The organism is Shewanella sp. POL2 (genome assembly GCF_000282755.1).
GTDB lineage: Bacteria > Pseudomonadota > Gammaproteobacteria > Enterobacterales > Shewanellaceae > Shewanella > Shewanella xiamenensis.
This window is the reverse complement of record NZ_AKZL01000026.1, coordinates 1-57,671: the sequence shown is the minus strand read 5'-3', so window position 1 is coordinate 57,671 and position 57,671 is coordinate 1. Positions and strand designations below refer to the sequence as shown.

At 45.6% G+C, this 57,671-nt stretch carries 52 protein-coding genes and 2 pseudogenes; 23 read left to right on the top strand and 31 right to left on the bottom strand.

Features of this window, described 5'->3' with window-relative positions:
* Positions 1–538 precede the first annotated feature (538 nt).
* The 6 genes from SHEWPOL2_RS22885 to SHEWPOL2_RS09120 all read left to right on the top strand — a co-directional run bounded on the left by SHEWPOL2_RS22885 (position 539) and on the right by SHEWPOL2_RS09120 (position 6,236).
* Complete coding sequence (locus SHEWPOL2_RS22885) at positions 539–706, top strand: hypothetical protein (RefSeq protein WP_156143207.1); 168 nt, start codon at positions 539–541, stop codon at positions 704–706.
* 3 nt (positions 707–709) lie between these two features.
* Positions 710–1,621, top strand: a complete 912-nt coding sequence (locus tag SHEWPOL2_RS09140) for an ATP-binding protein (protein WP_050991333.1) — start codon at positions 710–712, stop codon at positions 1,619–1,621.
* Between the two features lie 26 nt (positions 1,622–1,647).
* The gene (locus tag SHEWPOL2_RS09135; RefSeq protein ID WP_037427793.1) at positions 1,648–2,967 is read left to right on the top strand and encodes a hypothetical protein; all 1,320 of its coding nucleotides are present in this window, start codon (positions 1,648–1,650) and stop codon (positions 2,965–2,967) included.
* Positions 2,964–4,835, top strand: coding sequence for a hypothetical protein (locus SHEWPOL2_RS22255; RefSeq protein WP_050991332.1), 1,872 nt, complete (start codon positions 2,964–2,966; stop codon positions 4,833–4,835). The genes SHEWPOL2_RS09135 and SHEWPOL2_RS22255 overlap by 4 nt, the downstream gene beginning before the upstream one ends.
* 19 nt (positions 4,836–4,854) lie before the next feature.
* On the top strand, positions 4,855–5,490 hold the full coding sequence (locus SHEWPOL2_RS09125) for an OmpA family protein (RefSeq protein WP_023268028.1): 636 nt from the start codon (positions 4,855–4,857) through the stop codon (positions 5,488–5,490).
* A gap of 101 nt (positions 5,491–5,591) precedes the next feature.
* Positions 5,592–6,236 carry a HEPN domain-containing protein gene (locus SHEWPOL2_RS09120; protein ID WP_037427791.1) on the top strand — a complete coding sequence of 215 codons (645 nt, stop codon included), beginning with the start codon at positions 5,592–5,594 and terminating at the stop codon, positions 6,234–6,236.
* Positions 6,237–6,347: 111 nt separating this feature from the next.
* On the opposite strand, the gene SHEWPOL2_RS09115 is transcribed toward SHEWPOL2_RS09120, so the two are convergent.
* The gene (locus SHEWPOL2_RS09115; RefSeq protein ID WP_037427790.1) at positions 6,348–6,629 is read right to left on the bottom strand and encodes a hypothetical protein; all 282 of its coding nucleotides are present in this window, start codon (positions 6,627–6,629) and stop codon (positions 6,348–6,350) included.
* Between the two features lie 42 nt (positions 6,630–6,671).
* Positions 6,672–7,955 carry a metallophosphoesterase gene (locus tag SHEWPOL2_RS09110; RefSeq protein ID WP_037427788.1) on the bottom strand — a complete coding sequence of 428 codons (1,284 nt, stop codon included), beginning with the start codon at positions 7,953–7,955 and terminating at the stop codon, positions 6,672–6,674.
* Between the two features lie 140 nt (positions 7,956–8,095).
* On the opposite strand from SHEWPOL2_RS09110, the gene SHEWPOL2_RS22880 reads away from it, so the two are divergent.
* The 3 genes from SHEWPOL2_RS22880 to SHEWPOL2_RS09100 all read left to right on the top strand — a co-directional run bounded on the left by SHEWPOL2_RS22880 (position 8,096) and on the right by SHEWPOL2_RS09100 (position 9,488).
* On the top strand, positions 8,096–8,251 hold the full coding sequence (locus SHEWPOL2_RS22880) for a hypothetical protein (RefSeq protein WP_157173869.1): 156 nt from the start codon (positions 8,096–8,098) through the stop codon (positions 8,249–8,251).
* 251 nt (positions 8,252–8,502) lie between these two features.
* A complete protein-coding gene (locus SHEWPOL2_RS09105) occupies positions 8,503–8,691 on the top strand; it encodes a hypothetical protein (RefSeq protein ID WP_037427785.1) in 189 nt (62 codons plus the stop codon).
* 563 nt (positions 8,692–9,254) lie between these two features.
* Entirely contained in the window at positions 9,255–9,488 is a 234-nt protein-coding gene (locus SHEWPOL2_RS09100) for a DUF6538 domain-containing protein (protein ID WP_226871878.1), read from the top strand.
* Between the two features lie 121 nt (positions 9,489–9,609).
* Here SHEWPOL2_RS09100 and SHEWPOL2_RS09095 read toward each other — a convergent pair whose 3' ends face one another.
* From SHEWPOL2_RS09095 to SHEWPOL2_RS09080, 4 genes are all read right to left on the bottom strand, one after another.
* Positions 9,610–9,960, bottom strand: a complete 351-nt coding sequence (locus SHEWPOL2_RS09095) for a YdbL family protein (RefSeq protein ID WP_037417891.1) — start codon at positions 9,958–9,960, stop codon at positions 9,610–9,612.
* Between the two features lie 24 nt (positions 9,961–9,984).
* On the bottom strand, positions 9,985–10,185 hold the full coding sequence (locus tag SHEWPOL2_RS09090) for a YnbE family lipoprotein (protein ID WP_011072131.1): 201 nt from the start codon (positions 10,183–10,185) through the stop codon (positions 9,985–9,987).
* A gap of 12 nt (positions 10,186–10,197) precedes the next feature.
* Positions 10,198–13,446, bottom strand: a complete 3,249-nt coding sequence (locus tag SHEWPOL2_RS09085) for a YdbH domain-containing protein (RefSeq protein ID WP_037427781.1) — start codon at positions 13,444–13,446, stop codon at positions 10,198–10,200.
* Between the two features lie 220 nt (positions 13,447–13,666).
* On the bottom strand, positions 13,667–14,854 hold the full coding sequence (locus SHEWPOL2_RS09080; protein WP_037427779.1) for an aromatic amino acid transport family protein: 1,188 nt from the start codon (positions 14,852–14,854) through the stop codon (positions 13,667–13,669).
* A 102-nt stretch (positions 14,855–14,956) separates the two neighbouring features.
* Here SHEWPOL2_RS09080 and SHEWPOL2_RS23340 point away from each other — a divergent pair, with 102 nt between their 5' ends.
* Positions 14,957–15,091, top strand: a complete 135-nt coding sequence (locus SHEWPOL2_RS23340; RefSeq protein WP_275403226.1) for a hypothetical protein — start codon at positions 14,957–14,959, stop codon at positions 15,089–15,091.
* Positions 15,092–15,532: 441 nt separating this feature from the next.
* Here SHEWPOL2_RS23340 and hisIE read toward each other — a convergent pair whose 3' ends face one another.
* The 12 genes from hisIE to SHEWPOL2_RS09020 all read right to left on the bottom strand — a co-directional run bounded on the left by hisIE (position 15,533) and on the right by SHEWPOL2_RS09020 (position 26,340).
* On the bottom strand, positions 15,533–16,168 hold the full coding sequence (gene hisIE / locus SHEWPOL2_RS09075) for a bifunctional phosphoribosyl-AMP cyclohydrolase/phosphoribosyl-ATP diphosphatase HisIE (RefSeq protein WP_037427777.1): 636 nt from the start codon (positions 16,166–16,168) through the stop codon (positions 15,533–15,535).
* Positions 16,169–16,320: 152 nt separating this feature from the next.
* A complete protein-coding gene (gene hisF, locus SHEWPOL2_RS09070) occupies positions 16,321–17,094 on the bottom strand; it encodes an imidazole glycerol phosphate synthase subunit HisF (RefSeq protein WP_037427775.1) in 774 nt (257 codons plus the stop codon).
* On the bottom strand, positions 17,076–17,813 hold the full coding sequence (hisA, locus tag SHEWPOL2_RS09065; RefSeq protein WP_037427773.1) for a 1-(5-phosphoribosyl)-5-[(5-phosphoribosylamino)methylideneamino]imidazole-4-carboxamide isomerase: 738 nt from the start codon (positions 17,811–17,813) through the stop codon (positions 17,076–17,078). The genes hisF and hisA overlap by 19 nt, the downstream gene beginning before the upstream one ends.
* Positions 17,814–17,948: 135 nt before the next feature.
* On the bottom strand, positions 17,949–18,599 hold the full coding sequence (hisH, locus tag SHEWPOL2_RS09060) for an imidazole glycerol phosphate synthase subunit HisH (RefSeq protein ID WP_037427771.1): 651 nt from the start codon (positions 18,597–18,599) through the stop codon (positions 17,949–17,951).
* A 147-nt stretch (positions 18,600–18,746) separates the two neighbouring features.
* On the bottom strand, positions 18,747–19,838 hold the full coding sequence (gene hisB / locus SHEWPOL2_RS09055) for a bifunctional histidinol-phosphatase/imidazoleglycerol-phosphate dehydratase HisB (RefSeq protein WP_037427769.1): 1,092 nt from the start codon (positions 19,836–19,838) through the stop codon (positions 18,747–18,749).
* Positions 19,839–19,920: 82 nt separating this feature from the next.
* Entirely contained in the window at positions 19,921–21,126 is a 1,206-nt protein-coding gene (gene hisC, locus SHEWPOL2_RS09050) for a histidinol-phosphate transaminase (RefSeq protein ID WP_037427766.1), read from the bottom strand.
* A 71-nt stretch (positions 21,127–21,197) separates the two neighbouring features.
* Complete coding sequence (hisD, locus tag SHEWPOL2_RS09045) at positions 21,198–22,499, bottom strand: histidinol dehydrogenase (protein WP_037427764.1); 1,302 nt, start codon at positions 22,497–22,499, stop codon at positions 21,198–21,200.
* Between the two features lie 3 nt (positions 22,500–22,502).
* On the bottom strand, positions 22,503–23,402 hold the full coding sequence (gene hisG, locus SHEWPOL2_RS09040; RefSeq protein WP_037418029.1) for an ATP phosphoribosyltransferase: 900 nt from the start codon (positions 23,400–23,402) through the stop codon (positions 22,503–22,505).
* Positions 23,403–24,051: 649 nt separating this feature from the next.
* Entirely contained in the window at positions 24,052–24,879 is an 828-nt protein-coding gene (locus SHEWPOL2_RS09035) for a hypothetical protein (protein WP_037427762.1), read from the bottom strand.
* Between the two features lie 65 nt (positions 24,880–24,944).
* Complete coding sequence (locus SHEWPOL2_RS09030) at positions 24,945–25,271, bottom strand: hypothetical protein (protein WP_037427759.1); 327 nt, start codon at positions 25,269–25,271, stop codon at positions 24,945–24,947.
* A 54-nt stretch (positions 25,272–25,325) separates the two neighbouring features.
* Positions 25,326–25,778, bottom strand: coding sequence for an acyltransferase (locus SHEWPOL2_RS09025; RefSeq protein ID WP_037417914.1), 453 nt, complete (start codon positions 25,776–25,778; stop codon positions 25,326–25,328).
* A gap of 91 nt (positions 25,779–25,869) precedes the next feature.
* Positions 25,870–26,340 carry a DUF2059 domain-containing protein gene (locus SHEWPOL2_RS09020; RefSeq protein WP_037427757.1) on the bottom strand — a complete coding sequence of 157 codons (471 nt, stop codon included), beginning with the start codon at positions 26,338–26,340 and terminating at the stop codon, positions 25,870–25,872.
* 432 nt (positions 26,341–26,772) lie between these two features.
* Here SHEWPOL2_RS09020 and SHEWPOL2_RS09015 point away from each other — a divergent pair, with 432 nt between their 5' ends.
* Positions 26,773–28,695: an ATP-dependent DNA helicase gene (locus tag SHEWPOL2_RS09015; RefSeq protein ID WP_037427798.1), complete on the top strand. Its 1,923-nt coding sequence runs from the start codon at positions 26,773–26,775 to the stop codon at positions 28,693–28,695.
* A 230-nt stretch (positions 28,696–28,925) separates the two neighbouring features.
* On the opposite strand, the gene SHEWPOL2_RS09010 is transcribed toward SHEWPOL2_RS09015, so the two are convergent.
* Positions 28,926–29,216, bottom strand: coding sequence for a cytochrome c3 family protein (locus tag SHEWPOL2_RS09010; protein WP_037417920.1), 291 nt, complete (start codon positions 29,214–29,216; stop codon positions 28,926–28,928).
* Positions 29,217–29,738: 522 nt separating this feature from the next.
* A complete protein-coding gene (locus tag SHEWPOL2_RS09005; RefSeq protein WP_037427754.1) occupies positions 29,739–31,256 on the bottom strand; it encodes a methyl-accepting chemotaxis protein in 1,518 nt (505 codons plus the stop codon).
* Between the two features lie 470 nt (positions 31,257–31,726).
* On the opposite strand from SHEWPOL2_RS09005, the gene pheS reads away from it, so the two are divergent.
* The 4 genes from pheS to lpxM all read left to right on the top strand — a co-directional run bounded on the left by pheS (position 31,727) and on the right by lpxM (position 36,446).
* The gene (gene pheS, locus SHEWPOL2_RS09000) at positions 31,727–32,710 is read left to right on the top strand and encodes a phenylalanine--tRNA ligase subunit alpha (RefSeq protein ID WP_037417925.1); all 984 of its coding nucleotides are present in this window, start codon (positions 31,727–31,729) and stop codon (positions 32,708–32,710) included.
* 14 nt (positions 32,711–32,724) lie between these two features.
* Positions 32,725–35,112, top strand: a complete 2,388-nt coding sequence (gene pheT, locus SHEWPOL2_RS08995) for a phenylalanine--tRNA ligase subunit beta (RefSeq protein WP_037427752.1) — start codon at positions 32,725–32,727, stop codon at positions 35,110–35,112.
* Positions 35,113–35,115: 3 nt separating this feature from the next.
* Complete coding sequence (ihfA, locus tag SHEWPOL2_RS08990; protein WP_011622581.1) at positions 35,116–35,412, top strand: integration host factor subunit alpha; 297 nt, start codon at positions 35,116–35,118, stop codon at positions 35,410–35,412.
* A gap of 95 nt (positions 35,413–35,507) precedes the next feature.
* Positions 35,508–36,446 (top strand): lauroyl-Kdo(2)-lipid IV(A) myristoyltransferase, encoded by a 939-nt coding sequence (lpxM, locus tag SHEWPOL2_RS08985; RefSeq protein WP_037427797.1) that lies wholly within the window; start codon positions 35,508–35,510, stop codon positions 36,444–36,446.
* Positions 36,447–36,538: 92 nt separating this feature from the next.
* On the opposite strand, the gene hypA is transcribed toward lpxM, so the two are convergent.
* From hypA to hyaA, 11 genes and pseudogenes are all read right to left on the bottom strand, one after another.
* Entirely contained in the window at positions 36,539–36,895 is a 357-nt protein-coding gene (gene hypA / locus SHEWPOL2_RS08980) for a hydrogenase maturation nickel metallochaperone HypA (protein WP_037427750.1), read from the bottom strand.
* Complete coding sequence (gene hypE / locus SHEWPOL2_RS08975; protein WP_037427748.1) at positions 36,895–37,914, bottom strand: hydrogenase expression/formation protein HypE; 1,020 nt, start codon at positions 37,912–37,914, stop codon at positions 36,895–36,897. The genes hypA and hypE overlap by 1 nt, the downstream gene beginning before the upstream one ends.
* On the bottom strand, positions 37,907–39,046 hold the full coding sequence (hypD, locus tag SHEWPOL2_RS08970) for a hydrogenase formation protein HypD (protein WP_037417937.1): 1,140 nt from the start codon (positions 39,044–39,046) through the stop codon (positions 37,907–37,909). The genes hypE and hypD overlap by 8 nt, the downstream gene beginning before the upstream one ends.
* A gap of 62 nt (positions 39,047–39,108) precedes the next feature.
* Positions 39,109–39,354, bottom strand: a complete 246-nt coding sequence (locus tag SHEWPOL2_RS08965) for a HypC/HybG/HupF family hydrogenase formation chaperone (protein ID WP_037417941.1) — start codon at positions 39,352–39,354, stop codon at positions 39,109–39,111.
* A complete protein-coding gene (gene hypB / locus SHEWPOL2_RS08960; protein WP_037427746.1) occupies positions 39,354–40,151 on the bottom strand; it encodes a hydrogenase nickel incorporation protein HypB in 798 nt (265 codons plus the stop codon). The genes SHEWPOL2_RS08965 and hypB overlap by 1 nt, the downstream gene beginning before the upstream one ends.
* Positions 40,152–40,381: 230 nt before the next feature.
* Complete coding sequence (hypF, locus tag SHEWPOL2_RS08955; protein ID WP_037427796.1) at positions 40,382–42,823, bottom strand: carbamoyltransferase HypF; 2,442 nt, start codon at positions 42,821–42,823, stop codon at positions 40,382–40,384.
* 132 nt (positions 42,824–42,955) lie between these two features.
* Positions 42,956–44,793: pseudogene (locus SHEWPOL2_RS08950) on the bottom strand (NiFe hydrogenase).
* Positions 44,774–45,352 (bottom strand): HyaD/HybD family hydrogenase maturation endopeptidase, encoded by a 579-nt coding sequence (locus tag SHEWPOL2_RS08945; protein ID WP_037427743.1) that lies wholly within the window; start codon positions 45,350–45,352, stop codon positions 44,774–44,776. Before SHEWPOL2_RS08945 ends, SHEWPOL2_RS08950 begins: the two are co-directional and overlap by 20 nt.
* A 7-nt stretch (positions 45,353–45,359) precedes the next feature.
* Positions 45,360–46,034, bottom strand: coding sequence for a Ni/Fe-hydrogenase, b-type cytochrome subunit (gene cybH / locus SHEWPOL2_RS08940; RefSeq protein ID WP_037417952.1), 675 nt, complete (start codon positions 46,032–46,034; stop codon positions 45,360–45,362).
* A 21-nt stretch (positions 46,035–46,055) separates the two neighbouring features.
* Positions 46,056–47,759, bottom strand: coding sequence for a nickel-dependent hydrogenase large subunit (hyaB, locus tag SHEWPOL2_RS08935; RefSeq protein WP_037427740.1), 1,704 nt, complete (start codon positions 47,757–47,759; stop codon positions 46,056–46,058).
* A gap of 3 nt (positions 47,760–47,762) precedes the next feature.
* The gene (hyaA, locus tag SHEWPOL2_RS08930) at positions 47,763–48,899 is read right to left on the bottom strand and encodes a nickel-dependent hydrogenase small subunit (protein WP_037427738.1); all 1,137 of its coding nucleotides are present in this window, start codon (positions 48,897–48,899) and stop codon (positions 47,763–47,765) included.
* A gap of 348 nt (positions 48,900–49,247) precedes the next feature.
* Here hyaA and SHEWPOL2_RS08925 point away from each other — a divergent pair, with 348 nt between their 5' ends.
* The 8 genes and pseudogenes from SHEWPOL2_RS08925 to mdoH form a co-directional block, all read left to right on the top strand.
* A complete protein-coding gene (locus SHEWPOL2_RS08925; protein WP_037417957.1) occupies positions 49,248–49,715 on the top strand; it encodes a TlpA disulfide reductase family protein in 468 nt (155 codons plus the stop codon).
* A 3-nt stretch (positions 49,716–49,718) separates the two neighbouring features.
* Complete coding sequence (locus SHEWPOL2_RS08920; RefSeq protein WP_037427735.1) at positions 49,719–49,940, top strand: DUF4266 domain-containing protein; 222 nt, start codon at positions 49,719–49,721, stop codon at positions 49,938–49,940.
* A gap of 75 nt (positions 49,941–50,015) precedes the next feature.
* Complete coding sequence (locus SHEWPOL2_RS08915) at positions 50,016–51,362, top strand: DUF3570 domain-containing protein (protein WP_050991330.1); 1,347 nt, start codon at positions 50,016–50,018, stop codon at positions 51,360–51,362.
* Between the two features lie 136 nt (positions 51,363–51,498).
* Positions 51,499–52,400, top strand: a pseudogene (locus tag SHEWPOL2_RS08910) (FAD:protein FMN transferase).
* A 9-nt stretch (positions 52,401–52,409) separates the two neighbouring features.
* Positions 52,410–53,069: a response regulator transcription factor gene (locus tag SHEWPOL2_RS08905; RefSeq protein ID WP_037417965.1), complete on the top strand. Its 660-nt coding sequence runs from the start codon at positions 52,410–52,412 to the stop codon at positions 53,067–53,069.
* Between the two features lie 110 nt (positions 53,070–53,179).
* Positions 53,180–54,574 (top strand): ATP-binding protein, encoded by a 1,395-nt coding sequence (locus SHEWPOL2_RS08900; protein ID WP_037417968.1) that lies wholly within the window; start codon positions 53,180–53,182, stop codon positions 54,572–54,574.
* Between the two features lie 410 nt (positions 54,575–54,984).
* On the top strand, positions 54,985–56,619 hold the full coding sequence (locus SHEWPOL2_RS08895) for a glucan biosynthesis protein G (RefSeq protein ID WP_037417971.1): 1,635 nt from the start codon (positions 54,985–54,987) through the stop codon (positions 56,617–56,619).
* A gap of 23 nt (positions 56,620–56,642) precedes the next feature.
* A partial coding sequence (mdoH, locus tag SHEWPOL2_RS08890; RefSeq protein WP_037427733.1) for a glucans biosynthesis glucosyltransferase MdoH occupies positions 56,643–57,671 on the top strand: 1,029 nt, incomplete at its 3' end.

Sequence of the window (57,671 nt, the reverse complement as noted above, 5' to 3'; positions counted from 1 at the left end):
TGTCTAATTGAAATTGTGAAGCAAGATTTCTATCTAGTCTGGTAAGTGGCGACTACACCTGCATGATGCCACTGATGTTTAAGTTAATGTGTTTGTGTATACCTTAATGTAGTTGCAGATCTGTTGCTGAGTAATGCATATACAGCAAAGATGAAAACGCCGTAATTTATAGTGCAAATATTTATTAAAAATATGATCTTAGTGAGTAGAAAAGGTTGAGTCTTATCGTGTAGCATGTGTCACATTCAAGCTTGCGTAAGGATTACCATGCCTGTTCCTCCCCCTTGCACGACATTTATTTGTTCTAATTGCGACTGGCACAAAACAGTAGTGTTCAAAAGTGATGTTATTACGCGTGGCTACAACTGGTTTGATGTATGTCCTAAGTGTGGTGGGGCGCTTGAAAAACGTCCTGCAACGATGATTGAGACTGGTTTATCGAAATTGACCAATATCTTCGTAAGATAATCAGTACTTTTAATTTTTTGTCAGGGATTGACGCAGTCTATATTTCTGGCTTTGTGATAAGGATTGTTGCATGTCTCAAGAAGTCATCACCAAATTTTCCGATTCTGTTGTGGGTCGCAGCAATATTTTGCAGCACATAGCCTGCATGCCCACCCCTCAATTTGCTCATCTACCGAATATGCACAAGGCTCTCAAGTGCCGGCTAGTCATCATTAAAATTTTGAAAGGAATGAAATAATTCATGAGCGACAACGCAATGCATGAACAGCAATTATTGCCCTACGAGTTACGAACACCACGAATTACACTTGAGAGTGATGTTATTTTAGCTCCAGAAACGCGCCGAATGTTTGAGGAAGCAATTGGCGCTATGCGTCATCACAAAACGATTTACACGGACTGGGGATTTGAAGCTGTAGATCCTATGGGACGTAATATGGTGCTCAACTTGTATGGGCCACCAGGAACAGGGAAAACACTGGCTGCAGAAGCTCTTGCAGGTACTTTAGGACGTCAATATTTCCACATAGGAATTTCGGAACTGGAAAGTAAATATGTTGGTGAAACAGCTAAGAATATCTCTTTGGCATTCAAAGCTGCCGCGATAGAAGGCGCAGTTATTTTCTTCGACGAAGCAGATACCTTACTTGGAGCGAGATTATCATCCGTTACCCAAGGAATAGATAATGAAATAAACGCTATGCGTTCAACGTTACTTATTGAATTAGAACGATTTGATGGAATAGTGGTTTTTGCAACGAATTTTGCAAAAAATTATGATAACGCTTTTGTAAGCCGTATTCGTTATCACATCGAGTTTAAACTTCCGGATATTGAAGGCCGTAAACGCTTGTGGCACAGGATGTTAGTTCCTGGCGTACCGCTTGAAGAAGATCGCCATGACATTATTGAACGTTGTGCGCATGCATCAGATGGATTATCAGGACGAGAAATTCGAACAGTGCTACGCACTGCTTTTCCAAGGGCTCTAGTTGAATGCCATAAAGAGCCAATAGTGAAATGGCAACATTTTGAGTCGGCGATAGCTGATGTACGCTCTGCAAACAGTAACGTCGGAATTAACCGTAAAAATGTAGTAAGTAATGCAAATAATGTTGATGCAGGTAGACGTCTACTTGGACTGACGGAATAGAAGAATAAAACAAAAGGAGAGAGTAAATGAGTTGGGTCAGTAATGTGTGTAATTTTGTTAGTTCAGCGGTAAGTACAGTCTCAAATGTTGTTAGTTCAGCATATGAGACTGCCAAGAATGTCGCTGGGAAAGTTGTTGGATGGATGGCTGAGAAAGCTGAGGTATTTATTGGTGGCGTAAAAAAAGCTTGGAAAGTAGTAAAACCTTTTGTGCAGCATATTCGGACTGCTTTACTTAACGCATCAAAACTAGCCCCATATCCATGGATGCGTTCAGCCCTAGTGATGCTAGAGAAAGGGCTAGGCGCATTGACTGCATTTGAAAAATCTCCAATTGCAAAAAAAATGGATGCAGCCATCAAATGGGCCATTAAATTGGCTCAGCGGTGGCAGAAAAACCGAGAAGATCTTTTAGACAAAAACAAACAACAAGATGACATGGAGCAAGCGAATGACTTGCTTACTGAAGATGAGTTAGTTCTTGCGAAGCAACATCAGGCTGAGCTGAGATTTGCAGAAGATGAAGTGATTCCTCAAGATCAACGGCATAATCTAGAGTTAGCATCTGCAATAAATGATTTTGAAATTGCTAAAAAAGAATTAGGTATGGCAATTGAAGCAGAACCTACCGATTTTGAGCATTATTTGCGTCTTCGGGCTACCCAAAAGTTACTTAATATGTCGGATAAGAAGTTACGTTCGGCATTAACAGTGGACGATTTGAGTTCAGATGACCTGTTTCTAATTCGTATTGCTTCAGATCTTATCAAGTCAAACCCAGAACTTAGCAAAAATGCCGCTGAACGTTTAGACCGAGTTTTAACCCGACTTTACAATAAAAAATTGACACCTTTTGTTTTTGAAGAACTGATTGCTTCCTGGGCAAAACAAGCTCAATCGTTGGGAGATGAATGGGCTAAGGCAAATGCAAGCTATGCTAAAGATAAAATGCTATTAAATCGCCTTGTCTTAGCTAAAAAAATCCAAGAAGAACTATCAAATGAAGAGTCATCTCAGCTATCCATACTTGAAAATAGCGTTCCTGAACAAAAGCAAGCACTCGACAGCTTAGCGAGCCAACAACGTGATGTAGAAAGATATGTTGGTGCAGCGGAAGGTTTTTTACAATTATTGGAGAAAACTGAAGAACAGATTGAAAGTGATGACCGCAGTTATTTACTGGAAGATGGACAGTATATTGGGAAGTTACTTATCGAGTGTGCTGAACATAATATTCCCTTCAGTGCATTAGAGGAAGGTGACCAATCACTTATCACAGACTATGCAAACATTTTCCAGCAAGAAGCTAAAGACCGTATGGATGCTATTTTAGAGGTAGCGGTATGAACTTTGATGCCGTGCTAAATTTTTTAATCCCTGATCTTAGCGATCCGCTTCAAGTAACTTTCCTATTTCTTATCCTTTTCATGATGTCATTTACGATAATTAGTGCTCATGTGATTGCAAAGCCTAAGTCGTGGGAGGTCAAATGGAATCGTGGAACACCTAATAAGCCAAGAGATAACATCGAAATTGAGCATGGTAGTGTAACTGATTTGTGGAATGCAGTTGCGACTGCTCCTGAAAAGTTGGTGGAATTAATGCCTAGCTTACTACTAGTTGTAGGATTGCTCGGCACATTTCTTGGATTAGGTATGGCACTTAATCATGCATCTAATATTCTGGGTCAGCCAAATGCGCTTGATGCTACAGGTGCTGCAGACAGTATGCAGCACTTGTTAGGTCTACTGAATGGATTAGGTACAAAATTTAAAACCTCTACTTGGGGCATTACAGGTTTTATATTTCTTAAAATATGGAGCGAATTTGCGCGTTTTGACGAAAAGCGCCTCAATTGGGTCATTAGCAAAGTAAAAGTTGAACTAGAGAAACGAAAACAACAAAACTTAGATTTGAGCTCAGAAAAGCAAGCTGCTTTATTTTCTACAATAGCTATAGCCTCGCGCAATATAACCGAAGTGTTATCTGCTGAGTTTAATCAGTTGAGAGCTCAGCATAAAGTTCAACATGAACAAGGTTTACATTCGCTTGAGCAATTTTCGACTCATTTACGTGAGGATATTGAAGCGCTGAAGTTGAGTGGTCAAGTTGTAATTCAAGAAGGATTTCAGAAATTCAATGATGAATTTAGTCATTCTCATTCGCAAACTAGGAAGATCATTGAGAGCAGTCTTAAACGTGTTGAGTTAGCTGTAGAGCATGTTTGCATCGCAACGAAGGAAGTCAAAGAAAGTGTCAAACTTGTTCATGTTGAATCCCAAGCTACAAATATCGCAATGCATGACTTTACCTATAACACCCAAAAAGTGGTCGAAAATATGAGTGAGGCTGCTCAGCATATGGCTAGTGGTGCTAATCAAGTTGGGATTGCGGCTAATGAGTTAGTTGGTGCAATAGACTCATTCCAGGCTCAATTTACTGAAGTACTGGATAATGTGCGCAACGATTTAGGCAAGGCGATTAACGATATGAGCTTACAAGCATCCGAAACATTGGAGCGAGGAAGTTCTCAACTTGGATCTGCAACGAGAGATATATCTACTGCTCTTTCTGTTCTATCTTCAGATGTTAAACAAACCATGGGCGATGTGAAAGACTCCATTGAAAAAACTTTTATGATGCAAAAAGAGGTCAGTAAGGAGTTTGTTATGTCTAGCTCCATATTAAATGAAAATATTGCAATGGCTACAGAGAATAGTGAGAAGGTGAGTAATACTATTCAAGATGGGCTAAGAGCAATTTCTGATTCTAATCAGAAAATGCGTAGTATTGGTGATTCGCTTAAGAAAAATGAATTGCATTTACAAGAAGTCATTTGCAATCTGTCAAACTTACCTATAGCTTTAGCACCATTAGTGGAACTTTCAGCTCATCAAGATTTGCTTCGAACAGAGTTAGTACAGTTTAGACAGGATTTCATATCAAGCAATGAGAATCTGGATAAAAATAGTCTAAAACTTGAAAGCGCAGTAAATGGAGCGATTGAACGTTCAGATACAATTATTCAGTCTTTGTTAGCACTACCAGAATTAATTCGATTACTTAATACATCTCCCCACTCACAACAACTATTACTAGCATTGAGTCCGTTACCAGAAATTACAATTAATCAACAAGCTCTTCTCTCAGAAATTCAAAAAGTACGCGAAGTACTAGAAGCAAGTAATGGTCCACTGGAGTCTGAAGTGGCGTGAGCCAAACTGATGAAATGATATGAAAGAAAAACCTAGTGAATGGATAGCCATTTCAGACCTTATGGCTGGAGTAATGGCTGTAGTAATGCTATTGCTTGTTGTGGCAGTTTTGCAAAAAAGCATGAGTGATCTTCGTTACAAAGAGGAGTTAGCTAAAGCGTCGGAAAAGAAAGATGATCCATTACTGAAGGTGACTACATTATTAGATGAAATGTTACGAAACTCTAATGCATCAGAACTCATCGCTTTAGATAAAGCTACGAGAAGGTTAACTCTCCGTGATGGTGTTTTTGAACGGGGGAGCGCTTGCCTCAATACTGAATCCAAAGCAGCGGTAAATGCAATACAAGCTCAATTGGTCAGTTTTTTGCTCGACAATCCTAAAGCAAAAATTTTGGTAGAAGGTTACACAGATAATATTCCTGTTAGCCGACCAGTGACTGATTATCAAAGATTTTGTACTGTTTATGATGATAACTTCACTCTCTCTGCAGCAAGAGCTAGAGAAGCTAGGAGGGAGTTAATTGGTACATTAGACGCTAGTACATCTAAGCGTATAGTCGTTGCTGGATATGGTGAGTCCAAACCTTTGGAAGGTATAGAACCTTCAGATCCAAGAAATCGCAGAGTCGAAGTACAGTTATTGATTGAATAACGAGTCGAACGATTGTTTACTTAACATGTGGCAACTCGTTTATGGTTTATATATTGAACGAGTTCTCATTGCTGAGAAAAATCTTAAAGGGACAAATAGCAATGGATTTTGTACAGCTAAAAAATCAACAAAGGATATTACGTGAACAGTCACCGATCAATCTTAACTTGCGAGTTCATCGAGCGTTAAGCTGGTTGCAACGAGCTGAAATGGCGGATGATGACGATGGTCGTTTTATTTTTCTCTGGATAGCATTTAATGCTGCTTATGCCACTGAGATTGATGAACGATTTAAGTTGTCAGAACAAGAATCTTTTAAAAGTTTTTTAGAGAAGCTGTGCGAGTTAGATAAACAAAAACAGATAGATCAGTTAGTTTGGCGGGAATTTTCAGGCAGTATCCGTATCTTACTTGATACCCCGTTTGTGCTACAAAGTTTTTGGGATTTTCATAGCGGTAAAATAACTGAAGACAAATGGAAAGAGCGGCTTTTGCAAGGTAAAAAGATGGCGAGCCACGCCTTGTCGAGTGGTAATACTCCTATTTTGCTTGGTGTTATTTTTAACCGCCTCTATACGATGCGCAACCAATTAATCCATGGCGGTGCAACATGGAATAGCTCTGTTAATCGCAAGCAACTTAAAGATTCTGCTAGTTTACTCAGTAAACTTGTGCCATTGATTATAGAAATAATGATGACTCATCCTGAAACACTTTGGGGAGATGCATGCTATCCTGTGGTATAAAAGCTAGGCGTACAGTCGATGAATTGCTACATGGTCGATTCATAGTCATGCATTCTTACTCGGGAATAAACGCTTGGTTTGGATGAGTTTATGTATATAAGCATTTGTGATTTACCAAGCCAAATCGGATCTTGAAGTCAGTTCTTGGATATTGGTGATGTTGCCATCGGCTTCGGTGAATGGAAAGCCTGTGGACAATTCAATCCCTAATGCATAAGAATCGCAGCATGGGCAAATAGCATAAAAATCCTTCCCCTTTGCTAACACGCTCTGTGGAATCGATTTAATCGACGGGCTCAGCTCTAGTATCTCGAGCAATGTCTGATGGCTAATGTCTACTCGGGGAGTACTACATACTTTGCAACTATCACCCACTTTCAAATATCGTGTCATATCTATTTTCCTAATTAAGAAATTGTTGATATACCTCTGCGCTCAATCCAGCTCTGAATTCATCACCAGCCGTAAGCGTTTGGCTAATCGGTCTGCAGCGTCAGACTCCAACTCCTGATTGAAATAGCTTTTGGTTATAGCCATAAGATAGCAGGATAACTCCTCCCAGCTTGCTTGTTGAGCCAAAGTAGCCAAAGGGGTTATATAGTTGTCATATTCGTCACTGCACTCATCGAATCCGTTGACGAAGGCTGGATCCCAATGGTTCAGCAGACACTGACGGATCTCCTCGCATTTTTCTGGCTTTAATAGTACAGAGGTATAGCGATCGGCAAGCTGGTCAAATAACAGCCTCATCGCCGCAACTCCCTTTTGACCAAACTCCATGTCGCTTAAGTAATTAAAGTTGCGCTCATGCAGTTGATGTTGCGTCTCATCATTCCACCAACTGTAAGCGACCAGCTCTCCTTGCACACTGGCCGCGTTGTAATCGACACATACCACCTTAGCGCTGAGTGGCGCAGGGAGTCCTGCTAGGGTGAAGTGACCAATAACAACTGGTATCTCGATTATCGGATTGCAATGTTCATCAGCCAGTGGAATAGGGGGGATACTATTGACCATATTGGGCTGTACTTGGGCTATATCTCTATAGGTTTTGGCCTCTTCACTCCACCATTTAATCCGGACTCTGTGACGCTCAGTCCCCGTTTTATCCTGGAAGCTATAACCCTGTGGTAATGCTAATTCTGGACCCTTGAGCAAGATTTCACATAGCTGATATAGCTCGTGCCGCTCGTCGAAGGCATTGGGCCAATGCTCAACCTTCAAGCTGTTATCCTCGTTGAGATATGGCAGAATTCTTTGGATGGTCGCCTCGTGCCAGCAAGCATGAATAGCTCTGACATGACCAAAATCATAAAAGAGAGGCAGCTTCATAAACCAGTCAATCCAAGCTTTATGCAACTCACTTCCCTCGTCCACATCTTGAAGGAAAAGTTGATGCTGTTTGCGGTTGTTATCATTGTGGCGGCGAAGCGGTAAGCCTGTATCTGGGTGCTTTAGTGCCCAACCCACGGCATTAAATTCATGGTTTCCCATCAAGCAACATGCGAGTCCCTGATCGCATAGATCCTTGACCAAGGTTAAAACCCCTTGATGATCGATTCCGACCTCGGGGCCGTTATCGATCAGATCGCCGATGAAAACCAGCTGGCGAGGTTCTTGAAGCGGATCCGCAATAAAGTCGAGATGATCGAGCAGCGCACGAAGCTTTCCGTTTTGCCCATGAATATCACCGATAAAAATCAAATCTTGTTGCGTCATAACTCACCAGAGATCAAACTGTGAAAAAACTTAGCCATAAAGAATAGGGTGCATAAACTCCGGATAAGAACATTCGAATAAATGGCCCTCGTTGAGCTCAGAATTTTAGACCAAGAGAAACCCATTACACCGGAGTGCCTATGCATAAATTAGTAGAAGTATATTATTATGTCGATGATTTTTTGATGTTTTTATTCGATAATGGGAAAGTTATGTTAACCGTTGGTATACTTCAACGTACTGACCGCATGACAATGAGCGAAGTGATGGCTATCATTATACTTTCACTTTCTTAAATAGACTCGTCCTAATTCATGTTGGTACTTTTAAACTCATTTAGAGAGAGTACTTCAGCAAATAAAATATCTTAGCGTGATAATTCACTCGCTTTTAAATTTTAGACACTCGCTTTTAAATTTTAGATTTGTCGAGCATGTGGGGAAAGTCTGACCGAAGCTGTCCTAATAAGATAAGTAAGGTATCCTAGGTTGCCCCTGTGTGTTAGTTTGGTTGTGCAAGTATGAAAAACGGAAAAATGAGGTAATTTATGAAACTGGCAGAGGTAATCGAAGCGTTAGAGTTTAACGATTATCAATATACTATTCAGGGGAATGTTATCCGAAGTGGTGGTTTCACCATGATTATTGAAGATGACGTTATCAAAGTAACCAAGCCCTATCATGCCCCAATAGAATTTAATGATTTGGATAAGTTTAATTATTTCTTATCGTTATAAAGAAATTGAGAAGAGATGATGTTCATAATTCGTTGCCAGTTACAGAGTAAGATTCTTTTTTAAGCTTCACTGCTTGGCTGTTAGTGATAACCCCATTACTCAAAGAACGTCTGATCTAGGTATTGAAGCTATCAAAATAAATCACAGATGTGCGCATATTGGTCAAAAATGACGACTAGCGTAAATTGTGTCAAAATTTATATTGACTTTTGAGATTATGTATAAAAGTTATTTAATACAAATGCTTACCTTGTTATTTTGAACTGGAGTTGAGGAGTCGAATTCTCAGGGTAAGTCATTGGTCTAATTGAAGAAAATATCAAAAATCAGAAGTAATGCAAAAAGTAATGCAGTCCTGCATGTAGTGTATATTAGTTATATTTTTCAATACGTTATATCATGAAGTAGACTCCCTCTCTCCCGCCACATTCTAAGAACCCGATCACATGGTCGGGTTTTTCTTTTCTATCATAACCTATGAATTATAGTTGCTAAATCCAATGGCTCACCAACCTTTGGCACCTTAAGGTGGTACAAAAGGGTGGTACAAAACGATGGCATTTATGACTCAACCATACCACGATCTAAAGTCTGGGATCTGGAAAATCCGTAAGGAAATTTCAGTGCATTTACGTCCGTTCCTTGATGGCAAAGTAGAGCTAAAACGAAGTCTAGGGACTAAGGATGCCTATGAAGCTAAAACAACTGCGGGTGGTGTGATTGTGGAGTTTGAGTCAGCTATAGCTTTGTTACGTCAAGAAAAAGAGCAGAAAATAACACCTGTACTGTTAGTTTGAGGGAGCAAAGCCATCAGGAGGATTACCATGCACGTGGCGGTCGATCTCGATAAACAAAACGCCTGCAATTGCAGGCGTTCTTCGATGGGCTTAGTCGGTGCTCAATTGTCATTAAAACAGGCTATTTCTTAACCCATTTGCCTTGAGCATTTTGCACATAGTTGCCTTTGTCTGTAGCCGCGATGGCTTTTTCACCAGCTAATTTGGCGACATCTGCGGCTGAAATATTATTCTTTTTGGCGATGGTTTCGTAGTGAGCGCGGCGCTTGTTGTTGACTTCATCCATCACGGCTTTGGCATCGCTATTATTTTGCACTAGACCTAAATAGCCATTGAGTTGCTCACCTAAGTAACCTTGGGATTTGGCTTCCTGCAATGACATGGCAAGGGCGTTTAAACTGAATAAACTCAGTCCGAGCAACAGGAGTAATGTTGGCTTTTGTAGCAGGGTCTTGAGTGACATTGATTTCATCGTATATTCCTTAATTCTTTGTGATTAGAACAACTTATCATCTGACAGAAGCTGGTCTAGCTCCTTGTCCACTTTGATTTTTATCTCGTGTTCAATTTTCACATTGAGATTAATCACAATCGGTTTATCCGGCGGCTCAATTTTTACTGTAGGCGCACAGCCTTGCAATGTGCCCAGTAGCAGCAATGCACCTAAACTAACTTGCTGTAATTGAATGATCTTCACTGAGGGTTCCTTTTACTTCACGGATTTTTCGATTCTATCCTGCAGATCGTTACCAATCTGAAGGCTCCTGAATAATTGCAGCATGTTCTCTTCATGAGAGTAATTCAAGTGGATAGGGCGTTCAATCCCTTTGCTGCGACCTTTGACTTCCACTAATAGGTTGGCATCGCCAGTTTGATCCATATCGAAACTACTGGATAACTGGCTGTATTCTAAGTGTTCGAGTGCCGAAAATACAAAGTCGAGATAGGGTTGTGATTGGCGCATTTGATCGACCGCTGGATTGCCAGATATGGCAATTAAACCGCCAGGCGCGCGGGCCGCTAATTGGCCGCCGCTGATCGACACTTTACCATCGACTAAGTCCACGGGTAACACGCCATCGAATATGCCATCGGCATAGATGCCTATTTGGGGTTGAATTCGCAGTACTTCTTCAAGATTCATGCCCTGCAATAATAGATAGGCGTGGGATTTCTCTTGCAATTTTAAATTAAAATCAGGGAGTAAGAACAGGCCGCTCAATACTTTACCCTTGGCGGTCATCGACACGTCGGTATCACTTAAACCCGTGAGTTGTTGCAACCAATTGTCGGGAAGCTTCTCTGCATCTTTGCCTAGGACAATATCGGCCTCTACTTCGATATCGGTCAAGGGGAAGCCGGGATCAAACAAGTTAAAGTTTATCATAGTCTGCGGGCAGTTCAGTCGGCTTAAACTGCTGAAATAGCCTGACGCTTGCGGCGTTTTATAGGATTGCCCCCAAGTGAACTCGCATTGGGCCTGTAATTTACCGCCCTCGAAGAGAATGTCTTTGTAAAAACCTTCAACCTCGGTCATCGACTGGGTAATTTGCATCGCAAATTGGGTTTGTTCGGGCTGATGTGTCAGCTTAAATTGTGCCTGTAATTGGTTATGCCCGGTCATATTAAACTCAGCGGGTAACGGCTGGGTTTGATTAAGCAAAGATAGTGCCTCTGTCATGCTGGTATCGACAACCCACTGGCCAGTTAACAGCAGTGGCAAGTTTGCATTGGCGAACTGCAATTGGTGATGGCTTTGTAGTTGAACATTGCCGACTTGCCAGTGTTCATCGCCGATAAGCGTGCTATTTTTCCAATGTAAATCTTGCACTAGGGCTAAGTTATCCAGCTTAAGCACAGTTTGTTTACGTGTACGTCCCTTTGTCGAGAGCTGCTTTTCAATTGATAACTGTTTGGTTTGCCAGTGGAGTGTATTTTTGATTTGGCTCGATTGAATCGCTGTTAAAAAAGGGTCTTGGCTCGAGAAATTCACTGCCACGCCCTGTGATACTCCAAGGGAAACATCCTGCACTGTTATATCGCTGCGGCTACTCAGACTGGTTTTCGTGTTGTTATTTAAGGCCTGCGTTTGGTGTTGTGCATGGGTATTGTCTATTACAAGCGTTTCTACCGCTTGGCTAAAACGCAGTTGTGCCAGTTTAAGTGACATTGGAGGTAAGTTAAGCGCAAATTGACTCCCCGCCGCGGTAGTCGCATCCTGTGCTGAAAATGATGTTGAGCTAAATGTGAGTGGAGCCTTGGCGTTTAGTTCAATATTGCCTAAGCCCAACTGGGTTTGTTTATTTTGAGGATCAGATGCTCGTGTTGCCTTATCTAGCTGAATATCCCTAAGTGTTAATTGCAGTGTATCCGTTGACTCAGTAGAGAAGGGCGCTGTCTTAAGTTGCCAATCGATCCCTTGGGCTGACTGATTAAGGCTAATAACTCCAGCAGTTTGCAAAGCGCCAGAGCCCCAATTTAACGCTTGAGGTGCATCTTGCCAGCGCTTGTGTAAGTCAAGGTCACGTAAGTTGAGCGGAGTATTTTGTTGAAGCGCGATGTGCCACTGCGTTTGCAACATCCAAGCATCCGACTCTTTGGTTAAGTTATTGTTATTTAAACTAGTGTTGGAGAGGCGAATGTGCGTCTCGAGTTTACTGCCTAAGGTGGATAATTCCACCGCGGGTAAAGTTAACGGCTCATCTGATTTTGCCAAGGCATAATGCAGCGGCTCAGTCATCAAGAATCCCAGTCCAATAGGGGATTGGGTGCTTTTAAGCCCTGAGAGTAAAGTGTTAAGCGCTTGATAGTCAGTATCATTTAACTGCAAAGAGTGATTTAGGGCATCTAATAACAGCGCTTGTTGGGCGGCATTGGGCGTTAACGCAAGGCTAAAAGGCTCGAGTGTTAGATTCAGTGCAGCTAATGAACCACTGAGATTAAACGCCAGAGTTGGTTGTGGTGCTAAGGTGAAGTCTGCAAAATGCGCCAAAGTGACACTCGGCTGGATAAACTGATGCTCACTCTTTATATCGCCCGTCGTGAGCTTGAAAGTACTTTGCGAGACTAACTGACCACTCAGTGTCATGCCAAGCGCTTGCCATTGTTGATCCCATTGTATCAATTGGCTAAGAATACTGGTTGGCGTTTGGCGCAGGCTAATTTGATGCAGGCTCTCCAGCAGCGGCGCTATGTTCAGTTCACTTTTTAACGTCCATTCATCGCTGCCGAGTGTTGCAGCTAAGCTGATAAGCGGCTCGTCTTCATGGCTAAAGGCGGTGGTTAATTGTCCATAATGATTAAGGCTAAGTTTTTCCATCACCAGTTGATAGGCGCTGTGATTGGCTTGTGCCTTTAGCTTCAGTGTGGTTTTACCTATCTCAATTAAGGGTAATGAGTTGATGTTTAGCGCTATTGCGGGCGTTTGTTCATCGGCAATATTGGGGCTTCGCTCAAAGAGTGATTGACCGAGCTCCACTTCAATCTCACCTGTACTAATGCGTTTGATTTTTTGGCTCAAGACATCAAGCTGGGCCAACTGGAGTAGTTCTGCAATACTTTGGGGCCAGCTTAATGCCAGTTGAACATCCAGATTTTTTACCACTAAGTGCGAGTCATGCACGCGCAGGTTAGCTGAACTGACTTGCCAATGTGCTAAGCCCATTTTTCCTAAGCGAATATCGGTTAGCTCACTGTCCATGCCGCTTAAGGCATAATTGGCGGCACGCAGAATAAGGGTTTCGGTCTCACTATTGACAATCCATACAGTAAGCGCAATACCCACTAACATACCTGCCACTGTGGTGGCGATAAGGCTTTGCTTGACGCGCTTTTTGATTGTTGTTTTGCGCTTAGACGCGCCAGTTTCTACCGCTTGGGAATGTGACGTAGCAGCCGAGCTCGCCTGCGGTGCGCGTTCGGCGCTAGCCTTTTTCAGTGGTATTGGCGTCTTAACCATGTGAGTCGAATATCATCCTTATCATCAATGAGCTGTCGTTCACTCTAGTGCTGGCGATTGAATACCAGCGATAAAGGGGCGTGGGATGAACGCCAGTTTAACACTCCACTACGTGGCTGACTAATTTTGCGATGGGTCTTGCTATGGGCAAATGAGGTTGAGTGCCTACTCAATCATCTTGATTTTACAGGCACTTATTCTGTAGTGACCTAAACCGATGTTAACCGAATAATTGGGCGCCAATGACGGCAAGGCCTGACACGAGTGCAAGCACTAAGCCTAATGTTCCCCCTGCGACGCGGTAGCCTTGGGGAAGATTGGCGTTATCCCGTTGTTTTCTTTGTACCCATACCATGGAAACAGGTAAAAAAATCGCGAGGATCACTAGGGCAATTGCCGCATAACCTAGGGCGGTAATAAATCCCTGTGGGTAAAAAAGGGCAAAGCCTAATGGCGGCACAAAAGTGATCGCCGCGGTAATACTGCGACCCGTCGCATTATCTTCTTGCCTTAAGTTGGCGGCTATAAAGTCAAATAGACCTAGGCTCACCCCTAAAAAGGAGGTTGCCAGCGCCAGATCTGCAAACACACTGATCGCTGAGCTTAAGGATTGACTGTGAAGTACACTGGCTAACTGATTGATAAAGCCTGAAAGACTCTGATTTGTCATCAGTTGGCTTTGGCTGAGCACACCTTGGCTGCCCAGTTGCCACAGCAGGTAAATCAGTAGCGGTAACGCTGAGCCGAGCAACATGATTTTACGCAGGCTTTTTACCTCAACGCCTAAGTAGCGCACCACGGACGGAATCGAGCCATGAAAACCAAACGAGGTAAAAATCACTGGGATGGCCGACACGATAAGCCCTTGTTCCAGTGGCAACTCGAGTAAATGTGTGCCTTCGACCTGCGGCAGTAATAGGGCCAGCATTAGGATTAACGCAATGATTTTCAAACTAAAGAGCACGCGATTAATCAAGTCGACATAATGGGTGCCTAAGCCGACAATGGTGCCGACTAACAGGGTAAAGAAGATGGCGCCGGCCTGTGGCGGCAGATCTAACCCTAACCAAGCATTGAGCTTTTGATTGACTTGCTCGCCGCCACCCGCGATATAGGCGGCGCACAGGGCGTAGAGTAAAAACATTAACGCGATACTGGCAACCACTTGGCCCTTAGCGCCCAAAAGCGTGCGGGCTAATTGGTTGAGGCTGGCATCACTCGGGGCAAATTGATGGATTTCGACCATGAGTAGGGCGGTGTAGGCCATCAATGCCCAGAGGATTAGCATAATCATGCTCGACATGCCAAAGCCTAAGCCTGCTGAGGCGATGGGGAGTGCGAGCATGCCCGCGCCAATGGTGGTGCCTGCGATCAGCAGCAAACTGCCGAAAAATTTATTTTGTGTCATAACTTACGCTCAAACGTCTTAATGAATGGCTCGAATATCTCAGCTAAAAGAGATAAAGGCTTAAGCAGCATGGCGGCGCGATACGGCGGCTGAGAGCTGTACTTGTACCAGTACAAAGCGTTGGGTTCGTGGCGCAATCTGCGGATCGTTGGGGATATGGCCACAATGGAAGGTCTGGCGAGTGTGCCTATCTATGCCATTGCGGCTACAGATAGGGATAATAAGCTGTTGTTGTAATACACATAAAACGCGCCTTTGATTGGGGTTAATTCGACACTTAAATTACATCTAATGACTTCATCACATCTAATTGCTTGGTCACATCACATAACGAAGGCAATTCGGCCTGTTTTTAAAATTTGTCTTAAATGTTAATAAGTTGAGTCAACGCCTCGATGCCAATATCGAGTACGCTGGCTACGATAGGCAGTTAAGGTGTACTTGTCAACCATTACAACAGTATTTTGCTGATTTTTTGTCAATTACGATGTGATGGCTGATGAGAAGGTATACGGTTTTAGGATTCACTATTTGGGGGGGAGGGTTGTAAGGCGCATGATAGAGGGTGGGATGTGGTGTTGGCTAACACTGCGTAAATAGAAGGTTGCTGCCGCAGACCAAAAAGGCTTGCGGCAGATACTGGTGCAGTAGTGCTTAGGGCGTGTTGACGTTTCAGGGTTATTTTTGCAGTGCTTTTTGATGGCGAGCGAGTAGATTAGCCGTGATATCACTTAAGCTCAGTTGTTGATCTTCAAGTAGCACTAATAAGTGGTACATGAGATCTGATGCCTCATTAATCAGCTCTTCTTTATCGTGAGTAGCTGCGGCCAGCGCGGTTTCTAGTCCTTCTTCACCGACTTTTTGGGCGATGCGTTTGGTGCCACGGGCAAATAAGGAGGCGGTGTAGCTCGATTCTGGACTTTGCCCTTTACGTGAGGCGATAAGCTCGGCTAGATTGTTTAAAAACGGGTGAGCTTGACCATCGAGCCAGCAGCTTTCGGTGCCTTTATGGCAGGTTGGGCCATTGGGTAATACCTGCACCAGCAGGCTATCGTTATCGCAGTCTTTATCGATGGCGACCAGTTTTAGGGTATGGCCCGAGGTTTCGCCCTTGGTCCATAAACGTTGCTTAGATCGGCTAAAAAACGTCACATCACCGGTTGCCAGAGTCTGTTCCAGCGCGGCTTTATCCATATACCCGAGCATTAATACCTTGCCTGATAAGTGGTTTTGGATAACCGCAGGGATAAGTCCATCCTGTTTGTCCCAATCCAGCTTGCTAAAATCCGACTTAGTGTTTGTTTGCGTTGACATAGTATTCACTCTTAATCTATTTGTAGAACCTAGAACCTAGAACCTAGAACCTAGAACCTAGAACCTAGAACCTAGAACCTAGAACCTAGAACCTAGAACCTAGAACCTAGAACCTAGAACCTAGAACCTAGAACCTAGAACCTAGAACCGCTCTAGCGTCTAATCGCGATGCCTTCGGCCGCTAAATACTGTTTTAACTCGCCGATATTGATAATGGCTTTATGGAACACGCTGGCCGCCAGCGCAGCATCGACCTTTGCTTCGATAAACACATCGCGAAAATGCGCCATCGTACCCGCGCCGCCCGAGGCGATTAAAGGCACATCGCACAACTGGCGTACTAGGCTTAACTGCTTGATATCATAGCCACCGCGTACGCCATCTTGGTTCATCACGTTGAGCACGATTTCGCCGCAGCCGCGTTTTTGTACTTCCTCAACCCAGTCTTGGGTGTACCAAGCGGTTTCTTTGGTGGCTGCTTCATCGCCGGTGAATTGCTTCACTTTATAACTGTCGCTTGCCGCATCATAAAACGAGTCTATGCCGATCACTATGCATTGGCGGCCAAACTCATCCTGCAGGCGTGAGATTAAACTCGGGTCGCTAAGGGCAGGAGAGTTGACCGAAATTTTATCCGCACCAAAGGCTAACAACTCACGGGCCTGACTGATGGTTTTAATGCCGCCAGCGACACAGAAGGGGATATCGATTTGCTCAGCCACTCGGCTCACCCAAGACTTATCGACTACTCGGTCGTGAGCACTTGCGGTGATATCGTAAAACACCAGCTCATCGGCACCTTCTGCGGCATAACGCGCAGCGAGAGGGACTATGTCGCCAACAATTTCATGGTTGCGAAACTGTATGCCCTTGACCACGCAGCCATCTTTCACATCTAAACAGGGTACTATTCGTTTGGCCAGCATTGGATTGCCTCCGCCACATTAAACTGATTGATAAGTAAGGCTTTGCCGATAATGATCCCTGCGGCGCCACTGTCTCTGACGGCAGCAACATCCTCAAGGGTGGCAATGCCGCCCGAGGCTTGCCAAACGATGTCGGGATAGTGGCTGGATAGCTCACGATAGAGTTCGGTATTGGCGCCTGTGAGGGTGCCATCGCGGCTGATGTCAGTTACTAGCGCATGTTTAAGCCCAACTTGGCTAAAGTCTTCGACGATAGACTCTAAACTCTTACCGCCACCGCTTTGCCAGCCAGAAACCGCGACGATTTTCTCGCCGCTCTGATTGATATTCACATCCAGTGCGAGGCATATTGACTCGCTGCCGAATGTGTTAAACCAGCCCTTGACTAACCCGGGTTCTTTGACGGCGAGCGAGCCTATCACCACGCGTTTAACCCCAAGGGATAATAACTCGGCGACTTGCTCTTCAGTGCGGATCCCGCCGCCCACCTGAATATTGGCGTTAAGTCCCGCTGTCAGCTTGGCAATCAAAGCTGTTTGGCGTTTAGCAGGATCTTTGGCGCCAGTTAAATCCACGATATGCAGCCAGTTTGCCCCTTGGTCTTGATAGGATTGCAACTGGGCCAGTGGGCTTAAATCGAAGGTGGTCTGCTGCCCATAATCCCCTTGGTAGAGCCTAACTACTTTGCCATCAATTAAATCAATTGCTGGAATGATCATCTGTTGTCCTTAATTCCTTGTGTGCATTTGCTGCCGCGCTTTATTGCTGAATGTTGTGGCTGAAAAATAGTGGTGGCTCAGCCAAACTTAGCGCCCCAAAACTTAGCTCAGTCAAAAGCTAATAAGCGATTGCATTTATTGCATTTTTAAAAAGTTACCTAGGATTTGTGCGCCCACGGCGGCGCTCTTCTCGGGGTGAAATTGCACGCCCATAAAGTTGTCTTTACCGATGGCGGCGCTAAAGTCCTCACCATAACGGCATTGTGCCAAGGTGTAGTCGCTTAATGGTGCGCGGTAACTGTGCACAAAATACACGTAACTACCGGCTGGAACACCGGCAAACAGCGGGTGAACCTGAGACGGATTACTAAAGGTCAGTTGGTTCCAACCCATGTGCGGCAGAGGTAAACCTTCGGCCTTAAGCGTTTGACGGTCTAGCTCGTCAATCTCGGTTGGAATAATGCCTAAGCATTGGCAATCCTGCGCTTGGCCGCCGCGTTCTTTAGAGAGGAGGGTAAGCATTTGCATCCCTAAACAGACGCCCAGCACGGGTTGAGTTAACCCTTGAATTAATTCGACTAAGGCTTTTTCCGTTAATGAAGCCATCGCAGCGCCAGCGCTGCCGACACCTGGCAGTACCACCCGTTTGGCGGCTTTAATGCTGGCTTTGTCATCGGTGACTAACACCTTAGCGCCGAGACGCTCAAAGGCGAAACGGACCGAACTTAAGTTGGCGCAACCTGTGTCTATGATGACAACATCAAATTCATCTATGTTTGCTGACATTGGGTTTTCCTATTGATGGGTCAGTGGGGAAGCGGTTTGTCACCACATTCCCGAAACTGCCCCTCGTTAAAATCATCAGGCTTTATGTTATTTGCTTATGCGCCTAGATGAGGTCACTAAGCCGATAACAAATCTTGTAGCACGGTGTTAGAGCACGCCTTTACTCGATGGCAACACATCACCTTCGACTTTGACGGCCTGACGTAGCGCGCGGCCCAGCACTTTAAATAGTGCTTCGACCTTGTGGTGATCGTTGTCTCCCTCGGCGGCTACATGCAGGGTGCAGCGTAGGCCATCGGCAAAAGATCGGAAAAAGTGCGGTACCATTTCGGTTGCCATTTCACCGACTTTTTCACGTTCAAATTGGGCGGCGAATTTAATAAAAGGCCTGCCGGAAAGATCCAGTAAGCATTCGCCCTTGGCCTCATCCATCGGTAAACTAAAGCCAAAACGGGCAATACCGCGTTTATCGCCAAGCGCTTGGCGCAGTGCATCCCCAATAGCCAATGCGGTGTCTTCAACGCTGTGGTGATCGTCTATCTCGAGATCGCCATCGACATTCACCTCCATTTTGAAATTCCCGTGGGTGGCGATTTGATCCAACATATGGTCGAAGAAACCAATGCCAGTGTTAATGGCGCCTTTGCTGGGATTGTCGAGATCGACAGTCACGCGAATATCGGTTTCCTTGGTGGTGCGTACCACAGTCGCGGTGCGGCCCTTATTGAGTAAGGCATCGGCAATCGCGTCCCAGCCTAGGCTGCCACGCTGATATTGAAAGCTTTTAATCCCCATGGCATTACCCAGTTCCACATCTGTGTGTCTGTCACCAATCACGGCGGACTGGGTAAAATCGATGGTGCCTTGGGTCAAAAAGTCTTTCACCAGTCCCAGTTTGGGTTTGCGGCAGCTGCAATTTTCATCGTTAAAGTGCGGGCAGATGAGCACATCTTCAAACTTAACCCCTTGGCTAGACAGGATTTGCATCATCATATTGTGCGGCGCATCGAAATCTTCCTGCGGGAAGGAAGGGGTACCGAGTCCATCCTGATTGCTGACCATTACCAACTTAAAACCGGCTTTTTGCAGGCGCAATAAGGCGGGGATCACTTGGGGCTCGAATACCAGTTTGGCGAGGCTATCGACCTGTTTGTCGGTGATGGGCTCTTCAATCAAGGTGCCATCGCGGTCGATAAAAAGTATTTTCTGGGCGACATTTGGGGTAAATACTGGGTTCATGCTGCTACCTTTCAATTCAGTTTGTTATCTTTATAAAATCAGTCTATTAGGCCAATGCTGCGTTAATACTTGCGCTAAATGCTCACAGCTTTTGCGATTCAAAGAGCGACACTAAGCGGTCGGTGTCAGACTGAGAGCTAAAGCTAAAACGAATGGCTTTAGCTAGCCTTGGGTCCTTATAGGCCCGCGCGACAATGCCATTGTCGATAAGCAGTTGTGCCACTGTTGCTACGTCGTCAAACTCGGCTAAGACATAGTTGCCATTGGGTTTTAGCACGGCGCCGCCCCATTGCTCGCAGTACAAATTCAGCGCCGCCGCGAGTCGCTCTCCCTGAGTATTGAGCGCTTTGACTTGGGTTTTCATCCGCGCAATCCCAGCCGCTGACAGCGCTTGCACGGCCACTTCACTCACGGGAAGTGGCACGGGATAGGGCGCAATCACTCGCATGATGATTTCGATAATTTCTTCATTGGCCAGTAAAAAGCCGCAGCGCGCGCCTGCTAAGGCAAAGGCTTTTGAGAGGGTGCGCAGTACAACGAGATTTGGGTAAGTCTCAAGTAAATCCGCCACGCTATATTCTGGGCAAAACTCGATATAAGCCTCATCGACGACAACAATGGCATCGGGCAGGGCTTGGATGGCTTGCTCTATGCGCGCCTTGTCAATCACAGTGCCGGTTGGGTTATTAGGATTGCAGATAAACACTAACTTAGCGCCGCGCGTGGCCGTTGCAAAGTCGGATGGGAGACCGTATTCAGCCGTTAAGCTTAACGCCTTAACGCCTACATTAAAGGTTTGCGCGCTAATGGCGTACATGCCATAAGTGGGCCCAAAGGTCGCAATGGAATCTATGCCTGGGACACAAAAGGCACGAATAAGTAGCTCGATGGCCTCATCGGCGCCGCGACTGGCGACAATTTTGCTCTCCGCTACACCGCTGTATTGGCTGTAGGCATTGATTAACGCGGGCGGTTGGCACTCAGGATAACGATTTAACTTAGTTAAATCGAGCTCGCCGACGGCCACATTATTAAAGGGCGATTCGTTAGCGTTGATCCAAATATCCCCACGACCACCCAGCCTGCGAGCACTTTGGTAAGGCGTTAACTCGAGCAGTTCGGGCCGTGCAAGACGTGCGGCAAGGGTTGTTGGCTCGATGCTTGTGTTATCGAGAGTATTGTTATCGAGAGTATTGTTATCGAGAGTATTGCTGGCGCTATTGGCGCTCGGAACCTTTGTTACTGGCACATTGCTCGTTGGTGCTTGGCTAATTGGCACTTGGCTCATCCTATATCATCCTAAGTCTTGCTACGGCTTTCATTAACGCTGAAGCGTACTGTTATTTCGTCTTGCTACTATCAGTCCTTAAGACTGGCTAAGCGTATCGCGACCGCATTTTTATGGGCATCGAGTAACTCATTACTGGCAAGGGTCATTACCGCTTGCCCGAGTCCGAGTAGGCCCTTGGCACTGAGTTCTTGCACCGTAAAGCGGCGGCTAAAGTCGGCCAAGGAGAGGCTCGATACCGCGCGGCTGTAACCGTAAGTCGGCAATACATGGTTAGTGCCACTGGCATAATCTCCAACCGATTCAGGTGTATAGGCGCCTAAAAACACTGAGCCTGCGGCACGAATATGCTTGAGTACGTCCCGTGGGAAGCGGGTTTGAATAATTAAGTGTTCAGGCCCGTAACTATTCGATACCTGTGCTGCTTCCTGCATATCTTTGACTAAAATGGTGCGGCTACTGTTTAGGGCGGTTGCGGCAATCTCTTGGCGTGGTAGAGCGGCCAGTTGTGACTCGAGTGCTTGATTGATAGCTTGTGCTAATGGCTCAGAATCCGTGACTAAAATGACCTGTGAATCTGGGCCGTGCTCTGCTTGCGAGAGTAAATCTGCGGCAATAAACTGCGCATTGGCATCGCTATCGGCAATCACTAATACCTCAGAAGGGCCTGCGGGCATATCAATAGACACAGTGCAGCGACCGTCCTGCGAGACTAAGCGCTTGGCTTCGGTGACATAACGATTGCCTGGGCCAAAAATCTTATCGACGCTGGGAATCGTTTCAGTGCCAAAGGCCAGTGCGGCAATGGCCTGCGCGCCGCCCACTTGATAGATTTCGGTGATCCCACAGGCGTTTGCCGCATACACAATTGCATCGTTAATCGGCGGCGGACTCACCAATACGCGTTTTTCGCAGCCAGCAATTTTGGCAGGCAGGGCCAACATCAGTACGGTTGAGATTAATGGGGCGCTGCCACCGGGAATATATAAACCGACTTTTTCAATCGGTTCGCTACGAAGCTCGCAGCGAACCCCTGCTTGGGTTTCAATGTCGATGGGGCGAAATTGCTGCGCGCTGTGGAACACATCAATATTGGCCATCGCTTGGGCAATGGCGGCTTTAAGTTCGGTCGAGACTCGTGCGCTGGCGGCGCTAATCTCGCTTTCACTTAAACGCAGACTGTCGATATTGGCACTATTAAAGCCATCAAACTTTTGATTAAACTCTTTTAGCGCCGCATCGCCACGGCTAGCTACGGCATCAACAATGGCCCGAACACTTTGTTCTAAGCCGCTGTCACCAATTAAAGGTGAGCGTTGGAGCGCGGCTTTTTGTTCATCGACGGATAACGCTGCCCAAGTCAAAATATCCATAGATCACCCCATCATTTTTTCAATTGGCATGACGAGGATTGAGCTGGCACCGAGCGCGGTGAGTTCTTCCATGGTGTCCCAGAATAAATCTTCGGTACTGACGGCGTGAATGGCCACTCGATTAGTATCGTCGTTTAATGGCAATACAGTAGGATTTTCGGCACCGGGCAGCAGGGCGACAATTTGATCTAAAGTTTCAGTGGGCGCGTGCAGCAAAATATATTTACTTTCACGGGCGCGGATCACGCCGTTTACGCGGGATAAAATGCGATCGATTAAGGCTTGTTTGCTCGGCGTTTGGGTTTGGGTTGATTGAATAATGCAGGCCATGGAGCGGTATATGACTTCAGTCTCGTATAAACCATTGGCTTCAAGGGTTGCGCCAGTGGAGACTAAGTCACAAATGCCATCGGCAAGCCCTGCACGCGGCGCAACTTCAACCGAGCCTTTTAACATACAGTCGCGATAATTTATGCCTTTTTGTTGCATAAAACGGCGCAATAGATTGGGGTAGGAGGTGGCAATTCTCAAGCCTTCTAGGGATGAGGCATTGGCATAGCTAAATTCGGTTGGTACGGCTAACGAGAGACGGCAGGCGCCAAAATCTAATTGGCGTAATTTTACATATTCAGCTGGCTTATTTAGGGTTTGACGCTCAATTTGCTCTTCTTCGAGCACGTTCTCACCAATAATGCCTAAATCGACCACGCCATCCATAACCAGTCCTGGAATATCATCGTCACGTACTCTGAGTAAATCGATAGGCATGTTATCTGCGTGTGCGATAAGACGTTGTTCGTTAATGGAAAACTTAACACCGCAGCTCTTGAGTAATTGCTGAGAGTCGGTCGATAGGCGACCCGATTTTTGAATGGCAATACGTAAACGGTTTGATTCAGTCATAATTTTATCTCGCTCAAAGTTAACAAATTCAAAATGATATTCTTTCGTTTCACGCTTTAACTGGTTTATCGGCACCGCCAGTAAATGTGGCGGTTAACATATTGAAATTAATTACTAATTATCTATTAAATCGTTAGTTAAAAAGCCCAAAAGCAAAAACCCCCGGAATTCCTTCCAGGGGTTTATGATCATCTTTGAATCAGTCCGCCAGAAGGATATAGTCCTTCGGCAGTGAGCGTCCGAAGGCTACCGCATATGGTGGTGATGGTGGTGGATAGCGTTCAGTCGTTGGCTCATATGACTCTCTATACTCTGTGATTCTGTTGAATTTGGTGTTGGTGGATACTTATCCATCGAACGTTTTTTTAAGCTAACCGCTTTCTGTGCCGTTTGCAACAGCTAATTTTAACTAAATAAGAATATTTATGCGTTTTGTGAAAATGTTTCATCTTGGTGGTCGCAGGACGATAATCTGCTTATCGCAAGGAGGGGCGAATTAGGGGATAGGCACAAAGCCGATGCTGCGTTTAGACAAATTCGGCTGGCGGTAAGTATGGTAAATCTTGTCTAACAGCGTTCAATCTAGACTGGCGGTTGTTGCTAAGTGTCAGTCACAGCGATAATGCAGGATTAGCGCGTGACATGCCTTTTACCGTGTTAAATATTTTCCAAACAGGCGATCAACTGTTTGTTGGCAATATTTGTCTTCACCACGCCAATATTCGGCAAATACCCAGTCATTTTTGCCTTGGCGTTGTCTATCGACAGTATTGGGTTTTAATATTCCCAGACTGGCTAATATTTCGATTAATATTTGTCGCTCAGCTTTACTCGACTTAATCACATTCGCTAATCTTTTCTCTAGTGTACTGGGATAATCGCTCGGGTCTGACGTTTCGATAATCGTTAAGATCTCCCTAAAACAGGCCATATCTTCTGACGTCGGCTCTGGAATATCGGCATTAATAAATTGGCTTAAATCAAAATAGGTATACAAAATATCCCCATGGCGCACGCCGCCCCATTTTATACGCTCGAAATTGAATACGTTAATATCCACCTCGATATAGGATTCGCTTCCTCGGATGCCATATTGACTGTCTCGGCAAATGCCGCAGGTATAGGAGTGTGCAGTTGGTTTGCCATCCTTATAAGAAGAGCCTGAAATAACAGGTGTGTATTGATGAAATGGGATTTTTTGGGCGATCGCATAGGATGCAAGGGATGAGCGCCAATCCAATCGCCTAGAGGTTAAACTGCTTAAAAATCCTTTTGTTACTTGTGCTTGCGAAATGCCTTTTACTAGCGCTGTGGTGGCAAGGATACATTCATCATGGGAGATAGTTAAAGGATCAAACATTAATCCTTTCGATTTGGCATAGATAAAGTCGGGATCGGAGAGACTTCTGTTTTTTACGTCAATCCAACCATTCTTCCAATAGGTGGAGAATAAAATCCTTTTTGCTTTTTTATCCATAGCTGATTCTATTTTATCCTTTAACAATTGTTTTAATTTATCTTATAAAAGCGCAATTAAAGCGGTTAGCTCTCTAAATTCATATAAGCATCGTTTTGATAGTAATAACTGACAGCATGAATTATGTCATGCAAGGTAGCATGTGGCAGCTGTTGCACCAAATTAGCCTTGATGCTTTGCAAATCCGCAATGCTTAAAAAGTATTGATAAGCTTGAGTTTGCGGGTAGAGAGGCTCATCCTGTTGGTCGCGTTCTTCTTCAAGCTCATCGTCAATGATTAACACCGACATTGTGGGACTTAATGGTTGTTCTAGGGCTTTGTACACATCCAAGTGCCACGAAAAAGAACCGAGTTGGGATAATAGGGTTTCCAAGGTTAATGTTAATCGCATGAAATATCCTTTTGAGCGAGCTTCATTTACATCATTATGGCGAGTGAATTTTGGTTAAGGATTCAATAGACCTAGCATGAATTCGGTTAACGCAAATGATGAGAAAATAAACAGTAAATTAATCAAAGCCCGCATAATCCAAGGTAATGTACCGTAGGAAAGGCGATATTTATTTGAGGCAATCACTATAACTCCCATGATGCCAAACCAAGGTGTAAAAAAGAATATGGTTTGCCATTTAACCAGAGCAACGGCGAGATCGTGTAGCGCACCGCTGACCAAAAAGGTGACAAGTACGGCGAGCCACATCGGCAGAAACTGACTGCTAGGACGCATGACATTACGTGATAAATAATAACCCCAAATCGGATTCCAATAATGCCAAAAAATGGGGAATGACTTAGCACCCAGGGCGCGTGATAGCATATTCCTCATCGAGTGACTGGCACCCAGTGGAACACCATTTCGCTTTTTCACATATTGTGACAAGGATAAGGTCGTTGGCATGGTTAATCTCCGCCTAATGCTTACCACTGAGTGCGTAGCTTTTTACAAGTCTCGTAATATCAGACCTCATGTTCAGATAATTGTTATAGCTTTATTCTTTAATTCCATGCTTTGCGAGAAAAGGTCTAATACGCTCAATTAATTTAGATTGTTTTGCTTGTGCTTCTTGCATGGCGATTTGTGCTCCAGTTTGCATCAATTGTGGCGTTTTTTCTAAGAGTTTTTTACCTGTAGAAGTTTGATAAAATTGGGTTATTTTAATGATTTCTTCATTTGTGAAAGCTTCAGAGTACTGTTTTTTTAATTCGTTTATCACTCTGGGACGATCAACATCTTCATTAAACCATGCTCTATAAATACCCTTAAGTTCTTCTTTAGCCTTATTATCTAATTTATAGTTGATGGCTATTTGGTCTACTATTGGTAACATAGCTTCAAATCCACCAGCCATTTGTTTATCGATTGACATCACTCTAAACATTTCATCTATTGGTGCTTCTTGCGCTACTACGGGAGTAGATAAAATAAATAACATTAACGGTAATAATTGGAACTTTTTCATTTTATATCCTTAATCATCTCAACGTTTATAACGTAAACCTAATTGAGTTATATATCCATAATTGAAGCTTCGTGCAAAATTAAGTCATTAGCACAATCATTAACGCAACTTAGCAGCTTATCTCTTAGCAAGCAATCGGGGAAAAGTTGAGTTAAGCCTTTGGTTGTTAAATCATTTAAACTACGCTACTCCATGTTTTAGCTCAAGAAGCTCGGCGCTAGATTAAAACTATTGGTATTATCAGGCGGGCTTAATTACACTGCGGCAACAGCGTTATGCTCCTTAGCGAAGGCTAACGCCTTAACCCACAACTCGCTTTTTTGAATCGTTTTTATAGGAACTCGCTCGCCATTGACTCACTCTCGACGCTCAGCTCCGCGGCAAGCTAAACATCAGCAATCAAATCAGCAGTCGCTTGATGCTCCTCGTTCGATGAGCAGATTGACGAATGAGGTGCTGCGTGCTTTTGCCAACGATGGCGTGCTCGCTACGCATATTCAAGGGTTCAGTGCGCGTCAGAGTCAGGTTGAGATGGCGCAAATCATCAGTGAAGCGATTGCGAGTAAGGGCAATGCACTGATCGAAGCGGGTACAGGGGTCGGTAAAACCTTCGCCTATTTAATTCCCGCTATGTTAAGTGGTAAGCAAGTGATTGTCAGTACTGGCAGTAAAAACTTGCAGGAACAATTGTTTTTAAAGGATTTACCCGCATTGACATCTATGTTTGGGATTGCGCCCAAGCTTGCGCTATTAAAAGGTCGCAATAACTATTTGTGTCAGTATCGGCTTGATAGGCAGATGCAGGAGGCCAGCCATATTGAAGCGCGATTATTGGACGATTTACTCAAAATCAACCAATGGGCGGGCATGAGTAAAGACGGCGATATTGGTGGCTTAACTTCAGTGCCTGAACATTCTCCCGCGCTTCCCTTAGTCGTCAGTACCAAAGAGACCTGTCTTGGCCAGCGCTGCGAATTTTACGATGCCTGTTTTACCCGCAAGGCTCGCAGCCGCGCCATGGATGCGAAAGTCATCGTCGTGAATCATCATTTATTCTTTGCAGACAGTGTGTTAAAGGACACAGGCTTTGCTGAATTATTACCCGATCCCGATGTGGTGATCTTCGATGAAGCGCATTTACTGCCGGATATCTGCGTCAGTTATTTTGGCCAGCAATCCTCGAGTCGCACGATTGATGACTACCTGCAAAAGTTATTGCAGATTTATCAAACTGAGCTCAGCGATACGGGGCAGATTGCCCAATTTTGTCAGCGTTGTTTAGCCAAATTGAGTGACTGGCATAATGGATTGTTTTCTATTGCCGAGTCGGATTGGCGTATGCTGCTTGGCAATAAGTCAATTGCGCTAGCATCATGGGATTTACTCGCAGAGTTGACCGCGCTGCAAAAACTCTTGCTCGCCCATGTGGGGCGCAGTGAGTTATTAGATGATATTGCCGTTAAACTGGCGGACCTTAACCATAAGCTCAATCAGTTTTTCCAATGTGACAATCCACAGGCTGCCTATAGCGTTGAATTTGGTAGCCGTTTTGTGATGCTACGGATTTCACCGATTAATATTGCCCGCGAATGTCAGCAGTTATTTGTGGCCAATACCAGTTGGATTTTTACCTCGGCAACCTTACAAGTGAACCGCAGCTTAGCGCATTTTGCCAAGGAGTTAGGGATCAGTGAGGCCAAGGCGCATATTTTGGATAGTCCCTTTGATTATCCGCGTCAGGCGTTATTTTGTGTGCCGAGGCAATTGGGCAATGTGGCGAATCAGCAGCAAGCAGTCAAACAGTTAGTCGATGTATGTGTCAAAGCGATTGAGGCAGCGCAGGGGCGAACCTTTATTTTGTTTACCAGCCATAAAATGCTTGAGCAAACGGCGTTGGCATTGCGAACTCGGACTCAATATCCGTTGCTGGTGCAGGGCCAAGCGGGTAAACAGAGTTTGTTCACAAAGTTTCGCCAACTGGGCAATGCGGTATTACTTGGCACCAGCAGTTTTTGGGAGGGGGTAGATGTGCGTGGCAAGTTATTAAGCTGCGTGATTATTGATAAATTGCCGTTTGTCTCGCCCGATGAGCCGCTTTACCGTGCCCGCGCCGACAATATTAGCCGTCAGGGCGGCGATCCTTTTACTCAAGTGTCATTACCTCAGGCGATTATTGCGCTCAAACAAGGGGTTGGACGTTTGATCCGTGACGAAAAGGACTGCGGCGTATTAATCCTGTGTGATAATCGGATTGTGAATCGCGCCTACGGACAGGCATTTTTAAACTCCCTGCCGCCGATGGCGCGCACCCGTGATTTAGATAAAGCCTTGGCGTTCTTGAGAACAATACCTTGATACTCGTCTTATGGTTTACTTGGGATGCTTAAATTTTTTTATTTTAATGGAATATGAGCGAAGTATTCAGTTGTTAGATATACATTAAGGCGATACAAACGGGGATAAAAAATGCCACCTGTGAGCAATAGATGGCAAACACCCTTGGAGGTGGGTCAAGTGGCATCCTGCCAAATGGTTCCATTCAAAACAAGTTATTCTTCGGCTTTTGGCTTTAGATTTTTAGTGAGTTAATGGCATGCTTTGCAGGCATCAGCAGGTGCTTTTTCTTCATGAGCGATATGGCAATTTGTGCATGTTAAAACGCCATCATGCTTAGTATGAGCTTCACCTGCGAGTGTTTTCATTTCGCCATGGCATGATACACATTGCTCATTTTCAAAAACATAATCCGCAGAAGGTGTTTTATCCTTATGGCATGATTCACAGTCTGATCTTTCTGAATGGCTGTCGGCAAGAGATGCCGCCATTAAACTAGTAGAGAAACACAGTGCACACATGAGCATCATCTTTTTAAGCATGTTATTTTCCTTCTTTTATTGTGGGTTAAATTATCATTCTTAAGCCAGCAAATAAGCTCTTATTCGATCATAAAGAGCTAGTGGCGCAATATAAGCAATGTGCAAACATTGCTTTTTTAAATGTCTAATTAGTATTTCTCTTGAAACTTATACCGCTGTTTTATTATTAATGTGTACTGAAATACATTAGGGCTTAACAGAGTTTATTAAGCTTAAATTAATAGTTTTTTGAGATTTAACTTGGCTTCTTGAATGTATAATAGATTTTTAAGGTGACAAAACGTTGATCGTTATCAAAGGTGAATGGATGAATACTTTTTTAGTTTAAAAGTATGATCAAGATTTTATTGTGGGGGCGATAAATTCGATAATCCAAATCTAAATTTTAAAATTTAGATTTTATTTTAATTTATTTAGGAATTCTAAATTATAGAAATGAATTAATTAGGGATTAACCAGATGACGATTCGTTATTTAAGCAACAAGGGTGCTTGGCTCCCTTGTTGCTTAGCTCTTCAACGATTAGATTTTTAAACCCACCATCAGCTGGTCCAATTGTCCCGCGGTGGCTTGCAACTCATCACAACCCGATACCGATTGGTTCGCCGATTGCTCGACATCGTGGGATTGATTGCGAATTTCCATCAGATTGGTCGCGATTTCGTTAGCTACGGCTGATTGTTCTTCCGCAGACGTGGCAATCAACACACTCATTTCGAACACGCGGCTGCTATGGTGGGCAATCGACTCGAGATCTTTACCCGTTTGCAGTACATGCTGTTTGCCTTCACTTGCTTGACTCACGGTGCGAGACATCACTTGAGTGAGGTTACGTGTGCCTTGTTGCAGCGATTCGATCATCGATTTAATTTCAACCGTTGCAGCTTGCGTGCGGCCAGCAAGGGTTCGTACCTCATCGGCCACTACCGCAAAACCGCGACCCTGTTCGCCGGCACGCGCCGCTTCAATCGCGGCATTGAGGGCGAGTAGGTTAGTTTGTTGCGAGATAGCATTAATGGTCGAAACCACCTCATCAATCTTACTGGCGTTGTCGTTGAGGGTATTGACCGCATTTGATGCAGCAGAAATCTCATCCGACAGCACATCAATTGCGCTTACTGTGGTTTCAATATCCTTAGAACCCGCATTAACCTGTTGATTCGCCTCTTGGGTTTCGGCGGAGGATTGCTCGGCGTTGCGCGCCACTTCTTTTACCGCAGCGGTCATTTCTTCCATCGCCGTGGCTAAGGAGTCGAGGTGCTGACGTTGATTGACAGCAAGGGCTTGTCCTTGCTGAGCCGTACTTCTAAAAGATGAAACCACTTCGCGGATCTTGCTGGTGGATTCTGCTATCTGCTTCACCAAGTTGTGCTGGCGCTCGACTAGCGTGTCGATACTGATAGCTAAGATGCTGAACTCATCTTTGACTTCGAAGAAGTTTAATCGGCCTGTCAAATCCCCAGACGCCGCGCGTTTAAGTGCCATGACTGTGGTGTAGAGTGCACCGCCAACGAAGGTAGAGATGTAGTAGCTAAACAGGAAGAGCACGAATAACAGCACTGCCATCAGGCTGTAGACTAAGATATTGTCATCGGCTAAAAGGGCGTTAAGTTGACGATCATCGACGGGAATGATGGTCAGCATATTTTGATCATTAACCGAGCTAACAGCCCGATTAGGTGAACTGCTGGTATCAATACCACCACCGCTGCGCGCAAGGGTTTGTGCGCGGCTATCAGCCTCAGAAACTGTAACAATCTGAACATTCTGTAAGCCTTGGCTCAGCTGATTAGGTAAATTTTGGCGTTCTTGCTCGGGTAGCTTGCTAGAAATCTGTGCGGCGAGTTGATTGATTTTCTGGGAAGTGTCTTGGAGCCCATGCAAATGGCTTTCAAGCAGGGTATCCCTAAACTGAGTATTTAAAAATACCGCTAATCCCACAATCATAAACATCGGAACTAGGGCGAGAATTGCAAATTTGGTTTTTAAGGTCATGTGGATAAGGTATTGATCTATCCAGCGAAATTTAACTTCTTTCATTAGCGCCTCGATAAATTGGGCTGTGACCAAATGGATATCGGTCGATTTGCCATAGACTTTATGTTTTTCTGCTTAGTAAGCTGTTGCTTGTATTATTGTTGTCCAATTGCGGCATTTTTGTTTGTTTTGCAGCAATTTTGGCAAGGTACAAACATAAGTTTACAGTTTAGTTACATGTGTCGCCAGTGGTTAGTGCGTGATCACGTGACTGCTGTAAAAATCGACAAATGTCTTTCCAAGGCGATCAACTTGGAAGGTTTGTTGGGATAACACATGAATTTGCATGATAAAAACCCCGAATAAGCCCTAGTAATATGCCGCTCGCTCGCGTAAAATTTCTCTCCTTTTATTTCGTTATAGCTAGCAAAGCGTCTGGCATTAACGCCCGATAACCTGAGCACCGAAATAGCCTGAAAGTTTGGCGCCCATAGCACTTGTTTATCAAGCGCGACTATGCAGTGGAAGAGAAAATGCAGCAGTTAACTGAGATCGTAGAACAAGCCTTAGTCATTATTGACCAGGCCAGTGATCTAAAAGCACTGGATGATATCCGTGTCGATTACCTAGGTAAGAAAGGTAAGATCACCGACATGATGAAAATGATGGGCAGCTTAAGTCCTGAAGAAAAACCCGCTTTTGGTCAGGCGGTCAATGATGCGAAACAGGCCATTCAACAGAAATTAACTGAGCGCATCGACGTCCTGAGAAGTGCAGAGCTAGAAGCTAAATTAATTGCCGAAAAGATTGATGTGACGCTACCTGGCCGCACTATCGAAATCGGCGGTTTACACCCAGTGACGCGCACCATTGAACGTATCGAAACCTTTTTTGGGGAATTAGGGTTTTCGGTAAAACAAGGCCCTGAAATCGAAGATGATTTCCATAACTTCGACGCCTTGAATATCTCTGAGCACCACCCAGCGCGTGCCGACCACGATACGTTTTATTTTAATCCTAAACTGATGCTGCGTACCCAAACCTCGGGCGTGCAAATTCGTACTATGGAAACGGAAAAGCCGCCACTACGGATTATTTCACCGGGTCGTGTGTATCGTAACGATTACGACCAAACTCACACACCAATGTTCCACCAAGTGGAAGGTTTGCTGGTCGATGAAAACGTTAACTTCGCCGAATTAAAAGGCGTGTTGCATGATTTCCTGCGTAACTTCTTTGAGGAAGATTTGCAGGTGCGTTTCCGTCCTTCTTACTTCCCATTCACTGAGCCTTCAGCCGAAGTGGACGTAATGGGTAAAAACGGCAAATGGTTAGAAGTGTTAGGCTGCGGTATGGTGCACCCAAATGTGCTGCGTAGCGTGGGCATCGATCCAGAAAAATACTCTGGTTTTGCTTTTGGTATGGGCGTTGAGCGTTTAACTATGCTGCGTTACGGCGTAAACGATCTACGTGCGTTTTTCGAAAACGACCTGCGTTTCCTGAAGCAATTTAAATAACGGAGCTGTATAGCATGAAATTTAGCGAATCTTGGCTTCGTGAGTGGGTCAATCCTGCCGTTAGCCGTGAAGCATTATCCCACCAGATCACTATGGCTGGCCTCGAAGTCGATGGCGTTGATGCCGTGGCTGCCGAGTTTAACGGCGTTGTGGTTGGTGAAGTGGTCGAATGTGGCCAGCACCCCGATGCAGACAAACTGCGCGTGACTAAAGTCAGTGTTGGCAGTGGCGAGCTTATTGATATCGTCTGTGGCGCACCAAACTGCCGTCAAGGCTTAAAAGTGGCCGTAGCAATGGTCGGTGCCGTACTGCCAGGCGATTTTAAAATTAAAAAGGCTAAGCTGCGTGGTATGCCTTCAGAAGGCATGCTGTGTTCATACAGCGAGCTGGGTATTGATATCGATAGCGATGGCATTATCGAACTGCCATTAGATGCGCCATTAGGCACGGATTTACGTGAGTATCTCCAGCTTGATGATGCTGTGATTGAAGTGGATTTAACCGCTAACCGTGCCGATTGCTTAGGCATGGTAGGTTTGGCCCGTGAAGTTGGCGTGTTAAACCGTCAAGCGGTAACCGAGCCACAATGGCAAACCGTGACGCCAACGATTGATGCCAAAGTGGCTATCAATGTGAAGGAAACCGCAGCTTGCCCACGCTACTTAGGTCGTGTGGTGAAGAATGTGAACGTGAAAGCGGCTACGCCATTATGGATGCAGGAAAAACTGCGTCGCAGTGGTATCCGCTCAATCGATCCTATCGTCGATATCACTAACTTTGTGTTGGTTGAATTCGGTCAACCTATGCACGCCTTCGACCTTGCCAAACTGACTGGCGACATCCAAGTGCGTTTAGGTAATGGCGAAGAGAAAATCACCCTGCTCGATGGCAGCGAAGTGACTATTCCAAACGACACTCTAGTGATTGCCGACGATGCGCGTCCATTAGCGCTTGCTGGCGTGTTTGGCGGTGAATATTCGGGTGTGAGCGACACTACCCAAGACATACTGCTTGAATGTGCGTTCTTCGCGCCGTTAGCGATTATGGGTAAATCACGCCGTTTAGGTTTGCATACCGATTCATCACACCGCTTCGAGCGTGGTGTTGACCCAGAGATGCAACACAAAGTCATGGACCGTGCGACTCGCTTAGTACTGGATATTTGTGGCGGTGAAGCTGGCCCTGTGGTTGAAGCTAAATCTGACGCTGACTTACCAAAACCTGTGCAAATCTTATTGCGTCGCAGCAAGTTAGATAAAATTCTCGGTCACCATGTTCCCGATAGCGACGTGGTTGAAATCCTCGAGCGTTTAGGTTTTAGCGTAGTCGCAGGTGAGGGGTGCTGGCAGGTTACGACCGCCACTTACCGCTTCGATATGGCGATTGAGGAAGACTTAATCGAAGAAGTGGCCCGTATCTACGGTTACAACAACATTCCAAACGTTGCGCCCGTGGCGTCACTGCGGATGTCAGACCATAAAGAAACCGACTTAAGCCTCAAGCGCGTACGTTCGCTGTTAGTGGCCCGTGGTTTCCAAGAAGCTGTGACTTACAGTTTCGTCGATCCTAAGCTGCAAAATCTGGTTCACCCAGGTGAGCAAGCCATGGTGTTACCGAACCCGATTTCTAGCGAAATGTCGGCCATGCGGTTGTCGATGTTCACTGGATTATTGACTGCGGTTGGCTACAACCAAAGTCGTCAACAGGGTCGCGTGAGACTTTTTGAAACTGGCCTGCGCTTTGTTCCTGATATTCATGCAGAATCCGGTGTAAGACAGCAAGCAATGCTCGGTTGCGTCATTACAGGGCTTCAAAATGACGAACATTGGTCAATGGAATCGAAAACCGTTGATTTTTTCGACCTTAAAGGTGATTTAGAAGCAATTATCGGCTTGACAGTTTCCGCATCAGAATTTAGCTTTAGAGTAGCGACGCATTCTGCTCTTCATCCAGGGCAATGTGCTGAAATATTGAGAAATGATCGAGTGATCGGTCATATAGGTGCTATCCATCCTAGTTTGGAGAAGCCTTTTGGACTCAATGGTAAAACCATCGTTTTTGAGTTGGAATTGGATGCTTTATTGCATACCAGTTTACCGCTAGCCCAAGCTGTATCTAAGTTCCCGGCTAATCGTCGTGACATCGCAGTAGTCGTAGATGAAAGTGTATCTGCAGGCGATGTAATGAAATTGATAAGAAAAGTTGGCGAAAATCAGTTGGTTGGCATAAACTTGTTCGATGTATACTTAGGTAAAGGTGTTGAGCCCGGCAAGAAGAGCTTGGCGATAGCACTTACATTACAAGACACTACTCGTACACTTGAGGAAAAAGAGATCGCTGAAACTGTAGATTCAGTTGTTTCTGCCCTGAAGACCGAGTTCAACGCATCGTTGAGGGATTAAAGTATGGCACTTACCAAAGCCGAAATGGCAGAACATCTTTTTGAAACACTCGGTATAAACAAGCGTGTAGCCAAAGAGATGGTTGAGTCGTTCTTTGAAGAAATTCGAGGCGCACTTGAAAGTGGTGAGCAGGTCAAGTTATCTGGCTTTGGCAACTTTGACCTTAGGGATAAGAATCAAAGACCGGGAAGGAACCCAAAAACAGGCGAGGATATCCCGATTTCCGCTCGCCGTGTCGTGACCTTCCGTCCCGGCCAGAAACTGAAAACTCGCGTAGAAGCTTCTAACGCGGGCAAGTAATTTTAGATGTTCGACAGTAAAGCCACTCCTTCGTGAGTGGCTTTACTATTTTCTTTTTATGGTGAATGGCTTTTCTACTGTCTGAGGTGATTTCTTTGTCAAGACAGCCCAAACATTTTGACCGACGTTTTCAACTGGCGTTATTGCACCCTAAATATTGGGTTACTTGGTTGGCGATCGGTCTATTAGTGATTTTTGGGATCATGCCCGCGTGGCTGCGTGATCCTATTGCTAGAACCTTGGCCAAACTGGTGGCGCCTATTGCGAAAAAGCCGATAAGTATTGCCAGGGCGAACTTAAAGGCGTGTTTCCCTGAAAAATCCGCCGCAGAAATAGAAGCCTTAATTGATGACAACGTGCAGAACTTCGTATTAGTGCTGTTATCGCAAGGTGAGCTGTTGGTACGATCTAAGGCGCATTTACGCCGCCGTGTGAATTTGATGGGCTTTGAGCATGTACAAGCGGCGCAAGCAGTAGGGCAGCCGGTGATATTTATCATGCCCCATGTGTGGCCTATTGATTATGCTGGGCTGAGGTTAAACCTCGACTTGCCCATGGTCACTATGGCAAAGGCCCATAAAAACGCGTTATTTAACTGGTTTAATAATCGGGTACGTAGCAGTTGTGGTGGCCACGTTTATATGCGAGAGGCCGGAATTCGCGCCTTATTAGCAGAGCTTAAGCAGAACAATAGCTTTTTCTACCTGCCCGATGAGGATTTAGGCCCTGATCAGAGTGTGTTTACCCCGTTTTTAGGCACAGTCAAAGCGACATTACCCGTAGTTGGCCGATTGGCTCAGGCGGGAAATGCCCAAGTGCTACCGGTGAAAATTGGTTATAATCAAGCTTCACGCCAGTTTGATTTAACTGTGATGCCCGCCATTGCCGCCGAAGACATGGTCGGTAAGGAAAACGAGGCGTTAGCACTGAATAAAGCGGTTGAGAAAGTGATACTCGCTTATCCAGAGCAGTATATGTGGTTCCTAAGATTGCTAAAGACTCGCCCTGAAGGGCAAGCCTCAATTTATCAGTAAGCGTTTATCGCTTATGGTAAACCCGAATAAAAATGGCTTTTAGTGTGTAGACTTAAAGCCATTTTTATCACTGAAGCCGTGCTTATAATCGATTAAATATCCTCTGCTTGCTCCATTTCGAGCTGCATCAGCAGCATATCTTCACCCTCTAATACCCGCGTATGATAACTGTTACAGGCGGGGCACACGATTGAACGTTCATCGAGCACCGACTCTTGTTGGCAATCTGCACATTTGATCACCAGTGGCTGTAGTGTCATACAAAGCTCGGCTTCGCGGCAGATCCCATCGAGTTTAAAGGTCTCAAACGCCGTTTGAAGTAGGGTGGGTTCGACACCGCTCATTACGCCGAGTTTGATTGCTACCCGAGTAATTTTAGTTGCTTGATTTGCCCGTGCATGTTGTTCGCACTGTTCAATTAAGGCGCTTACTATAGAATACTCGTGCATTAACAAATCCTTGGTAGCAGTTCACCTTGAGGCAAGTCTAAGTAACGTTTGGTATTCCATGGCGTTCTTAAGATCACTTTTCCGGGTAATTCGTCGCTGACAGTGCCAATAATTGCCGCGCTTTCGCAGTGACCAAAACGTTGCATAATTTCCAACGCACCAAGGGCGATATCGTTGGGAACGGCCAAGATAAAGGTGCCTTCATTGGCTAAATCCATTGGCTCAAAGCCATAGAGTTCACATAAGCCTTTGACCTCATCACAAACTGGGATGCTCGCCTCATTGACTGTGATGCCGACATTGGCGGCAACGGCCCATTCATTTAATACGGCAGAGAGCCCGCCGCGGGTGGCATCGCGCATAGCATGCAGTGGAATATTAGCAGCGATCAATTGCTCTACGACTGGCCAGAGCGTGGCACAATCGCTTTGTAGCGCGGACTCGAGGGTAAGACCCTCACGCGCCATCAAAATAGCCGCGCCATGGCAGCCGACATCACGGGAGACAATAATCGCATCGCCGGGCGCGACATTGGCCGCCGAGATATTCGGACGTAAAATACGCCCAACGCCTGAAGTATTGATAAATAAGCCATCGGCGCAGCCCTTAGGTACTACTTTGGTGTCGCCACAAACAATTCTAGCCCCACTTTGTTTCAGCTCTTTGGCCATACTGCGTACAATTGTGGTTAAGTCTTTGAGCGAAAAACCTTCTTCGATGATCACACTACAGCTTAAATATTGAGGCTCAGCACCCATCATGGCGAGATCGTTAACAGTGCCAGCAATCGCCAGCTTACCGATATCACCACCGGCAAAAAACAACGGAGATACAGTGAAAGAGTCCGTCGTAAAGGCCGTCGCACCCTGTAATTCAAGTTTTGCGGCGTCTTCTTCGCTACGCAAAATCGGGTTATCGAATTCGGCAAAAAACAGATCGCGGATGAGTTTATTCATCTCTTTACCGCCACCACCGTGGCTGAGTTGAATCGCTTTCTCTTTGGTTGATACATCAGCCATGATGTTGCTCCTTGCTATCGATGCCTTGATAGCGGTAATAAGCATTACAAGCGCCTTCGGAGCTGACCATGCAGCTACCGAGAGGGGTTTCGGGATTGCAGCCGCGGCCAAAGACTTTGCAGTCCTTCGGTTTGGCGAGTCCACGTAGAATATCGCCGCACTGGCAAGCCTTATGATCATCAATTTCTTTGACGGGTAATCTGTCTTTAAAGCGCAGCTCTGCGTCCCTGTGGGCGTATTCATCCCTTAATTGCAGCGCCGAGTTGGGGATTGGTCCAAGCCCGCGCCAACGAAATTGCGGTCTGATCTGGAAAAACTGTTCAACTTTTGCCTGTGCGGCAAGATTACCTTGCTCAGATACAGCGCGGCTGTATTGGATATCGAGTTCTGCCTTGCCTGCGGCCTTTTGACGCACGATACGCAGGATAGACTCCATAACATCCACGGGCTCAAAACCAGAGACTACTACCGGTGTGCCGTATTGCTCTACGGCAGGGCGATAGATTTTGGCGCCACTGATCACACTGACGTGTGCTGGGCCAATAAAGGCATTGACCCTCGCATTAGGATCGTGCATCACGGCATCAATTGCGGGTGGGACTAATACATGGTTGATATGAAAAAACAAATTCGCCAGCTTTTCCTGCTCGGCCAGTTGCAACAATATTGCCGTCATTGGGGTGGAAGTTTCAAATCCAATGGCGAAAAACACCACGGTTTTATTTGGGTTATCACGGGCAATTTTGAGCGTGTCTAAAGGATCATAGATAGGTCTGATATCACAGCCTTTGGCTCTGAAACTGGCAAGTGAACCTTGGGAGCCGGGGACGCGGATCATATCGCCTAGCGTCACTAAAATCACATCTTCCTGCTGGGCAAGCACTGCGGCTTGATCGATCCGCTCTTTAGGCATAATGCATACAGGGCAACCGGGGCCGTGGATAAACTCAATGTTATCCGGCAGCAAATCCAGTAAGCCGTATTTCATTATGGTGTGGGTATGGCCGCCACACACTTCCATAATGTTGATTTGTTGATCGAGTGAGTGAGCGACCTGGGCAATATCCTTTGCAAGCGAGGCAATGGTTTGGGGATCGCGAAAGCCTTGATAAAGTTGTTTTAATTCAAGCATGTTCAATCCTTGTCGCAGTGTATCGTCTGTGCTTTGCGATAGTTTACAACTGCGGCTGTTGCTTAATGCGTGGTTTCATTTTCAAGTTTTGCGACTATCTCTTGATATAATTCAAGGCTTTGCAGAGCATCATTGCGATCAATTTTATTCATCACAAAACCGATATGAATGAGCACATAATCACCAATAGCCAAGGGTTCAGTCATAAGATGGCTGCTGACATCGCGTCTTACGCCTAAGGTATCGACGGTTACAGATTGGCGCTCGTTATCAACTGCTACCACTTGTGAGGGGATTGATAGGCACATTATTGTGGCTCTCCCACAGTGTTTCGGCGCAAATTTTCATTTAGCCAAGCGGCAACGGCATGCATGGAATCGCCATCTTTAATGGAGACTTCGAGTATTTGAGTGTCGGGATTGAGTTTTTTAAGCTGGGCTTTGGCCTCGTCGACACTGAAATCGAAGTAGGGTAATAGGTCACATTTTGTGATCAGAACCAGGTCAGCACGGCGGAACATTACTGGATATTTTTCAATCTTATCATCGCCTTCGGGAACGGAGAGCAGCACGATATTTTTATGGGTGCCCACATCATAACTGGCGGGGCAGACGAGGTTGCCCACGTTTTCCACAAAGCAAATATCTAACCCTTCCAGCGGCAAGTGATGCAAAGCACCATGCACCATAAAGGCGTCAAGGTGGCATGCACTGCCAGTTTGAATTTGATGGGCTGTAATGCCCTTTGCGATTAAGCGGTCAGCATCACGGGAGGTCTCTAAATCGCCTTCAATAACGGCGTAATTAAGTTTTGTGTACTCTTTTAAGTGCTCAAGCAAGGTCGTTTTGCCGCTACCTGGGCTACTCATTAGATTGAAGGCGGTAATATGGTGAGCCTCGAAATGGGCACGGTTGTGGGCAGCTTCTACATCATTTTTATCGAGAATTTTATGGATCACCGACAAGGTTTTTTTATCGTTAAGCTGAGGATTGGTATGCAATTCCTGATGTTTATGGCTGTGTTCGTGGGAATGACCTGTATGGTGATCATGCCCTTGTTGAATCGCAGAGTGGCGGGGTAGAGAGCAGCCGCAGTCTTTACACATCTTGTCATTCTCCTTGTTCTCGTCACAGATTTGAGCTGTTGTCCGAACAATATGGTGATGCTATCGAATAGGGTTAATTTGATTACGCTAATGTTAAGTGTGATACAAATCCTTAAAGGAATCTTTGATGTTCGTCAGGTTATTAGGTCGTTTTGACCCTGATCAATCAGATTTTGGCCATTTGGTCACGGCGCATATCAAGCTCTACGAAGATATGTCATAGCAGCGGTTTATTTGTGGTTTTTATCCATTGCCTCTTGATGAATTCCATACCAAAGCTGGCCAAGGGCGATACCGCCATCGTTAACGGGGATATGTTTGTTGGGGAGCACGGTATTGCCTTGGAGATGAAGTTTACTGAGGCAATATTCGAGCAGATATTGGTTTTGAAATACTCCGCCACATAGCGCAATGGGCAGTGATGGATAGCGCGCAGCATAACTACAAATAGCATCTCCAAGACTATGCAAAAACGCGCGGGCGATAATGTCTTGCCTGTAGGAGGAAAGTGGCGCCTCAGTGATGTGCACGATAAGCTGTTTAAACAGTTGGCTACTACACCAAACTTGCACTTGTTGCGGGTCATCCTCTGATGAACAGAGCGGTAAATTGAGGATAAGTGGCGGTAAATGTTGTTTATCGGCGCGTCTTGCTGCGGCTTCTATCAGCATACCCGCTTGGCCTTCAAATTGTGTGGTGTCAATCAATCCTAAGGCGCAGGCGAGGGCATCAAATAATCGGCCAACCGATGAGCTTTTAATCGTATTGCCACTTTGCCAGATCCGGTGCAAATTGCTTAACGTTAAGGGTGTCAGGCTTTTTAGGATCGGTAACTCTAAGGTTTGTACCGCCGCTAAACTCATTTGTTCAAACAGCAGTGCCAGTAATAATCGCACAGGCTGTTTTATTGCTTGCTCACCGCCCAGTAGGGAGATGGCTTCAAAATGGGCTAAGCGCTCTGCTTTGTCTAACGTGGTTAATAACACCTCACCGCCCCAGAGACTGCCATCATTGCCAAGACCAGTACCGTCAAAACTAAAGCCTAATACCGGATCTTGGTATTGATTGATGGCCATGACGCTAAGCACGTGGGCATGGTGATGTTGCACGCTTAAGGTTTGGATTGAACCAGAGGCTCCACTCTGTGTATCAAGGCTTTTTTGTTGCTGCGCCTCTGCCCAGCGCGATGGTGCATAGTCTGGGTGCTTATCATGGACAATCAGCTTGGGACTGAAATGATACAGACGCGCAAAGGTGCCTAAGGTGCGCTCGAAATACTGCTCGGCACTGACACTAAAAAGATCGCCAATATGCGGACTTAAAAATACATTTGCACCAAATCCGAAAGCGATAGCATTTTTTTGCTGTGCTCCCACGGCGAGGATTGAGCGTGTTAATGGTGCTGTTAATGGAAAACTTAATGGCGCATAACCCCGCGCTAGACGCAGCACTTGCACCTGCGGCGTACTGCCATTTGGTTGTTGAATAAGTTGCACAACACTGTCATCACAGCCGTTGAGTATCGGTCGGTTATGATCGACGATGGCATCCACCACATGCCCAAGTTGGCTGATAAGCGCATCGCAATCGGTGATTATTGGCTCGCCCGACACATTGGCGCTGGTGGCCACTAGCGGGCCATTAAATTGGCTAAGCAGTAAGTGATGCAGTGGCGTATAAGGTAAAAATACACCCAGCTTGGGGATATTGGGTGCGATTTCGGTGCTTAGGTCATGCTCATCCAACGCTTGCATCAATACGATGGGCCGTTCCGGCGAGCTTAAGGTTTGCCACTCCGCCTCCGTGCCCGTAACGTACTGTTTTGCCATTTCAATACTCGGCATCATTACCGCCAGCGGCTTCGCCTTACGCTGTTTGCGCTGCCGTAGTTGACTCACTGCGTGGCTGTTTCTCGCGTCACACATCAAGTGGAATCCACCGAGCCCTTTTATGGCGAGGATGTGTCCTTGTGCAAGCATATTGGCCGCGGCGGACAATACCGCCATGCTGTTGTCTTGCGAGTGGAGTGAGGGCGTCAGAGCGATTAATTCACCCTTAGGCGTTTTTAAACTCAGCTGTGGACCACATTTGGGGCAACTGACGGGCTGGGCGTGGTACCTGCGATTTAATGGATCTTGATAGGCTTTGGCGCAGTCGGGGCACATGGCGAAATTCGCCATGGCGGTATGATGGCGATCATAGGGTAAGGCATTGATAATCGTGTATCTTGGGCCGCAATTGGTGCAATTAGTAAAGGCATAGCCAAAGTGGCGATCCTGTGGATTGTGCATATCGCTTAGGCAATCCTGGCAGGTACTCTTGTCGGCCGACACGGCAACGAGTGCTGCTAAGCTAGGGTCTTTTGTTTCATCACTTTGGCTATCGCTTTGGCTATCACTTTGAATAATATCGAAGCTGGTCTCTTCAAGCTTTAGCGTTAACTGACTATGGATAATCTGATCGATGCGCGCCAGTGGCGGCGGATTGGTGGTCAACTCACGAACAAAGCTATCCAACTGAGCGGCGGGGCCTTGCAGCTCAATCATCACGCCCTTGGCATTATTGAGTACTGTGCCAGTGAGTTGCAAATCAGTTGCCCAGCGGTAGACAAAAGGCCGAAAGCCCACGCCTTGTACTATGCCAGTGATATGCAGTTGGCGACGTTCAATCATATCCTGTTGGTTAGCGGATGAGGCTGCTTGTTTCAATTTCAGTCTTCTTTTAGGTTTGGCTGCAACATTAGAAGATAACAATCTATCCTCTAATGTTGCGATATCTCTGGAGCAAACACGAATGTTAAGTATTTATCCAAGGGTGTTTAATTGCCGCTGCTTAACATACAGCGCACCTACAGCAAGGTTATCTCCCTCTAAGTCGAGACTACGATTAACCAGTAACGGGAAGTTTTTACCTAAGCGTAAACTCATGCGTTTACAGAGGGTTTCGTTAGCTAACTCATTACCCGCTAAAGCAATTGTCTGAACTCCAATATTTAAGTCTATATGCTCAAGCCAATTGGCAAGATAATCGGCGAGGGAGTCCTGCATCGCAAAAGCCAGTTGGCTTGGATCGCTGTGGCCAGCCACTCTAAAGCTCAACAGTGTGCCAAGGGTTTTGCACCAACTAAGGCTTCGATGGGCTTCGCCTTTGGTGAGAGGGTAATCGATGCGCGGTGCATTAGCGCCCTGATAACGCATGGCTGCCGCCATGAGAGCATCGCTCAAATAGTCTTGTGACTGGGTTTCTTCCTGCGGGTTCAAACCAATCAATATCGCGGCAATTGCCCATAGGCTCTGAAGATTATCGCGTCTGCCGTGGAGTTTTAGACTGAGCAGTTTTAAATAATCTTCAGGAAACAGACTTTTAAATTTTTGCGCCACCGCTTTTTGTGGGCTGCTGTCGAGCCTGTGGAAAATGTCATATCCATTATCGGGCAGCTCAGGCAGGGCAAAAACAGTGAAGTGTCGCCTTTATTATCGCAGGTGACAATTTGGCTCGGATGATCATGGCTTAAGTAAATCACCGCCGCATTTTTGGCTTGCTTATGGCTGGTAAATTTACCATTTAGCAGTGCAGCAAAGAGCGCTGCATCGGTAATTGTATGATCTTCTTGATCACCTTCGTAATTCGTCTCTTTCTCTACAGAGGATAAGACTTGTACGCTAAGAGTGCCTTGGTGCGAGCGTGTTTTTTTATGCGCTTGCCATTGTGCTGTAAAACCGAGAAAGCGAATTTCTTCCCTTAACGGCTCCGGCGCATTGAAATGTTTGCTGATGTTATTAGCATTGTCTCCATCTTGGTGGGACAATTGGGCCCATGCGCCATCAACCCAAGCTAATTTGGGCCTATGGTGCTGACCTTGAAGATAAACCCAATCAATCCCTTTTTGCCGCAAAATTTCGCTAAGGACCGCTACCACGCGACTATAGCCAAAACAAATATCGTATAGCGGCGCGAACAGTTTTTGGTGATCTTGAATGGGTCTTGCGCAAATAAGCGGTTTTTCAATGCTGGATAGCGCAACGACTTGATGATCCTTTAAGCAAAAATGTGCATTTAAGGTGTTTGGATTACAGATCAGCAGTTGTGGTCTGCTGGCATCGCGAGCAAACGGCTCAAGGCTTAACTCTATACCTTCACAGCTTAACGCTAATGAGCCTTGGGTTATTAACTGCTCAGCCATGGCTTTAAGGTCGGTTAGCGTGAGGGCTTTTTGGGCAGGGGTTAAGCGGGTTTCACCGTGGCAACAGGAACAGGTTAAATCAATGGCACCAAATTGCGCCGCTTGATTATCGCCAAACAGGGGATAACATTGCTGGCAAAAAGCGGCAACCGATTTATCCATTTGGGGCTCTTGAGTCTCCAAAAAGGTACGCTGGCCTTGTGGCTCATCGATAACTTTAATGCCTGAGTCAACCAACCAGACAGACATTAAAAAGTCAGCGGCAATCGCATCGGCCAATTGCTCTAGCGGCGCTTGTTCACCTTGGGCTTCAATAAAATAGGTTTGTGGACCAAAATCATTGTGGTTGTCGCAACCAATGCTAATATTCAGCGCATCATAATTTAGGTATTCATTACATAAATGCGCATATAAGGGCACCTGACGTGAGCAGGTAAAATCAAATCTGATGTTTTTCATCTTCTCTATTTTCACCAAGAGTGACGCCACGTTTATAGGAGTCGGGGATCAGCGAGTCGATACTATGATCGGCAATGCGTGTCGCAGTGAATCCAAGGGAGGCTAAGTGGGATAACAGGGTGCGCTCCATCAAAGGAACTGCGGATGCAACTTTGGGGGTGAGGCCGAGAGTCATAGGTTCAAGCACGGTTGGGGTAACACCTAATACAAAGGTTTTTGGCCTGTCGCCAACCATTTCCATCATGTTTAGGGTTTGTAGCATTTCGACTTCATGGGCGCTGCCTTGCCAGTCAATTTCCTGTGGGGCTTTATCAAAGTCGAAGAAATAGACCTCGCCCGCTTCAACGCCATTGGCATTGACAGTATCGACCACGATCAAATAATCGTATTGGCAAATAATCGGAATGAGTCCCTGGGCTAAGGTGCCGCCATCGAGCATCTCGAGCTGATGGGACTCGTGCGTAAACTGATAATTCTCAGTGATGTAATTGACAAAATGTACGCCGATGCCTTCATCGGCGTACAGGACATTGCCAATACCCAGTAGCAATATCTTCATTGGACTCCTAGTGGTGTGAGTCTGGTTTCGGGTAGTCGTAACCAGAGACAATTGAGTCAACTGAGTTATGTTTGAAGCGTATCCCTGACCAAACCGCCATATAGACGTGGATAACTACAAAGATAACGAATGCCCAAGTGAGGTAGTGGTGCCAAATCCTAACTTGTGCCAGCCCGCCCATTTGTGCGGTGATCCAAGCTGCACTGCTCCAAAGCATGCCACCTAAACCTTCATGGTAGACATTGGCATACAGTACGAGACCAGTAATACATATCACAAGCGCAACAAAGGAGATTGCTACATAGGTCACAAATTGCAGTGGCCCGTAAACGCCTGCTTTATGTAAATGTCCCATCCAAATGTAAGATTTTAGTTGGGTAATCCAGCTCTTAATGCTCATCACATCACGGAACGAGCGTCGCTCGATATCGCTACGACTGAAAAAATACAAGTAGAAGCGAGCCAAGGTGACTGCGGTTAAGATAAAACCGCAGATCAAATGGGCAAAACGGATCCAACCTTGTACTAATACATCCGTACTTTCGGGCGCCACAAGAAACGGCCAAGCAATATAGAATCCAGTGATCACCAGCACTAAAATCGTCAGTGCCCGTAACCAGTGGAAAATCCGTATCGCAGGACTAAAAACCAGTGTCCGAATGCGGGTTTCAGAATGGTTCATGTTGCGTTCCCTCCCTCGTTGTTATTGACCATTGGGGCTAACACGGAACTCGCTCAATGCCTGACCTTTAAAATCCATCACGTGTACAGAACACGCCATGCAAGGGTCAAATGAGTGAATAATACGTATCACCTCAAGGGGTTTAGTGGGATCTTCCAGTTTCAAACCAATCAGTGAGGCTTCATAGGGGCCTATCTTGCCATTAGCATCCACGGGACCTGCGTTCCAGGTAGTAGGCACCACGGCTTGATAGTTCTCAATGACACCATTTTTGATTCGGATCCAGTGGCTTAGCATGCCGCGGGGCGCTTCAATCATGGCGTGACCCACATACTCTTTACTAGGATCGATATGGGGTTTCACATAGGTGGTTTCATCAGACTGAATGTTTGTTAATAAGGCTTCGAAGGTTTTCAGACCTTCCTGCGCGACTATCACCGTTTGCAGCATCCGTGCAGCGGTGCGGCCTAAAGTGGTAAAGAGTGCTTCCACTGGAAGACCTGTGCGCGTAAGCAGTGCATTGACGGCATCGACAACCACTTTATTGCCACGGGCATAACTGACTAATAAACAAGACAGTGGGCCCACTTCGACAGGTTCACCTTGATAACGCGGTGATTTCACCCAAGAGTATTTACCATCACCATCTAAGGTGGGCAGTTTGCCGTAAACCGTATCCCGCTCAATAAAGCCGGTATAGTTTGGAATGGTGGTGCCATCATACGGATGTTGCGGCGCATCAGCATTGTACCAAGCGTGGCTGACATCCTCGGCAATAAGATCAGGGTTAATATCGCTCACACCTGCTAAATCGCCATTCATAATCACGCCTTGATCGAACATATATTCGCCATTGGCGAGCACAAAGTCATGGGTTGCCATGAAGTTTTTAACATTGACGCCGCCTAGCACGCTAGGCTCAGTGCCAAAGGCTTCGGCTGCCATCACGATATCGGCCTGATAAGCACGCAGGATAAAGTCAGTTACGATTGCGTGTTTTTGCTTCCATTCTTGCAGACGTGCAGGGCTTAACATATCGCGTACAGAAGTCACGCCACCGACAACTAATGATTGAGGATGTGGCTGTTTACCGCCGAATATTGCAAGCATTTCGGCGGCAACTCTTTGTACTTCAAGGGCTTTAAGGTAGTGAGATAGAGCAATCAGGTTTTGTTCAGGGGTAAACTTATAGGTGCCATTACCCCAATAAGCGTTGGCGAATGGACCAAGTTTTCCGGTTTCTACAAAGCCTTTTACGCGCTCTTGCACAGCCCTTAATTCACCTTCTCCAGCGGCGATAGGTTTATCGGTATATTTGAGGGCGACTTGGGCGGCCTTAGCGGGGTCTGCACTGAGTGCTGAAACCACATCGACCCAATCTAAGCCATGGAGATGATAGAAGTGCACTATATGGTCATGCATATAGAGCGATGTTTGCATCAGCGAGCGAAGATACTTTGCATTCAAGGGAATTTGAATCCCTAAAGCATTTTCTACCGCTTCGGTACCACAGCGATAGTGCGAATAAGTACATACACCACAGATACGTTGCACAATGAGGCCCACGTCCATAGGCGTACGGCCTTTGAGAATAACTTCAATACCACGCCATAACGTAGAGGATGACCATGCTTTGTTGATGACATTATTCTCATCAACTTCAACTTCGATACGTAAGTGACCCTCGATACGGGTGATAGGGTCGATAACAACGCGCTTGCTCATGGGTTATTCCTCCAGCGGCTTGGCAAAAATACTGGCAACAGCGTGGGCTCCAATGCCAACGACTGTCGCGCCTAAAATCACCGCACCGACGGTGTCTGCGGTTGCATCCAATCCATGGAGCAGTTGACGACCAAGGGGTTTCTCAAAGTCAGCCATATCATCCCAGAAATTAGGTTCTGAGCAGCCCATACAACCATGACCAGCTAACACAGGCCAACTGGTATGGTGATTGAAGCGTTCAGTGGGGCAGTTGTTATAGGTATAAGGTCCTTTACAGCCCACTTTATAGAGGCAGTAGCCTTCTTTTGCACCGTGATCGCCAAATTCTTCAACGAATTCACCGGCATCAAAACGGCCACGACGTTCACAGTTATCATGTACCCGTGCGCCATAAGCCCATTTTGGACGATTGAACATATCCAGTGCAGGTAATTTGCCGAACATGATGAAGTACATCAAAGTACCGACAATGTTCTTTTCACTTGGTGGGCAACCGCCTAAGTTAATCACGGGTTTGCTCACAACTTCGTGCACGCCCTTAGCCCCTGTGGGGTTCGGGTAGGCGGCTTGTACACCACCGAAGGATGCACAGGTGCCCACAGAGATAATCGCTGCGGCGCCTTCGGCGGCATGTTTGATAATTTCTAAGCCTGTATGGCCTTTACAGCCCACGGTCAAGAAGCTGCCGTTATTGGCGGTCGGTATCGCGCCTTCCACCGCGAGCAGGTAGCGACCCTTGTAGGTTTCTAAGGCGTGCTCGAGGTTTTCCTCTGCTTGCCAACCCGCAGCTGCCATCAAGGTTTCGTGATATTCCAAGGAGATATGATCGAAGATCAGCGAATCTAGGTTGGGGGTGTCGGCACGAACTAAGGATTCGGAGCAGCCAGTACATTCAGCCATATGTAACCAAATTAAGGGTACACGGTCGGCTAATTCGGCGGCCTCTGCAACTAAGTTACTAAAGGGGAGTGGTAGGGCGAGCATACCCGTTACCATCGCACTCCATTTCATAAAGTCACGGCGTGTGATGCCATGTTGTTGTAATTTATCGAGTAATGTCTGCTGTTGACGGGGAGCTAATTGGCGCAACGCATCTAAGCGCGCCTTTCCCTGTTCATAGAGGGCTGCATGTGTGTCCATGGGTCAACCTTTTGTTGTTGGAATGTAAATTGTTAAGGGTTTACATAATTGACACATGCAGTTTAGGCGCTAGGCACTAGAAAATTATTGATGCATATCAAGAATTTTTCAGAGATGTGATTAAACTGATTTTGACATTAAATTAACATGATTCAGATCTAATTTCGATTTTGCTAATGGGACAAAATGTCTCAATTTTAACATTTTTGCCGTTAGAGCTCACTTTCCAACCAATTGATGGCTCAGATGTCCATGTGGCATAAAGACTTTATTTATTCTTTTTAAGTTTAAGCAAACCTTAAGATTCAGTTAATAAATTCGAACTGTATTGTGATAAATGGATAGCCTATGAAAAAACTCGTGTTGTTCCTCGGATTATTTAGTGCAAGCGTACTTGCCGCTCCTTCACTTGAACACCTTGTCTTTGATGCACAAAATCAAACTGTTTCACTGAATGAATTTAAAGGAAAAGTCGTTTACGTCGATTTTTGGGCCTCTTGGTGTGGACCCTGCCGTAAGTCTTTTCCTTGGATGAATACCATGCAGCAAAAGTATCAAGAGCAAGGGTTAGCGGTGGTAGCCATTAACCTTGATACCGACAAAGCCCTTGCCGATGCATTTTTAAAGCAAGTACCAGCCCAATTTACGGTGCGCTTTAATCCTGAAGGCGATGTCGCACGTAGCTTCGATTTATTGGGTATGCCCAGTAGTTTTATCTTTAATCGCCAAGGCAAGTTAGTAAATCAGCATGTCGGTTTTTACCAAGACAATATTGCCGATTATGAACAAGAACTGGTGAATCTTTTGAAGGAGTGATCTATGCGCAAAATCACATTAGTTGCTGTCTCGTTAGTGATGCTAGGAGTGAGTGGTTGTTCAAGCTTAGGGGTTGAGCCTTGGGAAAGAGGGCAGTTTGCGCGTAGTGATATGTCGCTTGATAGCGAAAAGTTAGATCAGGCGTTAGATGATCATATTTACTTCAGTAAAGAAGGTAGTAGTGGTGGCCGAGCTTTTGCTGGTGGTGGATGTGGTTGTAACTAAACCTTAATTTAATAATCGTTAATACCTTAGGTTTTCGTCTAAATAAGCTTCAGTGACATAAAGGTGTTGTCAGCCATGACAAATAAGAACAATAAGTTAGACAAAAATGACTCGCAAATTGTGCAACTAAAACCGCAGACAAAACAGATCGCTAGCGCGTTAGCCTTAGCCAGTTGTGGGTTGTTCGCGTCCAATGGTCACGCAACCGAGCTGGCGAAAAATATCGATGACTGGAAAGTTGATGCCGCACTCATGTATTACGGTGAACAGGACAGAGTTCAAGCGATAGAAGCCATAGGTACGGCACAGAAAAACTTTGGTGATGACAGTGTACTTGACCTTAAGCTGGTGGTTGATAGCTTAACGGGGGCCTCAGCCTCGGGCGCTGTCGCTCAAAGTAACAGTCAAACCTTTACCCGTCCTTCAGGTAATGGCCAATATACCGTAGCAGCAGGAGAAACCCCGCTCGATGATACTTTCCACGACACTCGAGTGCAGGCAAATGCGAACTGGTCGCAGGTACTGAATCCCGATTGGAAGGTCAATGGCGGTGTTTATGCTTCTAAGGAATTCGACTATATGTCGATGGGGATTAATGCAGGTGTCGAGCGTGGCTTTAATAAGGACAACACCACGCTGTTTTTAGGCACCTCATATAGCTTCGATGTGGTTGACCCTGTTGGTGGCAGGCCTGTAGCGTTATCAACGATGGCGATCCGCGATAACTTTACCAGCGATGAAGCTTATCGCAGTGCATTTGATGCCACTCGCCAAACTAGTAGCGATAACAAACAAACTGCTGATTTGATGTTGGGTATCACTCAAATTCTTAATCAGCGTTGGTTATTGCAAGCAAACTATGGTTTATCGAGTGTCAGTGGCTATTTAACCGATCCTTACAAAGTCTTAAGTGTCGTAGACAATAACGGTACGACCGAGAATATCGTCTACGAGAATCGTCCAGATTCACGCTTAAAACACAGTTTTTATATGATGACTAAAGGCGCGCTCGATTCGGGAGTGGTCGATTTTTCCTATCGCTATACTACCGATGATTGGGATTTAACCTCACACACCTTAGAAACCCATTATCGTTATTACTTCAGTGGCAGTTTTTATGGTCAGTTGCATCTTCGTTATTATCAACAAGCTGCGGTGAATTTCTATCAACCTTTTTTGATGGCGGAGTCACCATTGCCTGAGTTTGCTAGTGCTGATTACCGCATCGGGGATATGAGCGCCTATACGGTAGGGGTTAAGTTTGGTCACCGTTTGTCAGGCGGACATGAGATGACATACCGCTTGGAATACTATCAACAAGATCCGAAAAACAATGGCACCGAGCTCCCTGGTCAGTTGCAAAACTATGATCTGTTCCCGACTCAAAAGGCGATTACTGCACAGTTTAGTTATTCTTTTTAAAGCTAAACTGTGCTAATTAGTTCACGTTATTACGGTTTGAACTGGGCAACTGAGTTGCCCAGTTCCTGTATGTAAGACTTGTATTTAAACCTGTCATTGGTGAAGCCACATTAAGCGCCACCATAAGGAACCCGAAATGCCATCATTTTCTCCAAGTGCGCCATATCGACTCCTGCGCCGTGATTGGGGATTCTTGGGGGAATTTAGGGCAATGGCCAGCCCATGCGAGCTACTCATTGCCAGTCATGATGAGAGTATTGCCTACGATATGCTCGATATGGCAGCTCGGGAGGCGTCTCGCATCGAGCAAAAATACAGCCGTTTTATTGAAGGTAATTACCTGTGGCAGTTGAATCATGCTCAAGGCAAACCAGTGACCATTGATGAAGAAACCTGGCAACTTTTATCCTTTGCGAAACAATGCTTTGAGCTTAGTGGTGGGCTATTTGATATTTCTGCTTGTCCATTGATGCAAGTGTGGCGTTTTACTCCGGACGCTACTCTGCCCACAATGGCTGATATCGCCGCAGCGCGATCTTTAGTTGGATTTGAACGCCTTGAATTTAATTCACACGAGCTAAAAATCCCCACGGGTATGCAACTTGATGTGGGGGGGATTGCAAAAGAATACGCGGTTGACAGCGTGGCCTATGAACTGGCGGAATCCTACCCTAAGATTTCGGTATTAGTGAATTTTGGCGGTGATATTGCTTGTCCTGTAGCGCATTCAGTCCCATGGCAGGTGGGGATTGAAGATCCGCATCGCCTTGATTGTGCAGCCAAAGTGCTCGCTATTACACAAGGTGCTTTAGCGACGAGTGGTGACACAAGGCGTTTTATGAGGTCGATGGCAGGCGTTATGGGCATATCATTGATCCACGAACCGGATATCCTGTACGCGGTGCGCCACGGTCGGTGACCGTTCTTGGACCCAATTGCGTTACCGCGGGAATGCTCGCCACCATGGCAATGTTGCAGGGTGAGCAGGCAGAAGCCTTTTTAACCGAGCAATCGGTTCAGTTTAGTCTTTTTCGATAGGGCATCATCATGCGTATCATGTTAGTGGAAGATAATGAGTTACTGGCCCAGGGAATTTGCCTCAACCTTGCCAAAATGGGCATGCAGGTGGATCACTTAAGTAGCTATCAGCAGGCGTTAGTGGGAATAAAAAATGAAACCTTTAGCGCTATTGTGCTTGATTTAGGCCTTCCCGACGGTAATGGTAAAGAACTCCTTAAAACATGGCGTTCGCAGGGTGTATCGATTCCCACCATAGTGCTGACCGCGAATACCGATTTTGATACTAAATTGGAGTGCCTAGATGTCGGAGCCGACGATTATTTAGGTAAGCCCTTCGATGTGCGTGAGTTGGCGGCACGTATAAGGGCAATTGTGCGCCGTCAATATGGTCTAGACCATAACAGTTTGAATATTGGTGCATTAAGTATTGATCTCAACACGCGAGAAGTGATTTTTCGCGATCAAAATGTGCCCCTTTCACGCAGAGAATTTCAATTATTACTTGAACTTGCTCAGTCGGCTGGTCGAGTGTTAACCCGTAATCAGCTGGAACAGCTCACCTATGGCTGGGATGAGGTGGGCAGTAATTCAATCGAAGTCCATATTCATCATTTACGTAAAAAATTAGCTAATGAGTTAATTAAGACCGTGCGCGGAATTGGCTACACCCTTACGGAACTGAATTAGCCATCTTGCAATTTATGCAAGGATTTAAGTGACAAACTCGACGTTTATCGGTATGAAGTAACTGCTTTATAAGACAGGTTTACACTCATACAAACGACGGGGATAACGGGTTGAATCGACTCAAGGTGCTGGATGTGTACTCTTTACGCTTGCTATTAACCTTGCTAATGCTCTCGGGGATTTCGGTTTCAGTAGGGATTTCAAGCTGGTTTAGCACTCGTGATGCGAAGCATCAAATTGAAGAATTATTTGATGCTCAAATGTTGCAAACCGCAAAAATGCTCGAGTTGTTCTACCATGAAGAAGCCGATTTTAAGCTTCCCCAATCACAACCTCAAGTTCTCCACGTTCCGGACAGTCAAGTCAGTAGCTTTGCTGAAAAGGCTGACGCACTTAAGCTTGCCTATGAACATAAACTGGCGTTTCAGATCTGGAGTGAAGCGGGGCAGGCGTTGGTTTTTTCAGACAATATTGGGCGCGAGCCGATCACTAAATTTGTGCAGGGCTATAGTAAAAAAGTATTCGAAGGGGAGCTGTGGCATGTGTTCAGCTTTTTTTCTGTTAAATATAAAGTGTGGATTATCACGGCTCAGCAGGATGAAGTGCGCCAAGAGTTGGTTTCGCAAATTATGCATAACGCAGTAATAGTGCCATTAATTGTGGTACCGTTAACCCTGTTTATCGTCAGTTTACTGTTTTATATTCTATTTCGGCCGCTAAAAACCCTTGAACGGGAATTAATGGCACGCTCACCGAACGATCTCACACCGTTAGCTATGTCATTACCTAAGGAATTAGTGCCAGTTCGACGGGCACTCAATCAGTATATCAGCAGTATTGCACACTTCATTGCCAGAGAGCGCCGCTTCAGTGCCGATGCCGCCCATGAGCTAAAAACGCCATTATCTGTGATTAAGTTACATCAACAGGGGTTAGAGGGATTAGTCGCAGATGAACCTGCTCAGCATATCCACCTTGCCGCGATTGATGCTGGTGTTAAGCACATGAGCCATACAGTAGAACAATTATTGTTGCTCGCTCGTGTCGATTCGATTGCCGAGTTGAATGTGCAATCCCATACCTTGTTATCTATGGTGGAGGATACGCTCAACCAACTGATGCCCCTGATCACTGAATATGAGTGGAATATTGACGTGGATGCCGGATTATCCATTATGTGTGACCGTTTTTATATGCTGGTGGTTTTAAAGAATATTATCGAAAATGCTTGTAAATACAGCCCAGTAGAATCTGAAATTAGTATTAGTGCAGCGCAAACCACCACAGGCGTTGAAATAAAGATCGCCGACCGTGGTCAAGGGATGACAAGTGAGCAAATTGCGAATGCCACCGAGCGTTTTTACCGTGTCAATGAAAATGAAGGTATAGGTGCGGGATTGGGATTATCCATTTGTCAGCATATTATTGGCTTACACCAAGGCCAACTAACCATCACTCCCCGTGAAGAGACTGGTTTAGTCGTCAGCCTATTTTTGCCTCGATAGTGTTAAGAGTGTAAGTCAATGAAGTCTCTCTCTGAATCACTTTTTGTATGCTTAGGCTCGCATATTAGCGACTATCACCTAAGATTATTGTCGGTGGCCAGTTTGTAAAACTAACTGATTTTATGTTCATTCTGCGAACTTGGCAGCACTTTATTAGCCTTTGTAACTTTTAAAGATCAATTTGGTATGTTAATTCGAATTTGATATTCTTTAAAGGTATAAGTATATTGCTAAATAGTATTGTGCAAAGGGAGTTAACTGCATCTTTATTTATGAGTTTTTTACTCCTTCTGATATCTTTCGCGATGTGTAACAGTCGGTGTTTTTTTTCGCTCAAACCGCAATAAAAAAATGTCACTGTACATATAAAAAACGTTGATTTCTTAGTTTATTTTTAGGTTACCTATCCTATGGTTAGCTTGTTGCGTTGCCAATCGTTTAAACCTTCTTCACTCATTTGCTCACTGGCGCTTAGCGCGGCGTTCGCCTTTTCGGGCACTGCATTTGCTGATGAGACCAAGCCTGTTGAGAATAAACCTACCACGCCCGTGGTGAGTCCACCCAAGGCAACTGCTCAGCCTGCAAACAAAACGCAAGTAAGATTCACCAAAACAGGCACCTTTGATGGTGAAACTGTGGTGAAATTGGCGCGTAAATTGGCCTCTAAGCCCTATGTAGTGTTAAAAGATCCACTGCCTGCTGGTCTTGCTAAGTTAACCTATGATGAATACCGTGATATTCGTTTTAACCCAGTATCGTCAATTTGGCGCGATCAAGGTTTACCGTTTCAAATGCAAATGTTTCACCGCGGGTTTTATTTTCAAGATTTAATTGAAATTGCCATCGTTGAAGCAAACCAAGCGACCCACTTAGCTTATGAGCCTAAGTATTTCACTGCGGGTGAGGTTATCTCTCAAGCATTACCTAATGATGATATCGGCTACTCAGGGTTTCGTATCCATAACCAATTAAACACTAACGGTATTTTTGACGAGCTGATGGTGTTCCAAGGCGCGAGTTATTTCCGCGCCTTAGGTAAAGGTAACTCTTATGGGTTATCTGCCCGTGGTTTAGCATTAAAAACTGCTGATCCAGAAGGTGAAGAGTTTCCGATTTTCCGCGCTTTTTGGGTTGAACGTCCATCCTACGACAGTAATCTGATCGTGGTACATGCGTTGCTCGATAGCCCGAGTGTTGCAGGTGCATATCGGTTCTCGGTACGTCCAGGTGATAACACCCAAATCGACGTTGAAGCGACCTTATTCCCTCGTGTCGAATTAAATAAAGTTGGACTAGCACCTAGCACCAGCATGTTCCTGCATTCATTAAACGGTCGCCACGATACCGATGACTTTAGACCTGAAGTCCATGATTCAGACGGTTTATTGATGTTCAACGGCCGCGGTGAGCACCTATGGCGTCCATTGGCAAATCCACGTCAATTGCAGGTGAGTGCGTTTTCTGATAACTCACCACAAGGCTTTGGTCTTATACAGCGTGAACGTAACTATGCCTCTTATCAGGATCTTGAAGCCCAGTATGAGCGTCGCCCAAGTTTATGGATTGAGCCTGTGGGCAACTGGGGACAAGGTGCGGTTGTTCTGACAGAAATTCCAACAGAATCAGAAATTCATGATAATATTGTGAGCTTCTGGAAGCCGCGTCAGCCTATTCCTGCTGGTAGCGAATATCACTTCGCTTATCGCATGAGCTGGGGCGATGAACCAGTTGCGAAAACCAATTCTGTCGTGGTAAGTCGTACTGCAAGTGGTCGTGCTGACATTGCTAAAGCGACCCCTAGACGTTTGTTTGTCGTTGATTATCATCTAAATGGCGCTATGCCTGATGAGTTACCACTCGCGAAGGTTGAATCTTCTGGTGGAGTAATTTCAAATGTTGTCATCGCGCGTAATGCGGCAAACAATGGTTATCGCCTCGCGTTTGAGTTAGAGCCCGAAGATAAAGACCTTATCGAATTGCGTGCTGAACTCAAGTTCTCTACACCGCGTCAGGTTGAAACCTGGCTCTATCGCTGGACGCTTTAAGGTCCATGACGGAGCAACATAATATGACTGTATCCGAGAATTCGGTACTTGAGACTGAAGTACTCGTGGGTGGTAGCGCTATGCCTAATGAAAGGCCTGGCGCTATGGAGCCCCAAAGTTTAACCCAAATGCCTGAAGGATTTCCACGCCGTAGCACTGTGGCAAATGGAGTCCGTTCACGGGTTTCCCGTCGGGTGTTTGTTGTTGGTGGTGCCTTATTACTATCGGCCTTTGCGATCTATGAAATGGGCGCAGTTTTCAGTATTGGAGGGATTACTCCCCTCGAATATTTGATGTTGGCGTTATTTGCGATTAACTTCTGCTGGATTGCACTGGCGTTTTGTAGTGGTATTGCTGGCTTTTTCCTCCTGTTGAAAAAGCCTAAACCAAACGAGCTTGCACAAACTGAGCTGCACACGCGCACTGCGATTTTAATGCCTACTTATAATGAATCTCCTGACCGGGTATTTTCAGCGGTATCTGTGATGGCTGAAGCATTATCGCAAACGGGTCATGGGCATGCGTTTGATTGGTTTATCTTAAGTGATACTACCGATCCTGAAATTGCGCTGTTAGAAGAACAGGCGTTTTTAGTTCTTCGCCAAGAAACCCATAAACATTCTCGTGTTTATTATCGTCGCCGCCGTAAAAACGTCGCACGTAAAGCGGGTAACGTAGCGGACTTTTGCCGTCGTTGGGGCTCGCGTTACGACCACTTGCTGGTCCTGGACGCCGACAGTTTGATGGAGTCATCCACTATCACGGGCTTAGCGCAGCGGATGCAGGCTGATCCTGATGCGGGTCTTATTCAAACGATTCCATCACTGATCAATGGCACCACCTTAATGGCGCGTTTGCAGCAGTTTGCTGCACGCATTTATGGTCCTGTGATCGGTACTGGTCTTGGTTGGTGGGTGCAAAAAGAAGGTAACTTCTGGGGCCATAACGCTATTATCCGGACTGAAGCCTTTATGGGCGCTGCGGGTTTACCTAATCTTAAGGGTAAGCCACCTTTTGGTGGTCATATCCTAAGCCATGACTTTGTTGAAGCT

Coding starts and splice junctions, on each gene's coding strand:
- hyaB (WP_037427740.1), bottom strand. CDS start 47,759: ATGAGCAAGCGCGTTGTTATCGACCCTATCACCCGTATCGAGGGTCAC.
- hisF (WP_037427775.1), bottom strand. CDS start 17,094: ATGCTGGCCAAACGAATAGTACCCTGTTTAGATGTGAAAGATGGCTGC.
- hisC (WP_037427766.1), bottom strand. CDS start 21,126: ATGAGCCAAGTGCCAATTAGCCAAGCACCAACGAGCAATGTGCCAGTA.
- SHEWPOL2_RS09035 (WP_037427762.1), bottom strand. CDS start 24,879: ATGGATAAAAAAGCAAAAAGGATTTTATTCTCCACCTATTGGAAGAAT.
- hyaA (WP_037427738.1), bottom strand. CDS start 48,899: ATGGACACACATGCAGCCCTCTATGAACAGGGAAAGGCGCGCTTAGAT.
- SHEWPOL2_RS09140 (WP_050991333.1), top strand. CDS start 710: ATGAGCGACAACGCAATGCATGAACAGCAATTATTGCCCTACGAGTTA.
- SHEWPOL2_RS22885 (WP_156143207.1), top strand. CDS start 539: ATGTCTCAAGAAGTCATCACCAAATTTTCCGATTCTGTTGTGGGTCGC.
- hypA (WP_037427750.1), bottom strand. CDS start 36,895: ATGCACGAGTATTCTATAGTAAGCGCCTTAATTGAACAGTGCGAACAA.
- cybH (WP_037417952.1), bottom strand. CDS start 46,034: ATGAACCATTCTGAAACCCGCATTCGGACACTGGTTTTTAGTCCTGCG.
- SHEWPOL2_RS09010 (WP_037417920.1), bottom strand. CDS start 29,216: ATGCTTAAAAAGATGATGCTCATGTGTGCACTGTGTTTCTCTACTAGT.
- hisA (WP_037427773.1), bottom strand. CDS start 17,813: ATGATCATTCCAGCAATTGATTTAATTGATGGCAAAGTAGTTAGGCTC.
- pheT (WP_037427752.1), top strand. CDS start 32,725: ATGAAATTTAGCGAATCTTGGCTTCGTGAGTGGGTCAATCCTGCCGTT.
- hypF (WP_037427796.1), bottom strand. CDS start 42,823: ATGATTGAACGTCGCCAACTGCATATCACTGGCATAGTACAAGGCGTG.
- SHEWPOL2_RS09105 (WP_037427785.1), top strand. CDS start 8,503: ATGAAACTGGCAGAGGTAATCGAAGCGTTAGAGTTTAACGATTATCAA.
- SHEWPOL2_RS08915 (WP_050991330.1), top strand. CDS start 50,016: ATGACAAATAAGAACAATAAGTTAGACAAAAATGACTCGCAAATTGTG.
- SHEWPOL2_RS08945 (WP_037427743.1), bottom strand. CDS start 45,352: ATGAAGATATTGCTACTGGGTATTGGCAATGTCCTGTACGCCGATGAA.
- SHEWPOL2_RS09095 (WP_037417891.1), bottom strand. CDS start 9,960: ATGAAATCAATGTCACTCAAGACCCTGCTACAAAAGCCAACATTACTC.
- SHEWPOL2_RS09015 (WP_037427798.1), top strand. CDS start 26,773: ATGAGCAGATTGACGAATGAGGTGCTGCGTGCTTTTGCCAACGATGGC.
- SHEWPOL2_RS09135 (WP_037427793.1), top strand. CDS start 1,648: ATGAGTTGGGTCAGTAATGTGTGTAATTTTGTTAGTTCAGCGGTAAGT.
- hypE (WP_037427748.1), bottom strand. CDS start 37,914: ATGGCTGATGTATCAACCAAAGAGAAAGCGATTCAACTCAGCCACGGT.
- hisG (WP_037418029.1), bottom strand. CDS start 23,402: ATGACTGAATCAAACCGTTTACGTATTGCCATTCAAAAATCGGGTCGC.
- SHEWPOL2_RS09030 (WP_037427759.1), bottom strand. CDS start 25,271: ATGCGATTAACATTAACCTTGGAAACCCTATTATCCCAACTCGGTTCT.
- SHEWPOL2_RS09115 (WP_037427790.1), bottom strand. CDS start 6,629: ATGACACGATATTTGAAAGTGGGTGATAGTTGCAAAGTATGTAGTACT.
- SHEWPOL2_RS08925 (WP_037417957.1), top strand. CDS start 49,248: ATGAAAAAACTCGTGTTGTTCCTCGGATTATTTAGTGCAAGCGTACTT.
- SHEWPOL2_RS09120 (WP_037427791.1), top strand. CDS start 5,592: ATGGATTTTGTACAGCTAAAAAATCAACAAAGGATATTACGTGAACAG.
- SHEWPOL2_RS09020 (WP_037427757.1), bottom strand. CDS start 26,340: ATGAAAAAGTTCCAATTATTACCGTTAATGTTATTTATTTTATCTACT.
- SHEWPOL2_RS08965 (WP_037417941.1), bottom strand. CDS start 39,354: ATGTGCCTATCAATCCCCTCACAAGTGGTAGCAGTTGATAACGAGCGC.
- hisH (WP_037427771.1), bottom strand. CDS start 18,599: ATGTCAGCAAACATAGATGAATTTGATGTTGTCATCATAGACACAGGT.
- hypB (WP_037427746.1), bottom strand. CDS start 40,151: ATGTGTAAAGACTGCGGCTGCTCTCTACCCCGCCACTCTGCGATTCAA.
- SHEWPOL2_RS08895 (WP_037417971.1), top strand. CDS start 54,985: ATGGTTAGCTTGTTGCGTTGCCAATCGTTTAAACCTTCTTCACTCATT.
- SHEWPOL2_RS08920 (WP_037427735.1), top strand. CDS start 49,719: ATGCGCAAAATCACATTAGTTGCTGTCTCGTTAGTGATGCTAGGAGTG.
- ihfA (WP_011622581.1), top strand. CDS start 35,116: ATGGCACTTACCAAAGCCGAAATGGCAGAACATCTTTTTGAAACACTC.
- pheS (WP_037417925.1), top strand. CDS start 31,727: ATGCAGCAGTTAACTGAGATCGTAGAACAAGCCTTAGTCATTATTGAC.
- SHEWPOL2_RS09080 (WP_037427779.1), bottom strand. CDS start 14,854: ATGACACAAAATAAATTTTTCGGCAGTTTGCTGCTGATCGCAGGCACC.
- SHEWPOL2_RS09125 (WP_023268028.1), top strand. CDS start 4,855: ATGAAAGAAAAACCTAGTGAATGGATAGCCATTTCAGACCTTATGGCT.
- SHEWPOL2_RS09025 (WP_037417914.1), bottom strand. CDS start 25,778: ATGCCAACGACCTTATCCTTGTCACAATATGTGAAAAAGCGAAATGGT.
- SHEWPOL2_RS22255 (WP_050991332.1), top strand. CDS start 2,964: ATGAACTTTGATGCCGTGCTAAATTTTTTAATCCCTGATCTTAGCGAT.
- SHEWPOL2_RS09110 (WP_037427788.1), bottom strand. CDS start 7,955: ATGACGCAACAAGATTTGATTTTTATCGGTGATATTCATGGGCAAAAC.
- hypD (WP_037417937.1), bottom strand. CDS start 39,046: ATGCTTGAATTAAAACAACTTTATCAAGGCTTTCGCGATCCCCAAACC.
- SHEWPOL2_RS22880 (WP_157173869.1), top strand. CDS start 8,096: ATGCATAAATTAGTAGAAGTATATTATTATGTCGATGATTTTTTGATG.
- SHEWPOL2_RS09100 (WP_226871878.1), top strand. CDS start 9,255: ATGACTCAACCATACCACGATCTAAAGTCTGGGATCTGGAAAATCCGT.
- SHEWPOL2_RS08905 (WP_037417965.1), top strand. CDS start 52,410: ATGCGTATCATGTTAGTGGAAGATAATGAGTTACTGGCCCAGGGAATT.
- hisB (WP_037427769.1), bottom strand. CDS start 19,838: ATGAACCCAGTATTTACCCCAAATGTCGCCCAGAAAATACTTTTTATC.
- SHEWPOL2_RS09005 (WP_037427754.1), bottom strand. CDS start 31,256: ATGAAAGAAGTTAAATTTCGCTGGATAGATCAATACCTTATCCACATG.
- hisD (WP_037427764.1), bottom strand. CDS start 22,499: ATGGATATTTTGACTTGGGCAGCGTTATCCGTCGATGAACAAAAAGCC.
- SHEWPOL2_RS09085 (WP_037427781.1), bottom strand. CDS start 13,446: ATGGTTAAGACGCCAATACCACTGAAAAAGGCTAGCGCCGAACGCGCA.
- hisIE (WP_037427777.1), bottom strand. CDS start 16,168: ATGTCAACGCAAACAAACACTAAGTCGGATTTTAGCAAGCTGGATTGG.